Origin of the sequence: Streptomyces sp. NRRL S-244 (assembly GCF_000717915.1) — a bacterium.
Lineage (GTDB): Bacteria > Actinomycetota > Actinomycetes > Streptomycetales > Streptomycetaceae > Streptomyces.
Genome location: NZ_JOCX01000005.1, coordinates 169,153 through 224,314, shown reverse-complemented (window position 1 = coordinate 224,314; position 55,162 = coordinate 169,153). Strand labels below are relative to the sequence as shown.

Sequence of the window (55,162 nt, the reverse complement as noted above, 5' to 3'; positions counted from 1 at the left end):
GGGCGGCCTTGACGGCGCGGTCGACGTCGGCGGCGCCGGCCTGGGCGACCTCGGAGAGGACCTCCTCGGACGACGGGGAGACGGTCTTGAAGACCTTGCCGTCGGCGGCGTCGACGAACTCGCCGTCGATGAAGAGCCCGTACGAGGGGGCGATGTCGACGACGGAACGCGACTCGGGGGCCGGTGCGTACTCGAAAAGGGATGCCATGGTGATCAGTCCACCGTCACGTAGTCGGGACCGGAGTAACGGCCGGTGCTCAGCTTCTGGCGCTGCATCAACAGGTCGTTGAGCAGGCTGGAGGCGCCGAAGCGGAACCAGTGGTTGGAGAGCCAGTCCTCGCCCACGGTCTCGTTGACCAGGACCAGGAACTTGATGGCGTCCTTGGTGGTCCGGATGCCGCCGGCCGGCTTCACGCCGATCTGGATTCCAGTCTGCGCCTTGAAGTCGCGGACGGCTTCGAGCATCAGCAGCGTGTTGGCGGGGGTGGCGTTGACGCCGACCTTGCCGGTGGAGGTCTTGATGAAGTCGGCGCCCGCGAGCATGCCGATCCAGGAGGCCCGGCGGATGTTGTCGTACGTCGACAGCTCGCCGGTCTCGAAGATGACCTTGAGGCGGGCGGCGGTGCCGTCGGGGCGTACGCACGCCTCCTTGATGGCCTTGATCAGCTCGTACGTCTCCAGGTAGCGGCCGGCGAGGAAGGCGCCACGGTCGATGACCATGTCGATCTCGTCGGCGCCGGCGGCGACGGCGTCACGGGTGTCCGCGAGCTTGACGGGCAGCGCGGCGCGGCCGGCCGGGAAGGCGGTCGCGACGGAGGCCACCTTGACGTCGGCGCCGTTCAGGGCGGCCTTCGCGGTGGCCACCATGTCGGGGTAGACGCAGACCGCGGCGGTCATGGGCGTCGTGCGGTCGGTCGGGTCGGGGTTGACGGCCTTGGCGGAGAGCGCTCGGACCTTGCCCGGGGTGTCCGCACCCTCAAGCGTGGTCAGGTCGATCATCGAAATGGCCAGGTCAATGGCGTACGCCTTGGCCGTGGTCTTGATCGAACGGGTACCGAGCGCGGCCGCGCGGGCCTCCAGGCCGACGGCGTCTACGCCGGGCAGCCCGTGCAGGAAGCGGCGCAGCGCGCTGTCGGACGTCGTCACGTCAGCGAATGCGGTGAGGGTGGTGGGCATGGTCACCAGATGAGCATATCTACGCGCGTAGCTGCCTGTCACCCCCCGCGGGCGCACATATGTGCGGACTCGGGCACATCCGGGCGGGGCGGGGATCCGGCCGAAGAACGCACTGCGGACCGCTGACCTCCGCTTTTCCTGTTACATGGCGAAGACGGGAACCTCATGGTCCAGTCGAACGAGAAACGTAAATTTCTCTTCAGCAGCCCGCCAGACCTCACCGGACGAAGCCTTCGGCAGAGAACCCGTAGAGAAAAGGGGCATGCGACTCTCCCACCTTCCCGCGACGCAGCTCCAGGAGTCGTTATGCGTACCGCCCTCCGCACCTCGATCGTCACCGCCGCCCTCGCCGGGGCCCTGCTCGCGCCGGCCGCGACCGCGGTCGCCGCGACCGCCGCCCCGCAGCCGGCGGCGTCGACCCGGGCGGCTGCCTCTGCGGATTCGTCGGGTTCCTCGGACGACAGCGGCCGCTACGAGGGCCGGCCGGTCTACGTCGGCAACGGGATGGTCGCGGTGCTGCGCAACGGGGCCGAGGGCCCGGAGGCCTGGATCCGCTACGTCGGCGACCAGTGGAAGCCGGGCGACAACTACATGCTCCACGTCGTGGGCCTGGTCACCCGCGGGCAGACCACCGCCGAGGCGTACGGGGCGTCCTTCGAGCTCACCAAGGCGGAGACGACCGCCCCGGTGCTCGTCGTCACCACGAAGGGCGTCGCCAAGTCCTACCCGCTGCCCGAGGGCAAGGCAGGCCCGGTCTGCTCGGCCGAGAAGTCGCAGAACATCGGCGCCGGCATGAGCGCCAAGCTGTTCATGTCCCCCGACGGCCCGCGGGCCGAGCTGTGGGTCGCCGGCGAGGACACCGCGTGGCGGCTCCTGGACCGCGGTTTCCCCGCACTGCCCGAGTCGGCCGGCATCATCGCCCGCATCGTGAACCCGAGCGGTGCCGCGCCCGGCTTCGAGTGGAAGACCCAGGGCGGCGGCACCCCGCTCGGCCGGACCTCCTTCCCCGCGCTGCCCAAGGGCTGCAAGCCGAACTACAAGGTCACCGAGGACCGGGCCGCCGACAAGCCCGCGCCGAAGCCCGAGCCGACCGTCACGGTCGGCGCCGCGCCGGTCGCCGACGTGAAGCCGCAGGGCGGGGCGCAGACCGTGGTCGTGCCCAAGGGCGGGGTGGCCGCGGGGGCCGAGTTCGCCGCCGAGGACACCGACAACAGCACCACCGTGGCGGCCGGCACGGGTCTCGTCGCGATCTTCGCCGGGCTGAGTGTGGCCCTGCTGGCCCGCGGCCGCCGCGCCGGTCGCGGCCGGGGCTGACCTTCCCTTTGCCGCCCCTCCAACCCGTCCCCTCCCGCTTTCCTGCCTCCGGCGGGCCACCTCCGCGGTGGCCCGCCGGGCCCGTTTCCCGGAGCACCCCATGGCCCACCGCGTCCGCCCCCTGCTCGCCGCCGCCCTGCTCGGTCCGCTCGCCCTCGCCGCCCTGACCGGCTGCGGCGGCGCGCCGGCCGCGCCCGCGCCCCCGCCCGCGCCCCGCATCGCCGCGGCCCCGGCGCCGGCCCCGCCCGCGCCGACCGCTTCGGCCGCGCCCGCCGCAGCGCTGCCCGCCTCCGAGCCCGTACGGGTACGGATCCCCGCGGCCGGGGTGGACACGGGTCCGCTGCTGAAGCTGGGGCTGGCCGCCGACGGCAGCGTCGAGGTGCCCTCCGTCGCGAACGGGGACCGGATCGGCTGGTACACGAAGGGCGTCACCCCGGGCGAGACGGGACCGGCCGTGCTCATCGGGCACTTCGACACCGCGCGCGGCCCGGCCGTACTGCGCGACGTGGCGAAGATCCACGCGGGTGACGGGATCACCGTCTCCCGGGCGGACGGCAGCTCCGCCGTCTTCCGGGTGCGCGCGCTGGAACAGGTCGACAAGAAGAGCTTTCCGACGGCCAAGGTGTACGGGAACACCGCGCGCCCCGAGCTGCGGCTGATCACCTGCGGGGGCGAGATCACCGACGGCCACCGGCCCGACAACATCATCGTGTACGCCGATCTCGTCGGCTGAGACGGCTTGAGGCAGAATCGGCCTCATGAGCAGCCAGCAGCCCCCCGAAGAGCCGGCGTACGCAGACCGGGTCTACCGCTCCCCCATGGCCGTCGTCACGGGGGTCCTGCTGCTCGCGCTCGTCGCGTGGCTGTGCGGGGACGCCATCGTGCGGGGGTCGGGGAACGCCCCGTGGTTCGCCGCGGCGATCGCCCTGCTGGCCGTACCGCTGATCGTGGCGTTCACGATCCGCCCGGCCGTCTTCGCCAATGACGACCGGCTGCGCGTGCGGAACCCCTTCCGGGTCATCGAGCTGCCCTGGGCCGCCGTGGACGCGGTGCGCGCCGGGTACTCGGCGGAGGTGCTGGCCGGGGGGTCGAAGTACCAGCTGTGGTCCGTTCCGGTCTCGCTGCGCGAGCGGAAGAAGGCGAGCCGGCAGCAGAGCCGGCAGGAGCTCTCCCGCCGCGGCGGGCTCAGCGGCAAGGGCGCCACGGGCTCGCAGGGCAAGGCCGGCCCGACCGCCTCCGCCGAACCGCAGCGGGCCCAGGCCGACCAGGTCGTGGGCGAGCTGCGGGAGCTGGCCGAGCGCGGTGCCTCGCGGGCCGGCGCCCAGGGCAGCGTGCGCGTGCGGTGGTCGTACGAGGTCCTGGCCCCCGCCGCCCTCGGCGCGGTGTTGCTGATCGTGCTGCTCGTCATCGGCTGACGCCGGCCCGTCGCGGACCCGTACCGCCCACCCGCACCGCCCCGGGCGCCCGTACGGGTGGGTGCGAGCCCGCTCACAGGATCCGACCGGAACCGCGGCCACCGGGGCCTGCGTCCTCGCACATGTGCAGCGCAACGAGGTCGGCCGCAGTGCCGCCACCGCCATTCACCTCCGGCTCCGGCTCCTGGGCGGGGGGCTGCTGGTCGCCCATCTCCTCCTCGTCGGCTGGCTCACTCTGCGCCCCCTGGACGTGCCCTGGGCGGCCGCGGCCAATCTGACGCCGCTGGAGGGGATCCGGGCGGACCTCTCGTACGGACCGCTGGAGGCGGCCCGGCGGATCGGCGAGGCGCTGGCGCTGCTGGCCCCGCTCGGGGTGCTGCTGCCGCTCGTCAACGGGAACCTGGCGCCCTCGCCGCTGGCCGCGTGGTCCTCGCTGGGCCGGACCGCCGCCGCGGGGGTGCTGGTCTCGCTCCTCATCGAGATGCTCCAGAGCTCGGTGCCCGGGCAGGTGGTCGACGTGGACTCGGTGCTGCTGAACGGGCTGGGCGTCGTACTCGCGCACGTGGCCGTCGTACCGGCGCTGCGGGCGCGGCTGCGGCGCTCGCGGAGCTCGGAGCAGTCCTCTCAGGGGTCCACCCCGAGAATTCCCAGGGTCGGGCTCGGCCCCTGGACCGACGTCTTGTCGGCGGTGCCGCGGGAGTATTGAGGCATCGCGGGAAAGCCTCCCGCCGGATGCCACAGAGGAGAAACCATGAGCGCGATTGTCCGCCCCCGTGACGGCCGCTGGATCGGCGGCGTCTGCGCCGGACTGGCGCGTCGCTTCGGAATATCCGCGAACACGATGCGCGTCATTTTCGTCGTCTCGTGCCTGCTGCCCGGCCCGCAGTTCCTGATCTACCTGGCGCTGTGGCTGCTCCTGCCGAACGAGAAGTCCGCCTCGAACGCCTGGTAGAAAGCCTGGTAGAAAGCCCGGTGGAGCGCCTGGAAAGGCGCCCGGTAAAGGGCCTGGCAAATCGGCCGGCAAAGGGTTCGAGGCGGAAAGCCCGGGGCGTCAGTTCGCGCCGCGGACCTTCTCCAGCTGCTTGTCCGCCACCTCTTGGGGGACGAGAGCCTTCTGCTGGGCCCCGGAGACGTTGAGGGCCATCAGCCGTACGACGGCGGCGCCCTGGCGGACGACGACCACGTGGACCTGGGCCGAGACGCCCTGGGCGGCTGCGGTGGTGGTCCAGCTGACGGTCTCGTCGCCGGCCGTCTTGTACTCGGCGGCCCGTACCTCGCGGTAGCTGCCGCTCTGCTTGTCGACGGTGGCGGTGAAGCCCGTACCGCACGCGCCGACGGCGCTGCGGAGGCGGGCGATGAGGGCCTTGGCGTCGCTCTCGGCGTAGGAGCTGACGGAGGCGGAGACGGCGAGTCCGACCTGCTTCTGGGAGCCGATGCCGCGGTTGACGGTCTCGCGGGCGGCCGGGTCCGGCTTGTCGCCCATGATGTCGGCCAGGGGCTGGCAGGCCTTGCGGTCGGCCTGGGGCTGGCCGTCGGGGGCGTTGGGGTTCTTGCCCTGCGCGGAGACCTGGTAGCCGGGCAGATCGCCCTGTTCGAGCGCGGAGCGCTCCAGCTTGCTCGCCCCGGCCTTCGGCGCGGCCGAGCCGCTCGGGGCGGAGCCCGGGGACGCGGCGGCCGAGCCCGCGGGGGCGGAGCCCTTGGGGTCGGGCGTCTTGCCGGTCGCGGGGGCGTCCTTGTTGCTGCTGCACCCCACGGCCCCCAGGAGGAGGGCGGGGAGCAGGGCGGCGGTGGCCGCTCCGACCGTGACTCGTGCCTTCAAGCGCATGACCGATGACCTCATACCCAGTGCGTCGGCGGGCAGTTGGTGGTGATCGTGGCACACGCCACGACGTGGCACACACCCGATCGAACCGGCGTGCGCCACGTGCGTGCGCGTGCGAAAAATCCGCAGACGAGTCCGCGGAGGGGTCCGGCGGTGATCAGCCGCCGAGCGCGCCGCCGATGGGCAGACCGCCGAGGGTCGGGCCGACCGCGTCGGTGAGCTGGTTGAGGGGGGCGGCCGGGTCGCTCTGCTGCCGGCCGTCCTCGGCGCTGACGTGCTGCTGGCTCGTCAGCCCCTGGGCGGCGCCGGTCACGGTGCCCAGCGCGTCGGAGAGGCCGATCGCGGGCACGGCGGCCGAGGCGGAGCCCGCGGCGGCGGCGACGAAGGCGGCGCCGAGAGCGGCGGCACCGAGGGTCTTGGCAGCTGACTTCTTCATGAAGATTTAGTCCTTGCGACGGGGAATTGAGCGGCTCCGCAAACTAGTCACTTCAAACCCCCGCCCGCAAACATACGTAAATACGAGAAAGCGCCCGGGAATTGCTCCTCCCGGGCGCTTTCCGTCTGTGATGCCGTGGCCTAGACCGAGACGGAACCGCTGGTCGAAGCGGTCTGCTGGAACAGCCACTCCGACTTCAGCTCCGCATAACCGGGCTTGATGACCTCATTGATCATGGCCAGTCGTTCATCGAAAGGAATGAACGCGGACTTCATCGCATTGACGGTGAACCACTGCATGTCGTCAAGCGTGTAGCCGAAGGTGTCGACCAGGTGCTCGAACTCGCGGCTCATGCTGGTGCCGCTCATCAGCCGGTTGTCGGTGTTGACCGTCAGCCTGAAGTGCAGCTTCCGCAGCAGCCCGATCGGGTGCTCGGCGTACGAGGCGGCCGCGGCGGTCTGCAGGTTCGAGGTGGGGCACATCTCCAGCGGGATGCGCTTGTCCCGGACGTACGAGGCCAGCCGGCCCAGCTTCACGGAACCGTCGGCGGCGACCTCGATGTCGTCGATGATCTTCACGCCGTGGCCCAGGCGGTCGGCGCCGCACCACTGGAGGGCCTGCCAGATCGACGGCAGGCCGAAGGCCTCGCCCGCGTGGATGGTGAAGTGGTTGTTCTCGCGCTTGAGGTACTCGAACGCGTCCAGGTGGCGGGTGGGAGGGAACCCCGCCTCGGCGCCGGCGATGTCGAAGCCGACCACGCCGTTGTCGCGGTAGCGGTTCGCCAGCTCGGCGATCTCCAGCGCGCGGGCGGCGTGGCGCATCGCGGTGAGCAGCGCGCCGACGCGGATGCGGTTGCCGTTGGTGCGCGCGCGGCGCTCGCCCTCGCGGAAGCCCTCGTTGACCGCCTCGACGACCTCTTCGAGGGTCAGTCCGGCTTCGAGGTGCTGCTCGGGGGCGTAGCGGATCTCGGCGTACACGACGCCGTCCTCGGCCAGGTCCTGGGCGCACTCGGAGGCGACCCGGAAGAGGGCCTCCTTCGTCTGCATGACGGCGCAGGTGTGCGCGAACGTCTCCAGGTAGCGCGGCAGGGAGCCGGAGTCGGCGGCTTCGCGGAACCAGACGCCCAGCTTGTCGGCGTCGGTCTCGGGAAGGTTCTCGTAGCCGACCTTGTGCGCCAGCTCGATGATGGTCCCGGGGCGCAGGCCACCGTCGAGGTGGTCGTGGAGCAGCACCTTCGGGGAGCGGCGGATCTGATCCGGGGTGGGCAGGTTGGGGGTCTCGCTCGTCATCCGGGCACTCTACTCCTACGCGCGTAGAGCAGCGCGTCGGCGACAGGGGTCGATACGTAACAGAGACCGTACGGACGGGTCGCGTACACCTGTCAGTCTGAGACTGTTCCGCCATGGCACAGCATGCGCCGCCGGCGCGCGGGGCCCGCCTGGGGCGGGCGGCCGGCGCGAACGGCTCGGTCTCGACGGGCAGCACGGTCAACGGAGTCGTCCTCTTACTCCCCGGTAAATCCAGATTGTCCCCCGGTCCGGTGCGTCCGCTCGCGCGGGCACTGGTCCGGGCGGGCGGGGCGGACGGCCTGGTCACGCACACCGTGCTGCACGGCAGGGGGGCCTGCCGGGAGGACGACGCCCGGTGGGCGGCGGACGAGGTGGTGCGCAGGTACGGGGACGTGCCGGTGTGCCTCGCCGGGTACGACGCGGGCGGCCGGGCGGCGCTGCGGGCGGCGGGCCACGAGGCCGTCAACTCGGTGCTGGCGCTTGCCCCTTCCTTGGGAGAGGTGGTCTCGCCGGAGTCCCCGGAACCGGTGAAGCAGTTGTCGGGGCGGCAGGTGCTGATCGTGCACGGGACGAACGACGCGCGCAGCGACCCGGAAGCATCGTTTCGGCTGGCGGCGCAGGCGAAGAAGGCGAACCGCTCGACGTGCCGGTTCGAGGTGCACTCGGACGGCCACCGGCTGCGCGAGCACCAGGCGGAAGTCGTGGCGCTGTCCGTGGATTTCATCCTGGGGGCGATGTTCTCGGGACGGTTTTCGCGGCCGGTGACGGACGCGCTGGCGGCGCCGCCGCCGCTGGGGCTGCGGATGCCGCTGGCCTCCGGCTTCGGGCGGTCGCTTCGGGGCTGAACCAGCCTGTTGGACGGGCTCCCTGCGCGTACAGTGAGGAGTGGACTCGGGGCGTTCCTCTCCCGAGGAGATGAGTCATGGCCGGATTGGTGTCCAAGAACTTCGACAAGCCGGACGAGACCCGACCGTTCGAGGACGGCATGGGTCGGCTGGACCTCTTCAACACCGAAGGCGGCGCGGTGGGCCGGGCGGTCTTCGAGCCGGGGTGGCGCTGGTCGCAGCACATCAAGCCGCTCGCGGGCACGGACAGCTGTCAGTCCGCCCACACCGGGTACGTGGTGAGCGGCCGCATGGTGATCGCCATGGACGACGGGGAGCAAGGCGAAATCGGCCCCGGTGACTTCATCCGGATCGCGCCCGGACACGACGCCTGGGTCGTCGGAGACGAGCCCTGCATCGCCCTCGACTGGACCGGCTACACCGACTACGCCAAGCCCGCGTCCGGCTGACACCGTCAGGAAACCGGCAGCCACACCGGGTTCGTGAACGCCGCCAGGGCGCCCGGGAGCGGCGGGAGCGTGGCGGGGTGGCGGACCTCGGCCCGTACGTAGGCCGAGCGGGCCGGGCTGGTGCGCCATTCCAGGGCGGCGTCCGAGGAGGTCACGGCCAGGCCCTGGTCGGTGATCAGCCGCAGTTCGCAGCCCGGGGCGCCCGTCGCCGTGAGCCGGATCAGGACGTCCGCGTCCGGTGCCGTCCGCAGCCGCTCCCCGATGCCGGCGTGCTCCCCGTGCGGGCCCACCGCCTCGAAGGCGACCGAGACCTGGGCGGACTCGGCCCCGTAGGACCGCCCGGCCCGCATCCCCGCGAGGACCGCCTCCCGCGTCAGGTCCTCGGCCAGGACCACGGTCTGCGGGCCTCCGATGCGGTCCGGGTCGCGGTGGTGGTCGCTGTTGGCCACGGCCGGCAGCCACCGCTCGCCGTCGGCGCCGCGCAAGGTGGCGTCCCAGGAGGCCAGGGAGACCTCGTCGTCGGGGGTCCAGGGGCCGTTCCACACCTCCACGGCGTCGGCCTCGCCGAAGCCGAACTTCCAGGCGCAGCCGATGCAGGTGGCGTGCGGGTGGGCCGGTACGACCAGGCCGCCCGCGCCCCGGATGGTACGGGCGAACCGGCCGAAGCGGTTCTCGCGGGCCCGGTAGCGCCAGTCGACGAAGGTGCCCGGGTCGGTGCCGACGGCCAGGACGTGGCCGGTGCGGGTGGTGATCTCCTCGCCGGTCAGGATCAGCAGGTCCGGCGAGAGCGCGTCGGCCCAGGCGGCGTGCGCGCTGTGGGTGTTGTGCTCCGAGGAGTTGATGAAGTCCAGGCCGGCCGCGCGGGCCAGGCCGGCTATCTCGGCCGGGGTGCGCCGCCCGTCGGAGTGCACCGAGTGGATGTGGCAGTCGCCGCGGTACCAGGCCCGGCCGCGGCCCCGGGCGCGCTGGGGCGGGTAGACGGGGCGGGGTACGGGCCCCGGCTCGCCGAAGGTGAAGCGTGCGGTGATCTCGTACGGGAGTCCCTGCGGGGCGACGGTGTACGGGCCGAGCAGGACGTGCCAGCGGCCGGCGCCGATCGGGCCGGGCAGGTAGCCGGGGGTCGCCTCGTCGGCGCGGAGGAAGAACTCGCCGCGGGCGCCGCCGGACCAGCCGCGGAAGCCGCGGCCGCCGAGGGCGGTGCCGTGCTGGTCGAAGATGCCGATGTCGAGGGCGTTGCCGGGCGTGCCGGGCGGTACGGGCGGCTTGCCGTACGTGTACGCCACCCGTAACTCGCGTACGCCGCGCGGCACATCGAGGGGTATCTCGACGAAGTCCGGGGCGCCCGGGGGGATCGTGCCGGTCAGGATCCGGGTGTCCGGCGAGGGCGCGGACAGGTGCGGGGTGGTGATTGCGGCGGCGCCGGACACACCGGTCGCCAGAACTTCACGCCTCGTGAGGGCCATGCCTCCACGGTGGCGGCGGTACGTGAATCCCGCGTGAATCCGGGGTGAGGGGTCCCCGTTCGCCGAGCAGGGCCGCGGCCCGGTCCGGGACGCGGGCCCGCCCGTGCCGGATGGCGTCCGGCCGGCCTACGGCGCCGGTCAGGCGGCCGTGGTCGCGCCGGTCCGCCGGTACCCGCCGCTCCGCCCCCTCACGGTCGGACGGCACCGGCGGACCCGGCGCGACCACCGCGGTGCGCGCGCCGGCCCGTCGGGCGGCGGCCACCACGGCGGGGCGCGGGCTCGGCAGGACCGCCCTGGGCCCCCGCCCGGTCCCTCGAACCCGCTCCCGCTCCCCCGTCACCGCGTTTCCCCCTTCACCCGGTGTGACCACTGTGCCGGTTCGGCATATGTGCACGGCGCCCGATCGGGCGTCGTCTTGCCGCCTTGCGGGAACACGAGGGGTTTATAAACATCCGCAAGCCGGGACGAATACGCACATGCCAGCCGACGAAGCCGACCCGCCGTCCGGGGGCGACCTGAGCCGCGCCGCCCGGCGGCTGTACGCGTACGCCGTGGAGCGGCACTCGTTCGCCGAAGCCGAGGCGACCGGGGCCCTCGGGGCGCGGGCGGCCGCGGCGATCACCGAGCTGGCCTCCGCGCACCTGCTGCAACGGGCCCCCGGCAGCGGCCCGGACCGGTGGAGCGCGGTCGCGCCGCGGACGGCGGCGGCCCGGGCGCTGGCCCCGCTGGCTCTGCTCGTACGGGAGACCCACGACGAGATGGACCGGCTGCGCGGGCGGCTGGAGGCGCTGGTCCCGGCGTACGAGGCGGGGGCGGCGCACCTCGAACGCAACGGGTCGGGGCGGGCGGAGCTGGAGCTGGTCACCGACCTGGGGGCGGCGCGCGCCCTGATCGCGGAGCTGGTCGCGGAGTGCGGGCAGGAGCTGCTGGCCTCGCAGCCGGGCGGGGGCCGGCCGCTGGAGACGCTGGAAGAGGCCATCGGGCGGGACGAGTCGCTGCTGGCGCGCGGGGTGCGGATGCGCACGATCTACCAGCACACGGCGCGCTACTCGCGGCCCACGGCGGCGTACGTGGAACGGGTGACGGCCCTGGGCGCCCGGGTACGGACACTGGGCGACGGGCTGATGCGGATGCTGGTCTTCGACGGGCACACGGGGCTGATGTCGGTGCCGGACCGGGCCGGGGCGGCGCTGGTGGTGCGGGAGCCGGCGGTGGTGCACTTCATGACGTCGGCGTTCGAACGCTCGTGGGTGGCGGCGGAGCCCTTCCCGACGACGGTGAGCCCGGAGGCGGCGCGTTCGCTCTCGGACGAGCTGCGGCAGCTGATCGTACGGCTGCTGGCGGAGGGCCTGGAGGACAAGGTGATCGCGCGCCGGCTGGGCATGTCGGAGCGCACCTGCCAGCGCCACATCGCGGAGATCATGCGGGCGGTGGGCGCCAAGTCCCGCTTCCAGGCAGGCTACTTGCTCTCCCCGACGCCGCCGCCGGACCCCGAGGGCGGCGCCGGGTCCTGAACGGGCTGCCCGAGGTGCCCGCCGTGCAGTTCCGGGATGAGGCGGCCGCGGCGGGAGAGGAGGAAGCGTTTGAACTCGGCCACCGGGCGGGTGTCGGGGTGGCCGTCCAGCCAGGCCACGCCGATCTCGCGGACCGCCCGGGGGGCCGTCACCGTCAGCTCGACCACGCCGGGTCGGGCCACGGCCGGGGGCGGCAGCAGGGCCACGCCGAGCCCCGCCGCGACGAGGCCGCGCAGGGTCTCGGCCTCCTCGCCCTCGAAGGCCACCCGCGGGGTGAACCCGGCCTCCGCGCACAGGTCGTCGGTGATGCGGCGCAGGCCGTAGCCGGCTTCCAGGGTGACGAAGGTTTCCTCGGCGGCCTCGGCGAGGCGGATGCGCTTGCGGCCGGCCAGCCGGTGGTCGTCGGGGACGACGAGGCGCAGCCGCTGCTCGTCGAGGCGGCGGGCGACCAGGTCGGGCGCGTCGGGGAGGGGCGAGGTCAGGCAGAGGTCGAGCTCGCCGGCCCGGAGTTTCTCCAGCATGGCCTCGCCGTAGTTCTGCACCAGGGAGAAGCGCACGCGCGGGTGGTCGGCGCGGAAGGCGCGGATCAGGCCGGGTACGGTCTCGGGGCCGAGGGTGTGCAGGAAGCCGAACGCCACCTTGCCGAGGGCCGGATCGGCGTCCAGCTGCACCGACTCGGCGGCGCGGGCGATCTCGGCGAGGGCCCGCTCGGCCGAGGCGAGGAAGGTCCGGCCGGCCGTGGTGAGGGCGACGGTGCGGCCCTTGCGGGCGAACAGCGTGACGCCGAGGTCGTGTTCGAGCCGGACCATGGCCCGGGAGAGGGTGGACTGCGGGACGCCCAGCTCGTGCGCGGCGCGGGTGACGTGCTCGTGGCGGGCGACGGCGGCGAAGTACGCGAGGCGAGGTGCCAGCAAACCTGTCACCGCGATGTCTTCTTCGTAACGGTTCATTGACAGGCACCCTTCTGAGCTGCGGTCATGCAGCAGTGGATCGATTATCGCGATTCTGTGCATTGGACGCATGAAACGAGCCGGGTCTACGGTTTTGGCATGCCTCCCGTTCATACCGGGGCACCTGTCACCACAGGTGCCTCCACCCCGTCGTCTCCTGCTCCTGCCGCACCGGAAGCCCACGCCCCCGGCCGCCCCGGCTACCGCCGCATGAGCCTCGCGCTCTTCGCCGCGGGCCTCGCGACCTTCGCCCTCCTCTACTCCACCCAGGCGCTGCTGCCCGCGATCTCCGACGGGTTCGGGGTGACGGCGGGTCAGGCCAGCTGGACCGTGTCCGCGGCCACCGGCGCCCTCGCCCTGTTCGTCCTGCCGCTCAGCGCGCTCTCCGAGCGCTTCGGGCGGACCCGGATGATGACGGTCTCCATGCTGGTCGCCGTCGGCGTCGGCCTCCTCGTACCGTTCGCGCCGAACCTGGAGTGGCTGGTGGCGCTGCGCGCCGTCCAGGGCGCGGCGATCGCCGGCATCCCGGCCTCCGCGATGGCGTACCTGGCGGAGGAGGTCAAGCCGAAGGCGCTGGTGGGCGCGATCGGCCTGTTCGTGGCGGGCAATTCCATCGGCGGCATGAGCGGCCGCCTCGTCACGGGCTGGGCGGCCCAGGCGTGGGGCTGGCGCGGCGGGCTGCTGGCCGTCGGCGTCATGGCGCTGGCCTGCGCGGCGGCGTTCCTCGTCCTGCTCCCCCGGGCCCGGTTCTTCCGCCCGGCCTCGCTGAACCCGCGCGCGGTCGGCCGTACGGTCGCCGGGCACCTGCGGGATCCGCTGCTGCTGCGCCTGTACGGGATCGGCGCGCTGTTCATGACCGTCTTCGGGGCCGTCTACACCGTCATCGGCTACCGGCTGGTCGACGAGCCGTTCTCCCTGGGGCAGGGCGTGATCGGGTCGATCTTCCTGATCTACCTGGTCGGTACGGTCTCCTCGGCGGCCGCCGGGCAGCTGGTGGCCCGGGCGGGGCGGCGCGGGGCGCTGTACCTGGCGGTGACCACGACCGCACTGGGCCTGCTGCTGTCGCTGGCGGACTCGCTGGCCGCGATCCTCGTCGGGCTGGTCCTGATCACCGCCGGCTTCTTCGCGGGCCACGCGGTGGCGTCCGCCGCGGTGAGCCGGACCGCGACGTCGGGGCGTGCGCAGGCCTCGGCGCTGTACCAGTCGGCGTACTACCTGGGCTCCAGCGCGGGCGGCACGCTCGGCGCGCTCGCCTACCACTCGGCGGGCTGGGCGGCGACGGTGGGCATCGCGCTGCTGGCCGTGCTCGGCGTCGTGTCGATCACCCTGTACGGCTCGCACGCGGCGCGCGCCGAGCGGCGCCACGGGTCGCTGGCCGCCGCACGCTGATACGGCGGCGTGGGGATCGGTGCGTACGGCATCGGTACGAGCGGAATTACGGAGCCCGGAGGCGCAAGCCGCCCCGGGCTCCGGCGCGTTGCCCCTCCCCGCCGGGAAGGAGTGGGGGTGGGAGGGAGTACGACGTGACATTGATGCGGATGCGTACGGAGCGGACGCGTACGGGACGGATGCGTACGGAGCGGTTGCGTACGGGACGACGTGCGGTGGCGGTGGTCTGCGGGGCGGTGGCGCTCGCGGTCCCGCTCGTGGTCGGCGGGGGCGGGGCGGCGCGGGCCGCCGGCTCGTGCAACGTGACCACGGGGCCGTACCAACGGGAGGTGGAGCAGTTCCTGGGGCGGCCGGTCGACGGGTGGCAGTCCGCGGCCGACTGCCAGGCGATCAAGGCGTTCCAGGCGACGCACGGGATCACCCCGACCGCGGGGTACGCCGGGCCGCTCACCTGGCAGACGATGAGCACCATGCTGGCGCAGCGGGCGGCCGGCACGAACCCGAACAGGGCCGGGACGTGCCCGGTGAACGTGGGCCGGATCGCCTGCGTCGACCTGACCCGCCAGCTCAGCTGGGTCCAGGACGGCGCCGTCCTGAAGTACGGCCCGGTGCCGGTGCGCACCGGGAAGGACGGCACGGAGACCCGGACCGGCCTGAAGCGGATCTACTACCGCAGCATCGACCACTGGTCGACGATCTACGACGTGTCGATGCCGTACGCGCAGTTCTTCGACGGCGGGATCGCCTTCCACTCGGTGGAGAAGAGCATGTGGAACCCGCCGGGGTCGGGCGGCTGCGTGAACATGCGGCCCGCGGACGCCAAGGCGTACTGGAACCTGCTGGCCAAGGGGGACGACGTGTACGTCTACGGCCGCAAGCCGGGTACGTAGCGGGCGGCGTCCGGCTGCCGTTGTCAGACCCCTCGGGTAGCTTCGGGATATCGGACCTACTGGGGGAAGACAGCCATGAGTGACGTCGCCACGAGTATCGAATCCGATCTGGACGCGGCGATGGACCGCTACCGGGTCGAGCTCACCGGCTACTGCTACCGCATGCTCGGCTCCTCCTTCGACGCCGAGGACGCGGTGCAGGACACGTACGTCCGTGCCTGGCGCAGCTTCGAGAAGTTCGAGGGCAGGTCCTCGCTGCGCTCGTGGCTGTACCGGATCGCCACGAACGTCTGCCTGGACCTGCTGAGCGCGGGGAAGAAGCGGGCCCGCCCGATGGACCTCAGCGCCCCTCAGCACCAGGCGTCGGCAATACTCAACGAGCGGCCCGAGGTGACCTGGCTGGAGCCGGTGCCGGACGGGCGGGTGCTGCCGCAGACCGCCGATCCGGCGGAGATGGCGCTGGCGAAGGAGTCCGTGCGGCTGGCGTTCGTGGCGGCGCTTCAGCACCTGCCGGCGAAGCAGCGGGCGGTGCTGATCCTGCGCGAGGTGCTGGCGTGGAAGGCGGACGAGGTCGCGACCCTGCTGGACACGACGGTGGCGTCGGTGAACAGCGCCCTCCAGCGGGCCCGCGCGACGCTCTCGGCGAGCCGGATGCGCGAGAGCGACGCGGCGGACCCGCTGGACGCGGAGCAGGTGAAGCTGCTGGAGCAGTACCTCTCCGCCTTCGAGGCGTACGACATCTCGCGGCTGACCACACTGCTGCACGAGGACGCGGTGCTGTCGATGCCGCCGTTCGACCTGTGGCTCCAGGGGCCCGCGGACATCGCGGCCTGGCATCTGAACCAGGGCATCGGGTGCAAGGGCTCCCGCCTGGTCCCGACGACGGCGAACGGCCTGCCGGCCTTCGGCCAGTACCGGCCGCGGCAGGACGGGAAGCCGGGGCACGTGCCGTGGGCGCTCCAGGTCCTGGAGATCTCAGAGGGGCGGATCACCGGGCTCAACGCCTTCCTGGACACCGACCGCTGGTTCCCGCTCTTCGGCCTCCCCGAACAGCTGGAGGAGTCCGACGAGCTCCAGCAGGGCGCGTAGCTCGGGCCCGGCCCCGGTCACCCGCAGCGCCCGACCCCCGGCCGCGACCCGCAGCCGGGCCAGCACCTCGACGACCCCGAGCCCGGGCGCGGTGACGGCGCCGGCGTCGCACTCCACGGCCGTCGCCCCGTCCTCGTACAGCCGGGCCAGGCCGGCGCACAGCAGGACGGCATCGCGCGCGGTGGGGCTGGGTCCGGGCAGCACGAGTCGCGTGATCGTCACGAGGGGGTGACTGCCCGGGCCGCCGGAACTCATCGGTAGGCCGCGGCCTCCTATGGGCGGGGGAAGCCGAAGGTGTCGAGGGTGAGGTTGAACGGCTCGGGGAGCTGGACGGCCTCGCCGAACTTGCCCGCGTGCAGGAGGCGGTATTTGCCGTCGCTGGGCTCGCCGTACAGGTGGATGGTGGGGCTGCCCGTCGCGTGCGGGTCGATGAGCAGGTAGAGCGGTACGCCCGCCGCGGCATAGCCGTTGAGCTTGGACACGCGGTCGTTGACCGCGTTCCACTTCGAGGTGATCTCGACGACGAGCTCGGCGGCAGCCACGGGAACGAAGTTCTCCCCCTCGGGGACCATCTCCCTCGGCACGACCGTGAGGTCCGGGATGTAGAGACCGCTGCGGCTCGGGACGGCCACGTTGAGGGTCTGGTGGATACCCCAGTCATCGGGAATGACCGTGTACAGGCGGCGTTGCACCGACTCTGCGATCAAGTTGTGGTTGTTGACGGGCGGTGGTGCCACGGTGATGATCCCCTCGATGATCTCCACCTTGCAGCCCTTCGGCACGTCCATCTCCTCCCAGAGGCGGACGACCGAATCCCAGTCGTCACCGCTCGGAGGCTGGTGCTCGACTGCGAGTGCGCTCATGGTGTGCTCCTCATTCGGTTCGTCACCGGTCCCAGCATGCCGAACGGGACCGGCGGGGGTCCACCGGTCCCGTTCACCCGAAAGGGAAGCCGCAGGTCAGGCGATGCGGTCCAGGACGATCGGCGTGGCGGAGAACGCCGTGCCGGCCGGGGCGATGTCGTACGTGCCCTCCAGGGAGGCCAGGGCGTACTCGAACTTCTCCGGGGTGTCCGTGTGCAGGGTCATCAGCGGCTGGCCGGCCACCACGGTGTCGCCCGGCTTGGCGTGGAGCTCGATGCCCGCGCCCGCCTGCACCGGGTCCTCCTTGCGCGCGCGGCCGGCGCCCAGGCGCCAGGCGCCCACGCCGACACCGTACGCGTCCAGGCGGGTCAGGACGCCCGAGGAGGGGGCGGTGACCACGTGCTGCTCGCGGGCCACCGGGAGGGCCGCGTCCGGGTCGCCGCCCTGGGCGGAGATCATCCGGCGCCAGACGTCCATGGCGGAGCCGTCGGCCAGGGCCTTGGCCGGGTCGGCGTCCTTGATGCCCGCCGCGTCCAGCATCTCGCGGGCCAGCGCCAGGGTCAGCTCGACGACGTCGGAGGGGCCGCCGCCGGCCAGGACCTCGACCGACTCGCGGATCTCCAGCGCGTTGCCGGCCGTCAGGCCGAGCGGGGTGGACATGTCGGTGAGCAGGGCGATCGTCTTGACGCCGCTGTCCGTACCGAGGGCGACCATCGTCGAGGCGAGCTCGCGCGCGTCCTCGATGTTCTTCATGAACGCGCCGGTGCCGACCTTCACGTCGAGGACGAGCGAGCCCGTGCCCTCGGCGATCTTCTTCGACATGATCGAGGAGGCGATCAGCGGGATGGCCTCGACCGTGCCCGTCACGTCGCGCAGCGCGTACAGCTTCTTGTCGGCGGGGGCCAGGCCGTCGCCCGCCGCGCAGATGACCGCGCCCGTGGTGTCCAGGACGTGCAGCATCTCCTCGTTGGAGAGCAGCGCGCGCCAGCCGGGGATGGACTCCAGCTTGTCCAGGGTGCCGCCGGTGTGGCCGAGGCCGCGGCCCGACAGCTGCGGCACGGCCGCGCCGCAGGCGGCGACGAGCGGGGCCAGCGGCAGGGTGATCTTGTCGCCGACGCCGCCGGTGGAGTGCTTGTCCGCGGTCGGGCGGGACAGGGAGTCGAAGTTCATCCGCTCGCCCGAGGCGATCATCGCGGCGGTCCAGCGCTTGATCTCGGCCCGGTTCATGCCGTTCAGCAGGATGGCCATCGCCAGCGCCGACATCTGCTCGTCTGCGACGACACCGCGCGTGTACGCGTCGATGACCCAGTCGATCTGCTCGGGGCTCAGCTCGCCTCGGTCACGCTTCGTTCGGATGACGGAGATGACGTCCATGTGGTGCTTCCTTCTACGCGCATAGAGAGGGTGGAGAGAGAAGAGAAGAGGGAATTGCGACGGCCCTTCGCCCGGCAGGGGCGAAGGGCCGTCGGCACGGCTATCTCAGGTGGTCCGGCCCGAAGGCCTGCGGGAGCATCTCGGCCAGTGGAAGGACCCCCTTCGGGGTCTCCACCAGCAGCTCCGGTCCACCGAACTCGAAGAGGAGCTGACGGCAGCGGCCGCACGGGACGAGGATGTCGCCCTTGCCGTCGACGCAGGTGAAGTGCGTCAGGCGGCCGCCGCCGGTGGCCTGGAGGGAGGAGACCAGCCCGCACTCGGCGCACAGGCTGAGCCCGTAGCTGGCGTTCTCCACGTTGCAGCCGACGACGATCCGGCCGTCGTCGACGAGGGCGGCGACCCCGACCGGGAACTGCGAGTAGGGGGCGTACGCCCGGGACATGGCGTCCCGGGCGGCCTCCCGCAGGGCCTCCCAGTCGGGGCGGATCGCCGTCGTCACTTGCCCTGGCCCTTGCGGTACGGCATGCCGTCGGCCTTCGGCATCCGCAGCCGCTGCGCGGACAGCGCGAGCACCAGCAGGGTCGTCAGGTACGGGGCCGCGTCCACGAACTGGCTCGGGACCGCGTCGGTGAGCGCGTACCAGAGGAACAGACCGCCGGCGATGACGCCCGAGAGGGCGCCCTGGAAGTGCTTCTTCTTGTACAGCTGCCAGGCGCAGACCAGCACCAGCAGGATCGCGAGGAGCAGCAGCATCGCGTGGACGTTCTCGGCGCCACCGCGCAGCTTGAGGCTGTCGGTGAAGCCGAAGAGGCCGGCGCCCAGCGCCATGCCGCCCGGCATCCAGTTACCGAAGATCATCGCGGCGAGACCGATGTAGCCGCGGCCGCCGGTCTGGCCCTCCTGGTAGATGGGGCTGGCGACGATCGACAGGAACACGCCGCCGAGGCCCGCCAGGGCGCCGGAGACGACCACGGCGATGTACTTGTACTTGTAGACGTTGACGCCGAGCGATTCGGCGGCGATGGGGTTCTCACCGCAGGAGCGCAGGCGCAGGCCGAAGGTGGTGCGCCACAGCACCCACCAGGTGCCCGGGATCAGCAGCAGGGCGACGACGGTCAGCAGCGAGAGCTCGGTGACCAGGCCGCCGACGACGCCGGCGAGGTCCGAGACGAAGAACCAGTGCTTGGCCTGGAGCGTGGCCATCCAGTCGGACAGCCCCGGCACGGTGATCTTGTAGATCTCCTCGACGCGCGGCGACTGCTTGGAGGAGCCGCCGGGCGCGTTCGCGAACGTGAAGTTCGACAGGTACTGGGTGAAGCCCAGAGCGAGGATGTTGACGGCCACACCGGAGACGATGTGGTTGACGTTGAACGTGACCGTGATGATCGCGTGCAGCAGGCCGCCGAGGGCACCGCCCAGGATCCCGACGACGACGCCGGTCCAAGGACCCCACTGGTAGCCGGCCCAGGCACCGAACCAGGTGCCGAGGATCATCATGCCCTCGAGGCCGATGTTGACCACGCCCGCCCGCTCGGCCCACAGGCCGCCGAGGCCGGCGAGGCCGATCGGCACCGCGAGCTGGAGGGCTCCGGAGACCTGGCCGATGGAGGTCAGGTCGTTGGCGCCGCTGATCACGCGGACCAGCGAGACGAGCGCGAGCCCGCCCGCGATGATCAGCATGATCCACGGCAGGGTGAGCTTCTTGCGGCCGCCGGCCTTCTTCGGGGCGGCACTCGTCGCGGAGACGGTGCTGGTGCTCACGCCGCGACCTCCTTATCGGTCTTGATGGCGTGGCCTGCAGCCAGCTCCTCGCCGACCTTCTGCTGCTGGCGGCGGATGCCGTAGCGGCGGACGAGCTCGTACGAGACGACAACGGCGATCACGATCAGGCCCTTCATGATCGTGCCGATCTCCTTCGCGTACCCGGCCGTGTCGAGCGAGGCCGAGGCCTTGTCGATGAAGGCCATCAGGAAGGCGGCGAAGAAGATGCCGATCGGGCTGTTGCGCCCGAGCAGCGCGATGGTGATGCCGGTGAAGCCGACACCGACCGGGAAGGCCAGGCTGTACGTGTGGCTCTCGCCGAGCAGCACCGGCATGCCGGCGAGGCCGGCGACGGCGCCGGAGATGAGCATCGAGGTGATGATCATCTTCTTGGCGTCCACGCCGGAGGCCTGGGCGGCGGACTCGCTGGCGCCGGTGGCGCGCAGGTCGAAGCCGAAGCGGGTCCGGTTGAGCACGAACCAGTAGACGATGCCCAGCGCGAACGCGAGGAAGGTGAAGCCGTAGATCTCCAGGCCGTCACCGAGGTCCACGGCCGGGAACCAGCCGGAGTCCGGGATGTCACCGGTGGTGAGGTCGTTGGAGCCGGCCGGCTGGACGCCGAGGTTCTTCGGCAGGATCAGCCAGGCGATCAGGCTGGTCGCGATGGCGTTCAGCATGATCGTGGACACGACCTCGCTGACGCCGCGCTTGGCCTTGAGGACACCGGCGATGCCGGCCCAGAAGGCGCCGACGCACATGGCGACGACCACGATCAGCAGGATCTGCAGCGGGCCGGGCAGCGTGACGGCCGCGCCGACCACCGCGGACAGCATCGCCGCGAGGCGGTACTGGCCGTCGACGCCGATGTTGAAGAGGTTCATCCGGAAGCCGATGGCCACGGCCAGGGCTGCCAGGTAGTACGTGCCCGCCTGGTTCACGATGAGGACCTGGACGTCCTCGTAGCTGGCGTTCTCCACCATCAGGCGCAGCGGCTCGATCGGGTCCACACCCGTCGCGGCCAGCACGAGCATGGTCAGCAGGAACGCGGTGACCAGTGCGAGAGCGGGCCCGGCGAAGCCGAGGAGCAGCCGGTCCTTGTCGAATTTCTTCATCGGGCCTCGTCCTCCGGGGAGTCGGTACCAGCGTCGGTACCGGCGGCGGAGTGGTTGTCGGTGGCTTCCAGGGTCCCGGAGGCGGCGCCCGTCATGGCGGTGCCGAGCTCCTCGGGGGTCACGGTCGCGGGGTCGGCGTCCGCGACCAGGCGGCCGCGGTAGATCACGCGCAGGGTGTCGGACAGGCCGATCAGCTCGTCCAGGTCCGCGGAGATCAGCAGGACCGCCAGGCCTTCGCGGCGGGCGTCCCGGATCGCGTCCCAGATCTGCGACTGCGCACCGACGTCCACACCACGGGTGGGGTGGGCGGCGATGAGGAACTTCGGGTTGTGGCTCATCTCGCGGCCGACGATCAGCTTCTGCTGGTTGCCGCCGGAGAGCGACGACGCCGTGACCTCGATGCCGGGCGTGCGGACGTCGTACTCGCGCACGATCCGCTCGGTGTCCTTGCGGGCGGCCTTCGGGTCGATGATGCCGCGCTTGGAGTTGGGCGCCTCGGTGACGTGGCCGAGGATGCGGTTCTCCCACAGCGGGGATTCCAGCAGCAGGCCGTGGCGGTGGCGGTCTTCGGGGATGTACCCGATGCCGCCCTCGCGGCGCTTGCGCACCGGCGCCTTCGTGATGTCGGTGCCGTCCAGGGTGATGACACCCGTGTCCGGGGTGAGCATGCCCATGAGGGCTTCGATCAGCTCGGTCTGGCCGTTGCCCTCGACACCGGCGATGCCGAGGACCTCGCCCTTGTGGATCGTGAAGCTGATCCCGTCGAGGAGGAGGCGGCCGACCTCGACGACCTCGTGCACGTTCGCGTCCGACAGGCCCGGCGTGCGGGCGGTCTCCTCGGTGGCGACGGGCATGCCGTGCTCGGCGATGGTCAGCTTCTCGACCTGGAGCATCGGGACGGTGGTCACCGTGGACTCGCGGGTCTCCGGCGAGGGCAGCTCCGCACCGACCATCAGCTCGGCGAGCTGCTTGGTGGTCGCGGTCTTCGGGTCGGCGGTGCCGACGGTGGTGCCGCGGCGGATGACGGTGATGTCGTCGGCGACCTTCAGCACCTCGCCCAGCTTGTGCGAGATGAAGATGACGGTCAGGCCCTCGGCCTTGAGCTCGCGCAGGTTGTCGAAGAGCGCGTCCACTTCCTGCGGCACGAGCACCGCGGTGGGCTCGTCGAGGATGAGGGTGCGGGCGCCGCGGTACAGGACCTTGAGGATCTCCACGCGCTGGCGGTCGGCGACGCCGAGGTCCTCGACCAGGGCGTCGGGACGTACGCCGAGACCGTACGCGTCCGAGATCTCCAGGATCTTCTTGCGGGCCTTGCCGCCGATGCCGTGGAGCTTCTCGCCGCCGAGAACCACGTTCTCCAGGACGGTGAGGTTGTCGGCGAGCATGAAGTGCTGGTGCACCATGCCGATGCCGCGGGCGATGGCGTCGCCGGGGTTGTTGAAGGTGACCTGCTCCCCGTCGATGGCGATGGTGCCCTCGTCCGGCTTCTGCATGCCGTAGAGGATCTTCATCAGGGTCGACTTGCCGGCGCCGTTCTCACCGATGAGGGCATGGACCGTGCCCTTGCGGACGGTGATCGCGATGTCCTTGTTGGCGACGACGCCGGGGAAGCGCTTGGTGATGCCGTGAAGTTCTACGGCGGGGGGCGGGCTGGACGCGTTGATGACGCACTCTCCTTGGCGCGGAAGGAGCTGGAAAGCCAAGTTGGCAGGGGGCAGGGCGAGGATCGGCCGGGCGGGTGGGCGGGAGGAGGACGGTATCGCGTCCACGATGCCTCTACGCGCGTAGCACTGTCGAAAGTGAAAACTTGCGGCCAAGTGGCCACAAGCAACACGGAACAGGGGCGGGGCCCGGGAGCGGTAGAGACCGCTTCCCGGACCCCGGAGACCCCTTATCGCACGTCAGACGAGGCCTTACGGCGCGGTCTTGACGGTGATCTTCTTCGCGATGATGTCGGCCTTCGCCTTCTCCACGGCGGCGGTGAGGTCGGTCATCTTCTTGTACTCGGGGTTGGAGTCGGCCAGGCCGACGCCGTCCTTGTCCAGGCCGTAACGGATCTCACCGGTGGCCGGCTTGCCGTCCTGGACCGACTTGATCTCGTTGAAGACCGCGTCGGAGACGTCCTTGGTGACCGAGGTCAGGATGTGGTCCTTGTACTTCGACAGACCGGCCTGGTTGTACTGGTCGGAGTCGACGCCGATGGCCCACTTGCCCTTGCCGGCGGTGGCCTCGATGGCACCCGAGCCCGCGAGACCGGCAGCGGCGTAGATCACGTCGGCGCCGGCGTCGAGCTGACCCTGGGCGGCGGCCTTGCCGAGGTCGGGCTTGGAGAAGCCGTCGAAGTTCGGCGGCTGGGTCAGGTACTGGCTCAGCACCTTGGCGTTCGGGTTGGTGTCCTTGACGCCCTGGGTGAAGCCCGCCTCGAACTTCTTGATCAGCGGAACCTCGACACCGCCGATGAAGCCGACCGTGCCGGTCTTGGAGGCCTTGGCCGCGGCGACGCCGGCCAGGTAGGAGCCCTGCTCCTCGTTGAAGACCAGGTTGGCGATGTTCGGGCCGGTGACCGAGGTGTCGTCGATGATGCCGAACGTGGTGTTCGGGAACTTCGGCGCGACCTTCTTGATCGCCGGGGCGTAGGAGAAACCGACGCCGATGACCGGGTTGTTGCCCTTGCGGGCGAGCTCGGTGAGGCGCTGGACCTTGTCGGCCTCGCCCTCGCCCTCGGTCGGCTCGGCCTCGCTGCCCTTGACGCCCAGTTCCTTCTCGGCCTTCTGCAGACCGGCGTAGGCGGCGTCGTTGAACGACTGGTCGCCACGGCCGCCGATGTCGTACGCGATGGCGATCGACTTCGCGGAAGAAGAAGAAGAGGAGGAGGACGAGGAAGAGGACGAGGTGTCCGAGGACTTCTTTCCGCCACAGGCGGTGGCCGAGAGGGCCAGCGCCGCGGACGCGATGCCCACGGTGGCGATCCTGGTGATCCGGCGCAAGGGGAGGCTCCTTCAAAACCTGACCGAAGCGCCACGACCGGCGCTGGTTTCGCGGCGATCGTAACGCGCGTAGATGTCAGTTAAAGGGCCGTTCATGAGTCGTTATCGGATCGTCGCGAATCGGACAGTGACCGATCGGTAACTCCCCTGCCGTCCAGCCCTTGTGTGCCAAGGGCTGGACAGGTGTGACGGTAGGCGCTCAGATGTTGTACAAATTTTTGCCCGATCGCTATCCGATCGGCCTGGTACGCCGTCCGTCGAGCAGCGCGGCGGCCGTGAAGAACTCCACGCCGACCCCGATCGCGGACTCGTCCACGTCGAAGTCGCCCCGGTGCAGGTCCCTCTTGGCGCTCGCGCCCGGGGTGTGCACGCCGAGCCGGGCCATGGCTCCGGGCACGTGCTCCAGGTACCAGGAGAAGTCCTCGCCGCCGAGGCTCTGCTCGGTGTCCTCGATCGACTCCTTGCCGAGCCGGGCCGCCATCGCCTCGCGCAGCAGCTCGGTCACCACCGGGTCGTTGACGACCGGCGGCACCCCGCGCACGTACGTGATCTCCGACTTGGCCCGGTGCATCCCGGCGATCTCGTCGATCGCGGCGTGGATCTGGTCGGGCGCCTCGTGCCAGGCGTTGATGTCCAGGCAGCGGATCGTCCCGGAGAGCTCGGCGTGCATGGGGATGACGTTGCAGGCGTGCCCGGCCTCGATCCGGCCCCAGGTGATCGACATGCCCGACCGGGCGTCCATCCGGCGCGACAGTACGGCCGGCAGGTCGACGGCGACCCGGGCGGCGGCGGTCACCAGATCGGTGGTGAGGTGCGGCCGGGCGGTGTGCCCGCCGGGGCCGGCCAGCGCGATCTCCAGCCGGTCGCAGGCGGAGGTGATGGGACCGGTGCGCAGTCCGATCTTCCCGGCGTCGACCCGCGGGTCGCAGTGCACCGCGATGATCCGGCCCACGCCGTCCAGGACGCCGGACGCGATGGCGTCGGTCGCCCCGCCGGGGAGCACCTCCTCGGCGGGCTGGAACAGCAGCCGTACCGGGCGGGGCAGCAGGCCCTGCCGGTCGAGGTCGGCGAGGACCAGGCCGGCGCCGAGGACGACGGCGGTGTGCACGTCGTGGCCGCAGGCGTGGGCACGGTCGGGGAAGGTCGAGCGGTACGCCACGTGGGTCTTGGCGTCCGGAATGGGCAGGGCGTCGATGTCCGCGCGGAGGGCCAGCATCGGCCGGCCCCCGTCCCAGGTGCCCACGTCACAGATCAGGCCGGTTCCGGACTTCAGTACGCGGGGCCGCAGCCCCGCTTTCTCCAGCCGGGCCTTGATCGCCGCCGTGGTGCGGAACTCCTGGTGTCCTAGCTCGGGGTGCATGTGCAAGTCCCGGCGGAACTCGATCAGTTCGGCACGCAGGTGGTCCGGAATCTTGCCGGGCAGCTCGGGCCGGTCAGGCGTGCCGGGCAGGGCGGTCTGGGACTCGCGGGACATCAACTGGTTCACCCGTTGAAGGGTAGGCGCACGAATGGCCCAACTGGCTGTAGATCACCAAAAGTTCATGCCGTTAGGGGAAAAAAACCAGACCTCTGGACGCATGACCGGATGCACCCGGGGGTAAACTCGCGCGCTCATCCGGCCGCGGAGGCCGTCTGGGCAGGGAGTCTGTGCACATCACGGGCGGTCTCGGTGACCCCGGCGAGGAAGCTGCGGGCCCGCGGCGAGGCGGAGCCGGCGAGCCAGGCCGGGTCGACATCGCATACGGCGACGGTCACACCGGTTCCGGTCAGCGCGTACGGCAGGGTGTGGACGACGGTGGACGGAAAGCTGACGATCGTCCGGCCGACCGGTCCGCGCCGGGCGATCAGCTCCAGCGGCAGGTCCGGACGGACGATCTCCAGCCCGGTCGCCTCGCTGAGCGTGCGCAGCTTCTCCGCGGACTCGCGGCGGTGCGCGAAGTAGCGGGTGGCGCCGTGCTCCAGGGTCAGGGCGCGTACGGCGTCCAGGTAGCGGGCCGGGTCGACCACACCGGTCTCCACGAGGGAGGTGCCGACGAGGTCGGTGCCCTTGGTCAGGCGCGGCGGGCCGAACCGGGCGCGGGTCCAGGCGAACTCGTTGACCCGCAGCGTCATCGCCCCGTGGACGGTGACGGGCATCGAGCTGAACACCTCGACGCGTCGCCCCGTGCCCGCGGCCGGGGTGAAGCGGCGCCGGGCGGTGGCCGAGACCGGCGCGTACGCCAGCTCGCGGACGCGGCCGGGCAGGCCGCCGCCGCCGATCCGGTGCCAGCGTACGAGGCGCTCGCCGCGGGCCGTCTGGGCGACGAACTCCATGGTGGCGGTGCCGTCGTCGACCACGACGAGCTCCTCGGCCCGTACGAGGGTGAGCAGGAGCTGCACGTACCGGGAGAAGGGGTCGCCGACGACGACCCGGCGGGCCGCGCGCACGTCCTTGCAGAGCGCGGCGAGCGCCTTGAGCGGGGCGAGCCGGCCGCCGCGGGCCTCCTGCCAGACGACCTCATACCCCTCGTCCCGGGCCAGCCCCGCCATCCGGCGCAGCTGGCCGCGGGACATGGGGTCGGTGGGCGGCAGTACGACGATCCGCAGCCAGGACGCCGGGGCGGCCGAGCGGCCGGCCGGGCCCGGGCCGGCGGCTGCCGGAGCGCCCCCGGACGCCGGGCCGCGGGTGGCGGCGCGGCTGGGCTGGCTCGGGACGGCGTCGAGCAGCGGGGCACCGCCCGGTGCGGACGCGCCTTCGGCGTGCGCCCACTCCAGCACGTTCAGGAGCTGGACCGGACTCTCGACGAAAGCCAGGCTGGAGGCAGAGGGGGTCACCACGTACTCCTCGTCAGGGGCGGGGGCGGGGCGTCGTACCGGACCGACACGGCCGGGAAAGCGGCAGGGAAAGCGGACGGGGACGGCGGACGGGGACGGCGGACGGGCCGCGGGGTCGGACCGCGGCCCGGGCCGGCGCCCGGACCGGGGGTCAGACCGAGGCGAGCTCGCCCTGGACCCGGCGGAGCTTCTTCATGGGGCCGAGCTCGGAGTCGTAGACGCGCTTGATGCCGTCGCCGAGGGCGGTCTCGATGGTGCGGATGTCGCGGACCAGGCGGGCGAGGCCGCCGGGCTCCACGGAGGCGGCCTGGTCGGAGCCCCACATGGCGCGGTCGAGGGTGATGTGGCGCTCGACGAAGGTGGCGCCGAGGGCGACGGCCGCGAGGGTGGTCTGCAGGCCGGTCTCGTGGCCGGAGTAGCCGATCGGGACGTTGGGGTACTCCTCCTGGAGGGTGTTGATCACCCGCAGGTTGAGCTCCTCAGCCTTGGCCGGGTAGGTCGAAGTGGCGTGGCAGAGAAGGATGTTGTCGCTGCCGAGCACCTCCACCGCGTGGCGGATCTGCTTCGGGGTGGACATGCCGGTGGAGAGGACGACGGTGCGGCCGGTGGCGCGCAGGGCGCGCAGCAGCTCGTCGTCGGTGAGGGAGGCGGAGGCCACCTTGTGGGCGGGGACGTCGAACTTCTCCAGGAAGGCGACGGCCTCGGTGTCCCACGGGGAGGCGAACCAGTCGATGCCCCGCTTGGCGCAGTGCTCGTCGATGGAGCGGTACTCGGCCTCGCCGAACTCCACGCGGTGGCGGTAGTCGATGTACGTCATCCGGCCCCAGGGGGTGTCGCGCTCGATGTCCCACTGGTCGCGCGGGGTGCAGATCTCCGGGGTGCGCTTCTGGAACTTCACCGCGTCGCAGCCCGCTTCGGCGGCGGCGTCGATGAGGGCGAACGCGTTGCCGAGGTCGCCGTTGTGGTTGATGCCGATCTCACCGACGACGTACACGGGGCGGCCGGGGCCGGCGGTGCGGGAGCCGAAGGTGCGCAGGCGCGAGTTGGGGGTGGCGACGGTCATGGCAGCTGAGGTCCTTCGTTCGGTGCGTGGGGGTGCTGAGGGGAGGTGAACAGGGGGGCGAGGAGGCGGGCGCGCGCGAGGTCGTGCGAGTCGTCGATCTCCAGGACCCGTGCGGGGTCGGTGGCGACGGGGAGGGTGCGCCCGAAGAAGCGGTGCCGCGCGCCGCGGAAGCCGGCGGCGTCCATGGCGTAGGCGGCGCCGGTCTCCAGCAGGTCCTGGGGGCGGTCCTGGCGGCGGGGGCGTACGGCCTGGTCGTGGTTGACGCCGGCCCCGGCGCCGTCGGCCGCCTCCCGCCACAGGAAGCCGTGGAACGGGGCGACGGTCAGGGCCGAGTCGGCCGCGCCGGTGGCGACGGCGGCGGCGACCGACTCGACGTCGGAGGAGGTCAGGAAGGGGCTGGTGCACTGGACGAGGAGGACGACGTCCACGGTGAGGGAGTGCAGTTCCTCGAAGGCGTCGAGCGCGTGCAGTACGGCGGCCTCGCTGCTCGCGGTGTCCCCGGAGATCGCCGCGGGGCGGCGGATCGCGTCGGCCCCGGCGGTGCGGGCGGCCTCGGCGATGGGGTCGGCGTCGGTGGAGACCACGACGTCGGTGACGGTGTCCGCGCCCCGGCAGGCCTGGACGGCCCGTACGACGAGCGGGACTCCGGCCACCTCGGCGAGGTTCTTCCCCGGGACTCCTTTGGAGCCGCCGCGGGCCGGGATCACGGCCAGTACGCGGGGGCGGGCGGCGGGACGGGCTGTGGCGTTCACGTCGGGGCTCACAGCTCCCCCATCCGGCGGATCATCGGGGCCACGCGCTGGACTCCGTGCCGGTACGCCCCGCGGGCGGCCTCGCGCAGGTGCGAGCGGAGCCAGCGGCGCAGCCGGGGCTCCCCGCCGCTCTCGCGGACGGCGCCGGGCAGCGGGGTCCCGTCGGGGGCGAGGTGGTGGCGGGCCAGGATGCCGGGCAGGTACCCGGGCGCGGTGACCTGTGTGTAGTAGGGGGCGACGGCGGGGAGCACCGGGCGGTCCAGCAGTTCGCCGAGCCGGGCCCGGGCGGCGGCGAAGGAGTCGCCGGCGTCGGCAGCGGTGTCCGCGGCGTGGGCGGCAGGCCCCTTGGCGCCGGTCACGCCCTGGTCGGCCAGCCACTTCGGGTCGCCCTGCGGCAGCAGGCCCGCGTCGAGCTGGTCCCAGGAGGCCAGGCAGCCCGAGCCGAGGAAGTGGTGGTTGCCGAGCACCTCGCGGATGCCGAGGTCGGTGAGGACCGCCGTCGGGATCCCGCGGTGCAAGGACTCCAGGGCGGCCGTGGAGGAGACGGTGACCAGCAGGTCCGTGCCGTCCAGGACCTCGCCCATGTTCCCGTACACCAGGCGGCAGTTGGCGGGCAGTCCGCCCGGGATCCGCTCGGCGAGCCGCTGGTACGGCTGCTCCTCCAGGTGCGTGGTGTGCTCCCCGGGCCGGCTGCGCAGCTTGATCAGCACCTCGCGCTCCGGGTGCAGCCGGGCGTGCCGGGCGGCCCGCTCCAGCAGGTACGCGCGGTCGGCGCGGCTCTCGGGGACGGAGGGCTGGACGGCGAAGACCACGGTGTGCGCGCCGGCGCCGGCCTTCTCGTACGCCGTTCCGTCCAGGAACGGCAGTGCCGTCTCCGTGACGGCTCCGGCGTCCGCGCCGACGCCCTCGTACACGGCGCGGAAGCGTCCGGCGTCGTACCGGGAGTTGGCGAGGACGAGGTCGGCCCCGTGGCGCAGCAGCAGCCCGTCGGCGAGCTTCTCGTATACGACGCCCACGTACCCGGTGACGAGCACGGGGCGGTCGGCCGGCTCGGGCCACAGCGCGCGGACCCCGTGCAGGACGGCCTGGACGGCCCCGCCGACGAGGGCGAGGACGACGACGTCGTACTTCTCGCGCTCGATCTCCGCGAGGAACCGGACGCAGGTCACCTCGGAGAGCCGGTCCGCCTGGACGCCCACTTCGCCGAGCTGGCGCGCGGTCGGGGTGGCCCGGCCGCGGAGCAGGAATCCGGTGAGGTGCGGCTGCGCCGCCAGGCGGCGGGCGGTGAGTGCGCCCCATTTCCATCGCGTATCGGAATCGGCGAGTACGGCGACGCGGAGGGGAGTCCGAGGATGACTGCGGGATGCTGCGCGATTACTGGCTGGCACCCGGCAGAAGCTATTCCGCAATTTCGGTGATCGGCCCAACGAATGCACAACAGCGGGTTAACAACCCGTCTACGTCATGCGAAACCGCACCGGTTAACGCGCCCGCCCCGCTTCGTTCACATGGAATCCGCGTACGGGCCATGGTGAATGCCGGCCAACGCCTTAATGTCTCGCGGGTGCTCAAGCTCTCTGTTGTCGTGCCGTTCTACAACGTGCAGACATACGCACCGGATGCCCTGAAAAGCCTCGAACTGAACGCCCGGGACGATTTCGAGTTCCTGCTCGTCGACGACTGCTCGACGGACGGCACGCCCGAACTCCTGGAGCGGGCGGCGCGCGAGCTGCCGGGGGCGGTGCTCCTCAGACACGAACGGAACGGCGGCCTGGCCACCGCCCGGAACACCGGCCTGGACGCGGTCCGCGGCGAATACGTCACGTTCCTGGACGGCGACGACTGGCTGGCGCCCGGCCACCTGGCCCGCACCTTGGCCGTCATAGAGGCTCTGAGCTGCGATTTCGTCCGCAACGACCATGTCCAGGTGACCGGCCGTACCCGCACCGTGCAGCGGGTCCCGTACGGTCCGCAGCTGGTCGTCGGCGATCCGCGCGCCGGAATCCTGCCCTCCTCCCGGGCCACCTCGGTCGACTACCCGTACGCCTGGGCCGGCATGTACCACCGGCGGCTGCTGGACCGCGGACTGCTGCACTTCACCGACGGGCTGCGGACGGCGGAGGACCGGCCGTGGATCTGGCGCCTGCACCGGGGGGCGGAGTCGTTCGCGGCGGTCGGGCTGCCGGGGATCTTCTACCGGCGCGGGGTCGCGACCTCGCTCACGCAGATCAAGGACGAGCGCCAGCTCGATTTCATCAAGGCTTTCGACCAGGTCCTGGCCGATACGGCCGAAGACCGGGAAAGTGATCTTCTGCTTCCAAAAGCCGTCCGAACATATTGTGCAATTATCGCGCACCATATCGGGTCCATCGAAAGGTACGAACCGGCCGTGGCCAAGAAACTCCGTTCGATGAGCACGGCCGCACTCGGACGCATGCCCCAGGACGTACTGGACCAGGCCCTGAACGCGATGGACGCCGACCGCGCCGGAGTGCTGCGCCGCCTGCGCCGCCGACCCGCACGAGCGGGAGCCGCACTCTGATGGCCACGCAGCACATCCCGGCGGCGCCCCGGAACACCGTCGCCGCCGTCCCCTGCACGCAGATCTTCCTGGCCTCCACCCTCTACGGGATGGCCACGCTCGCCGCCGGCATCGACGCGGGCAGCTTCCCGCCGGCCGGCCGCCGCATCCTGCTCACCAGCAACCACGCCCTCACCGCCGAGGTCTCCCCCGGCCTCGCCGACATGCCGGGCTTCGCCGCGCTGAGCACCCGCTTCGACGAGGTGCTCGACTGGAACGCCGCCATCGCCCCGCAGCACCCGAGCGCCTGGGCCCCGCGCGCCGAGGACGTCCCGCTGTGGGAGCGCCAGCTCCGGGCGGTCTGGGGACTGGGCGAGGACCGCGTCGAGATCATCGTGGAGTCGATCCAGGTCCCGCCCGCCCGGACCCTGTGCACGCTGTTCCCCGGCGCCGCCGTCGACGTCTACGCCGACGGGCTGATGAGCTACGGGCCCACCCGCTTCCGCCTCGACCCGCAGCTCGGCATGCGCGTGCGCCGCGTCCTGCACCTGGACCTGGTGCCGGGTCTGGAACCGCTGCTGCTCACCGAGTTCGGCGTACGGCCGGAGCTGGTCCCGACCCCCGAGTTCCTGAAGGTGCTCGCCGAGCTCCCCTCGTACGGGCCCGAGCTGGACGGGGTCGGCGAGGCCCCCGCGCTGCTGCTCGGCCAGTACCTCTCCGCGCTCGAACTCCTCTCCCCGCAGGAAGAGGAGGAGCTCCACGTGGAGATGGTCCGGGGCGCGTACGCCCTCGGCCACCGCGAGCTGGTCTTCAAACCGCACCCCAGTGCCCCCGCCGCGTACTCGCGCCGCGCCGAGGCCGAGGCCGAGCGGCTCGGCGCCCGGCTCACCGTCATGGCCACCCCGGTCCTGGCCGAAACCCTCTACCAGCGGCTGCGCCCCGCCCTGGTCGTCGGCTGCTTCTCCACCGGGCTGCTGACCGCCGCCACCCTCTACGGGCTGCCCGTGGCGCGCACCGGGACCGAGGCCATACTGGCCCGCCTCACCCCGTACCAGAACAGCAACCGGATCCCGCTGACGGTGGTGGATGCGCTGCTGCCGGCCCTCGCGGACGCCGGGGCCGTCGCCGGCTGGACCGCGCCCGGCCCCGAGGAGAACGCGGACCGGCTGACCGGTCTTCTCACCGCCGTCGGGTTCACCATGCAGCCCCAGATCCTGGCCGCCCGCCGGGCCGAGGCCGAGCGTTATCTCGCCGCGCATCTGGACGACCGGACCTGGCGCTACTTCAAGCGCCGCCGGCTGACCACCCTCGGACTGCCCGGCGGCATCCCGGCCCAGCTGTCCTTCCTGCCGCACAGCCCGGCCGTCCGCCGCGTGGTCCGCCGGCTGAAGCGGCTGCGCGCGGCCCGCCCGCGGTGACGGCGACCGCCGACGCGGCCGCGGTTCCCGCCCCTCGGGTCCGGGAGCGGGCCGCGGGGGCGGGGGCAGGGACGGAGGCAGGGACGGAAGCAGGGGCGGCCGGGCGGCTGCGGGCGCTCGACGGGTTACGGCTGCTCGCCGCCCTGATGGTCGCCGGGTACCACTACGGCGGCCGCGGCGGGCAGATCGCCGACGCCTGGGGCGCCTCGCCGCGGCAGCTGTTCCCCGCCGCCGCGCCCTGGCTGGCGTACGGCTGCCTCGGGGTGCAGATCTTCTTCGTGATCAGCGGCTTCGTGATCTGCCTGAGCGCCCAGGGGCGTTCGGTACGCGCCTTCGCCGCCTCGCGCGCGGCCCGGCTGTACCCCGCGTACTGGGTGGCACTGGTCCTGGTCGCGGTGGCCGCCCGGGCCGTGCCGCCGTCGGACTTCCTGGTCAACCTGACGATGCTCCAGCAGCCGCTGGGGGCCGAGCGGGTCCTCGGGGTGTGCTGGACGCTCTGGGCGGAGCTGCGGTTCTATGTGCTCTTCGCGCTCTGCGTCGTCCTGCCGGGCGGGGGCCGCCGCCGGACCCTGCTGTTCTGCGCCGGCTGGATGCTGGCGGCGGTCCTCGCGGACGCGGCCGACCCGGGCGGGAAGGGGTTCCTCGCCCAGGCGCTGATGCCGCAGTACGCGCCGTTCTTCATCGGCGGCATCGGCCTCTACCTGGTGCACCGCGATCCGCGGGACCGGCCGGCCTGGGCGGTGGCCCTGGCCGGCTGGCTGCTCGGGCAGCACTGCGCGGTGGCGGGGCTGTGGCACGCGCCGGACCCGCGGTTCTTCTCGTACCGCAGTGCGGTGGTGATCATCGCGGTGGTCACGGCCGGGTTCGCTGCGGTGGCCCTGGTGGCGCTCGGCCGGCTCGGCGGGCGGGCCGGTGGGCGGGCCGGGTGGCCCGAGGGGCGGTGGCTGACCCTGGCCGGGGCGCTCACGTACCCCTTCTACCTGGTCCACGAGCACCTGGGCTGGGTGGTCATCGCCGCCCTGCACCGCCGGGCGGGGCTGCCGCCCGCAGCGGTGTTCGCGCTGACGGTGGCGGCCATACTGGCGCTGGCCTGGGCGGTCCACCGCGGGGTGGAACGCCCGCTGGGCCCGCGCCTGCGCCGGGCTCTCGGCTGACCGGGCGTCCGGCCGCCCGGCCAACGGCTAGCTGACGGCCAGCTTGGCGGCGAAGCCGAGGAAGAGCACGCCCGCCGCCGAGGTGGCCCCTGCCGAGAGCCGCCTGCGGCGGCGGAAGGCGGCGGACAGCCGGGTCCCGCCGAAGATCAGCAGGGTCAGGTACAGGAAGCTGCCGAGCTGGAGCAGCGCGCCCAGCACCAGGAACGAGAGCGCCGGGTAGGCGTACGAGGGATCCACGAACTGCACGAAGAAGGAGACGAGGAACAGGATCGCCTTGGGGTTGAACAGGCTGATCAGCAGCGCCCGACGGTACGGCCGCTCCCCCTCGGCGACCTCCCCCGGAGCCGGTGCCTCGGCCAGCTCGTCCCGCTCGGCCCGCGAGCGCCACAGCGCCCACGCCCCGCGCATCATCCCGACGGCGAGCCAGGTCAGGTACCCGGCGCCGAGCAGCTTGACGATGCCGAAGGCCACCGGACTGGCCTGGAGCAGCGCCCCGGCCCCGGCGGCGGCGAGCACCATCAGCACGGCATCGCCGGTGAACACCCCGGCGGCGGCCTTGTACCCGGTCCGCACCCCGCGGCGCGCCGCGACGGAGAGCACGTACAGCGAGTTCGGCCCCGGCAGCAAAATGATCAATATGAGCCCGACGAGATAGGTCGGCAGATCGGTGACACCCAGCATGGGCAGGAGTGTCCCATGAGGACGCACCTGTCGTCGCTCGCATTTCACCATGTGGAATCGGCCGGCTGGTACGTCCCCCACACCTCCCGCAGTGCGTTGCAGACCTCGCCCACCGTGGCGCGGGCGCGCAGGGCCTCCTTCATGGGGTAGAGCACGTTCGCCGTGCCCGCCGCCGCCTCGCGCAGGGTGCTCAGCGCCGCCGCCACCGCCTCGCCGTCGCGCTCCGCGCGCAGGGCCGCCAGCGCCTGCCGCTGCCGGTTCTCGATCTCCGGGTCGACGCGCAGCGGCTCGTACCGCTCCTCCTGCTCCAGGGTGAAGCGGTTGACCCCGACCACCACGCGCTCGCCGCCGTCCGTCTCCCGCGCGATGCGGTACGCGTTCCGCTCGATCTCCCCCTTCTGGAAGCCGGCCTCGATCGCGGACACCGCCCCGCCCAGGTCCTCGACCCGCCGCATCAGCGCGAGCGCCGCCTCCTCGACCTCGTCCGTCATCCGCTCCACCGCGTACGAGCCGGCGAAGGGGTCGACGGTGTGCGGCACGTCCGTCTCGTACGCGAGCACCTGCTGGGTGCGCAGCGCGAGGCGCGCCGATTTCTCCGTCGGCAGGGCGATCGCCTCGTCGAAGGAGTTGGTGTGCAGCGACTGGGTGCCGCCCAGCACCGCCGCCAGGGCCTGCACGGCCACCCGTACGAGGTTCAGCTCGGGCTGCTGCGCCGTCAGCTGCACCCCTGCCGTCTGGGTGTGGAAGCGCAGCATCAGCGACTTCGGGTTCCGGGCCCCGAACTCCTCGCGCATGACCCGGGCCCAGATCCGGCGCGCGGCCCGGAACTTCGCGACCTCCTCCAGCAGCGTGGTGCGGGCGACGAAGAAGAAGGAGAGGCGCGGGGCGAACTCGTCGACCTCCATCCCGGCGGCCAGCGCGGTGCGTACGTACGCGATCCCGTCCGCCAGCGTGAAGGCGATCTCCTGGGCGGGCGAGGCCCCGGCCTCGGCCATGTGGTAGCCGGAGATGGAGATGGTGTTCCAGCGGGGGATCTCGGCCTTGCAGTACCTGAAGGTGTCGGCGGTCAGCCGGAGCGAGGGCTCGGGCGGGAAGATGTACGTGCCCCGCGCGATGTACTCCTTGAGCACGTCGTTCTGCACGGTTCCGGTCAGCTGCGCGCCCGCGATCCCGTGCTCCTCGGCGACGAGCTGGTACATGAGGAGCAGCAGCGCCGCCGGGGCGTTGATCGTCATGGACGTGGAGACCCGGTCGAGCGGGATCCCGTCGAAGAGCACCCGCATGTCGTCGACGGAGTCGACGGCGACGCCGACCTTGCCGACCTCCCCGTGCGCGAGGGGCGCGTCGGAGTCGTGCCCCATCTGCGTCGGGAGGTCGAAGGCGACCGACAGTCCGGTGCCGCCGCCGGCGATGAGCTGCCGGTACCGGGCGTTGGACTCGGCCGCAGTCCCGAAGCCGGCGTACTGCCGCATGGTCCACGGCTTGCCGGTGTACATGGTCGGGTAGACACCCCGCGTGTATGGATACGCCCCTGGTTCACCCAGTTTGACCCCGGGATCCCACCCCGTCAGATCCCCCGGCCCATACACAGGTTCGATCGGAATCCCGCTCTCGGTACTGGCCATGTGACCAAACCCTCCATGGAGCAAATGGGCTCGGGGCTGATACAACTCCCCGCGGCGGCTCCGGCTGTCGTCTGACGGCCGCTGGTCACAATGGCGCAACATCCCTGGATCGTCTGCAACTGTCCACGCCCGTCAGGCATCACCTACATACACGACGTAGAAAACGGGGGACTGCAATGCTTCGCCAGAGAGTCATAATCCGCACGCTCGGGGTGGCCACCGCCGTCGCGCTCGCCGCGACCGCCTGCGGTCCCCAGAAGACGGAGCCGGCCGGCTCCGCTTCGAAGGTTCCGTCCGCGTCCGCGGCGGGTTCCACCCCCGAGAGTTCCCCGTCGACGGACAACAAGCCCGCCGACCCCTCCCCCTCGCCCTCGGCGTCCGACTCCCCGTCGGCCTCGCCGTCCGCGTCCCCCTCGCCGACCGTCAAGGCCATCATGGCGAACGGCGACGAGAGCGAGCAGGTGCGCGAGCTCCAGGCCCGCCTGAAGCAGCTCAAGTACATGACCGTCGCACCGACCGGCTTCTACGGCTCGAAGACGACCGCCGCGGTCAAGTCCTTCCAGTCGAAGAACGGCCTGACGGCCTCGGGCGCGGTCGACGACGCCACCTGGAAGAAGATCCAGAGCGTCAGCAAGAAGCCCACCGCCGACGAGCTGCGCCCGCCGACCGTCAACGAGGTCGACGCGCCGGACCCGCGCTGCATGACGGGCCGCGTCATGTGCATCAGCAAGGAGAGCCGCACGCTCGCCTGGATGATCGACGGCAAGGTCGTCTCCACGATGGACGTCCGCTTCGGCTCCGAGAACACCCCGACCCGCGAGGGCCAGTTCAAGGTGGAGTGGAAGGCCAAGGACTGGACGTCGACGATTTACCACACGCCGATGCCGTACTCGATGTTCTTCAGCCAGGGCCAGGCGGTGCACTACTCCGCCGACTTCGCGGCCCGCGGCTATGCCGGCGCCTCGCACGGCTGCGTGAACGTCCGGGACAAGGGCAAGCTCGCGTCGCTGTTCGAGCAGGTGCAGGTCGGCGACAAGGTCGTCGTCTACTGGTGATCCCCGCCTGCCGGGCGGTGCCGGTGATCCCGGCGACTCCGGCGATCCGGTCGGTGAAGTAGAGGGCGCGGGCAGGGCCGGGGGAACGAACCCCGCCCGCGCCAGGTGCGCAGAGCCCAGGGGTACGGGGGGAACCCCGGCTCATGCGCGGCCGATGACCAGTCGGCTCGATATGTACTGCGCCGCAGGTTCGAAAAGTGTTACAGCCCGTTCATGCCGACCGTCGCAACCTGCACGGTGAGCCCGTACGGGCCGCCCGAAGACCACCCGAAGGATGGCCGGAAACAGCCGTCAGACCTTCTGACTTTCAGACGTTCAGACATTCAGACGTTCAGCGCGACGGCAGGCGGGCGGGCGCGGACATGCCCGGGCTGGCCGGGGTGAGCGTCGGCGCCTTGAGTACGTCGCCCCCGGTGTCCGAACCGCGCGGAACGGTCGGGGTCGTGCCCCTGGCCGGCCCGTCGAGCAGTTCCTCGCAGAAGCGCGGGATGCGGGAAAGACCCCTCGCCAGCTTCGAGAGCTTGTCGCGGCGGTCCGAGTTCATCTCCCCCGACCGGTAGGCCTCGCACAGGTCCACCGCCTTGAGGCGGGTCTGCCCGTCCGGGTCCTTCAGCGAGGTGGTCCCGCCCGCGAGGGCGTCCTTGCCGCCCCTCGTGCTCTCCCCGTCCCTGCCGTCCTTGTCGGCGCCGCCGGACGCCGCGTCGGGGCCGGTTCCCGTTCCGGTGCCGAATCCCTGCACCGCGCCCGAGTCCTGGCCGCCGGACGTCGGCCCGCCGCCCGGGGTGGGCTGCACGCCGTCGGCGCCCCGGAACGGGGTGGGCCGCAGCTGCGGGCCGGGGGTCGGGCCCCCGGTGTCGCCGGGCGGCGTCGGGTTCTCGTCGGCGCTGAGGGACACCGCCGGTACGGGACCCGCCGAGTCGTGCGTGCTCCGGTCCAGCAGGCCGGCCCCCGCGGCGACCGCCAGGCCTCCTACGGCGACACCCGCCAGGGCGGCGACGAGCCCGAACCGCACCGGGCGGCTGCGCCGCGCCGCCGACACGGGGGCGGCGAGGGGGAGGACCCTGGCGAGTTCCACGAGGGGGGAGGTGTCGCCGCCGGCCGGCGCGGACATCCCGGACAGCGCAGGTGCCGCGGACAACGCCGGAGCCCCGGACACTCCCGGAGCCCCGGCCCCGGCGCGCGCCGCGCGGAAGGCGGCCACCGCGGCGGCCTCGCCGGGCAGTTCCACCCCGGCGCACGGCTGCGGCCCGGCCAGCATGTCGAGGGCGGCTCTGAGCCGGGCCTCCGCTTCGCCGGCGCTCGGGTCGCCGCCAGGTACGGCCGGGCCGCCGCGCAGCACTCGTTCCGCCGCGGCCCGGTCCAGCCACCTGTTGCGCTCGTCGGCCATCACATGTCCTTCTGCGTCCGCCAACGTGAATGCGTCACACCGGTTTGCTGTACGAGACCACCGCCCCGGCCGCGCTGAGCGGGTACGGCGTCGAGATCCCTCCCGCCCCCGCCGTCCCGCGCCTGGCCACCGGCATTATGGCCGACCGGGCCCGCGGTATCGGAGCCGGGATCCGGCTCCGGCGCGAAGCCGCCCTCCGCGTGGAGCAGCTCGGCCAGTTTCTTCAGGCCCCGATGGGCCGCGGTGCGTACGGCGCCGGGCCGCTTGCCCAGGGTCTCGGCCGCGCTCTTCGCGTCGAGGCCGACGACGACCCGGAGCACCACGGCCTCGGCCTGGTCCTGCGGCAACTGGGCGATCAGTGCCATGGTCCGGCCGGTCGACAGGGCCTCCATCGCCTCGCCGGCGGTGTCGCTGTCGGCGGCGCGGCCCGTCAGCTCGGTCTCGTCGCCGCCGATGGCGGGACGGCGTCCGCGCATGCGGATGTGATCGAGCGCACGGTTGCGGCCGATGCGGGCGGCCCAGCCGCGGAAGCGGTCGGCGTCGCCTGTGAAGGAGTCCAGGTCGCGGGCGATCTGCAGCCATGCCTCCGAGGTCACGTCTTCCGCGTCGGCGTCGCCGACGAGCGTGCGTATGTAACCGAGCAGGCGCGGGTGCACGGCGCGGTACACAGTACGGAAAGCGCTCTCGTCGCCGCCCTGTGCCGCGAGCACCGCGGCGGTCAGCTCCGCGTCGTCCCCCAGCAAAGTCCCCAACCGTTTCACTGTCCTGTACCTGTGGCGCAAATCAGCACGTTACGGCTTTCAAGTACCTTCGTCCACGAGTTGTACGGGGAGCAACCAAGCGTGCGCGAAGCGGGGTGTGACACAAAACGCACTCGCGGCGCTGACAGGGGTACGGGCTTGTCGCACGAGCCCGTACGGACGGCGACCGGGGCCTCTCCTGTGGGGGGTGGCGGCCTCGGTCGTCTTCCTCACCCCCCCACCAGGCTGTTTCCGCGCCACGCCCGTCATCCTTTCGGCTCACTTCCGGGTGAAAACCCCGGATCGGTACGACACACCCGGCCCGGCCTCGCTAGCGTGGCGGTACACCCGCGCCACGCCCCGAGGAGCCCCCCGCTGTCCAGCCACCTTCCGGCACAGGCCCGCGGCAGCTCCGACCCCTCCCCCGGCTCCGGACTGGCGCGGTTCAACGCCCTCTCCCCCGAAGCCGCCGAGGCCGTGCTGCTGCACTGCTGCGGGAGCCGGCGCTGGGCGCAGCGGGTGGCCGTGCACCGCCCGTACCCGGATCCGGGCGCGCTACTCGCCGCCGCCGACGAGGCCTCGTACGACCTCTCCCAGGCGGACCTGAGCGAGGCGCTGGCCTCGGAGTTCCCGGTGGAGCTGGACCACGGGGCCCCCTACGCCGCACTGCTGGCGCTCGACGCCGCGCACGCCGAGTACGAGCGCAAGTTCGGCCACGCCTTCGTCATCTGCCTGGACGGGCACCCGCCGGATGAGCAGGCGGACCAGCTGCTGGCCGCGATCCGGCGCCGCATGGAGTTGGAGGCGGACGAGGAGCGGTCGATCTCGGCGGACGAGCTGCGCCGACTCGCCCAGGTGCGGCTCGCCGACCTGACACATTGGCTGACCTCCCCAGACGGTGTATCAGCTGCGAATTCCGGGCTATTCGCCCCTGTGGGATAGTCCGTCCGTGCCTGTTTGATCACACCGATGGACCCGGCGCGAGGGAACCGACAAAGCGTCGCTACGATGTCCGGGGCCGGAGGACCGTACCCGGCCGGGCCCGACCGACAAAGAAGCCGGCTGGCCCCCGCCCCGCTTCCGGAGGGTTTTCCGTGCCGGCTGGAACGTTGTACCGCGGCCGGGAAGGAATGTGGTCCTGGGTGGCTCATCGAGTCACCGGCGTCCTCATCTTCTTCTTCCTGTTCGTACACGTCCTCGACACCGCTCTCGTCCGCGTCTCCCCCGAGGCGTACGACGATGTCGTGGCTACCTACAAGACTCCGATCGTCGCGCTGCTGGAGTACGGCCTCGTGGCCGCCATCCTCTTCCACGCGCTCAACGGTCTCCGTGTGATCGCCGTGGACTTCTGGTCCAAGGGTCCCCGTCTCCAGAAGCAGATGCTCTGGGGCGTCATGATCATCTGGATCATCCTGATGATCGGGGCCCTGTACCCCGTCCTGGGCCACGCAGCTGCCGAACTGTTCGGGAAGTGACACTCATGTCTTCTGACACTTCTTCCGCCCAGGCCATCGGCGACGTGGAGGGCGTAAGCCTCTACGACGTCGACAACCCGGCGCCGTACATCGAGGCCCCGCGCAAGCGCACGGGCAAGACGCCGCGCTCGACCCGCGGCAACTTCGAGATGGCCGCCTGGCTGTTCATGCGCCTCTCGGGCATCGTCCTCGTCGTGCTCGTGCTCGGCCACCTGCTCATCCAGCTGGTGCTGGACGGCGGCGTCTCCAAGATCGGCTTCGCCTTCGTGGCCGGCCGCTGGGCGTCCCCGTTCTGGCAGGTCTGGGACCTGCTGATGCTGTGGCTCGCCATGCTGCACGGCGCCAACGGTCTGCGTACCGTCATCAACGACTACGCGGAGCGCGCCAACACGCGGCTGTGGCTGAAGGGCCTGCTCTACACCGCCACGGTGTTCACCATCCTTCTGGGCACGCTGGTGATCTTCACCTTCGACCCGAACATCCGCTAGGCAACGGGGCTGAGGCGAAACAAGATGAAGATCCACAAGTACGACACCGTCATCGTCGGCGCAGGTGGCGCGGGCATGCGTGCCGCCATCGAGTCGACGAAGCGCAGCCGCACCGCCGTGCTGACGAAGCTCTACCCCACCCGCTCCCACACGGGCGCCGCGCAGGGCGGCATGGCCGCCGCGCTGGCGAACGTGGAGGAGGACAACTGGGAATGGCACACCTTCGACACGGTCAAGGGCGGTGACTACCTGGTCGACCAGGACGCCGCCGAGATCCTGGCGAAGGAGGCCATCGACGCCGTCCTCGACCTGGAGAAGATGGGCCTGCCGTTCAACCGCACGCCGGACGGCACCATCGACCAGCGCCGCTTCGGCGGCCACTCGCGCAACCACGGCGAGGCCCCGGTCCGCCGGTCCTGCTACGCCGCGGACCGCACCGGCCACATGATCCTCCAGACGCTGTACCAGAACTGCGTCAAGGAGGGCGTGGAGTTCTTCAACGAGTTCTACGTCCTGGACCAGCTCCTGGTCGAGGAGGACGGCGTCAAGAAGTCGGCCGGTGTGGTCGCGTACGAGCTCGCCACCGGCGAGATCCACGTGTTCCAGGCCAAGGCCGTCATCTACGCCTCCGGCGGCACCGGCAAGTTCTTCAAGGTGACCTCCAACGCGCACACCCTCACGGGTGACGGCCAGGCGGCCTGCTACCGCCGCGGCCTGCCGCTGGAGGACATGGAGTTCTTCCAGTTCCACCCGACGGGCATCTGGCGCATGGGCATCCTGCTGACGGAGGGCGCCCGCGGTGAGGGCGGCATCCTCCGCAACAAGGACGGCGAGCGCTTCATGGAGAAGTACGCGCCGGTCATGAAGGACCTCGCGTCCCGTGACGTCGTCTCGCGCTCCATCTACACCGAGATCCGCGAGGGCCGCGGCTGCGGTCCGGCCGGTGACCACGTGTACCTGGACCTGACGCACCTGCCGCCGGAGCAGCTCGACGCGAAGCTCCCGGACATCACCGAGTTCGCGCGCACGTACCTGGGCATCGAGCCGTACACGGACCCGATCCCGATCCAGCCCACCGCGCACTACGCCATGGGCGGCATCCCGACGAACGTCGAGGGTGAGGTCCTGGCGGACAACACCACCGTCGTCCCGGGCCTGTACGCGGCCGGCGAGGTCGCCTGCGTCTCCGTGCACGGCGCCAACCGCCTCGGCACCAACTCGCTGCTGGACATCAACGTGTTCGGCAAGCGTTCCGGCATCGCCGCGGCGAAGTACTCGCAGGAGAACGACTACGTCGAGCTCCCCGAGAACCCGGCGCAGCAGGTCGTCGACCTCGTCGAGCACCTGCGCAACTCCACGGGCAAGGAGCGGGTCGCCGACCTGCGCCTGGAGCTCCAGGAGACGATGGACGCCTGCGTGATGGTGTTCCGTACGGAGCAGACCATCAAGACCGCGGTCGAGAAGATCGCGGAGCTGCGCGCGCGCTACAAGAACGTGTCCGTCCAGGACAAGGGCAAGCGCTTCAACACGGACCTGCTGGAGGCCATCGAGCTGGGCAACCTGCTCGACCTGGCCGAGGTCATGGCCGTGTCCGCGCTCGCGCGCAAGGAGTCCCGCGGCGGTCACTACCGCGAGGACTACCCGAACCGCGACGACGTCAACTTCATGCGCCACACCATGGCGTACCGCGAGGTCGGAGCCGACGGCTCGGACTCGGTCCGGCTCGACTACAAGCCGGTCGTCACGACCCGCTACCAGCCGATGGAGCGTAAGTACTGATGGCTACCCCCACCCTGGAAAAGATGGAAGAGGCGGCCGCGGCCTCCCCGTACATCACGGTCACTTTCCGGATCCGCCGCTACAACCCCGAGATCTCGGACGAGGCTCAGTGGCAGGACTTCCAGATCGAGATCGACCCGAAGGAGCGCGTGCTCGACGGTCTCCACAAGATCAAGTGGGACCTCGACGGCACGCTGACCTTCCGCCGGTCGTGTGCGCACGGCATCTGCGGTTCCGACGCGATGCGGATCAACGGCAAGAACAGGCTCGCCTGCAAGACGCTGATCAAGGACATCAACCCGGAGAAGCCGATCACGGTCGAGGCCATCAAGGGCCTCACGGTGATGAAGGACCTTGTCGTCGACATGGAGCCCTTCTTCCAGGCGTACCGCGACGTCATGCCGTTCCTGGTCACCAACGGGAACGAGCCGACGCGTGAGCGCCTGCAGACGGCGGAGGACCGCGAGCGGTTCGACGACACCACGAAGTGCATCCTGTGCGCGGCGTGCACCTCGTCGTGCCCGGTGTTCTGGAACGACGGGCAGTACTTCGGCCCGGCGGCGATCGTCAACGCCCACCGCTTCATCTTCGACTCGCGTGACGAGGCCGGCGAGCAGCGGCTGGAGATCCTGAACGACAAGGACGGCGTGTGGCGCTGCCGCACGACCTTCAACTGCACCGACGCGTGCCCCCGCGGCATCGAGGTCACGAAGGCGATCCAGGAAGTCAAGCGCGCACTGATCACGCGCCGCTTCTGACCGCTTCGCGGTCGCCCGTACGAGGGCCCCGCCCCCGGTTTCACACCGGGGGCGGGGCCCTCGCCCGTTCGGGTGATCACGCGGCTTCCGGCCGCGGGGCCCTTCCCCGTCCTACGATGATGCTCTCGACAGCAGCCCACGGGAGGCACGTGATGTCCGCAGCACCCGCTGAGCAGCCCTACGGCGAACCGCAGGCCGAGCGCTCGCTCCTCGATGAAGCCAACGCGCTCATGGAGCGACTCCCCGGCTACCGAGTCGAGATCATCGGAGGACAGATCCTCGTGTCCCCACCAGCAGACGGCGGCCACGGGCGAGGACTGACCGACCTCATGTTGCCCTTCCTCACTGCGGGGCTGCACGGTGAAGAGTCGACGGTCGTCCAGGCAGTTGGCCTCTGGCTCCCCGACGGGCGCGAGGACTACGCCATCCCGGACCTCTCCGTGGTCGACGCCGATTTCGAGGACCACCTCGTCGAGAACAACTGCTACGACCCCGTCGCCTTCCGCCTGGTCCTGGAGGTCACCTCCAGCAACTACAAGACGGACCTGCGGACGAAGGTCAGCGCCTACGCCAACGCCAAGGTCCCCGTCTACGTGATCGTCGACCGTCGGCACAACCGCCTGCACGTCCTCACCGATCCGGCCCAGGACGAGTACGCCACCCACCGCGTCCACGCCCCCGGTGAGCTCGTCACCCTCCCCGAGTCGATCGGTGCCAAGGTGACCCTGGACGTCGAGGCCGTTCTCACGGCGGCGCGGCGCAAGCCCGAGAGCGAAGACAGCAACCTCTCCTGACCGGGGTACTCGGGCGGGGGCGGCTGTGGAAAGATCGAGCGCATGAGCGAGCAGCAGCCGAATCCGTACTCAGGTGACAACGGGGCCCCAGGGGGCCCGGGTTATGGATATCCGCAGGGATATCCGGCGACTCCGGGGACTCCCGGGTACGGGTACCCGGCCACCCCGCCCGCGCCCGGGTACCAGCCGACCGTCGGCGGCGCCGGCATTCCGGCCCCCGGGCAGCCCCCGATGATGCCGCCCGTGCAGCCCGCGGGCTACGGCGGCGGATCCGGGCTGGCGCTCGGCGACATCACCATCGCCGGGGACCAGATCATGACCCCCTCGGGCCCGATGCCGCTCAAGGGCGCGATGTGGAACGCCTCGGACCTCTCGCGCACCGAGACGAAGATCCCGGCGCACGCCATCGTGCTCGCGGTCATCTTCTTCCTGTTCTGCCTGCTCGGCCTGCTCTTCCTCCTCATGAAGGAGAAGACCACCACCGGCTACATCCAGGTCACCGTCACCAGCGGCGGCCGCCACCACTCCACGATGATCCCGGCGGTCGACGCGAGCACCTACCCGTGGGTGATGCAGCAGATCAACTACGCCCGTTCGCTCAGTATCTGACGGGTGATCGTGGGGTCGGTGATGCCGGTGTCGTCCGCCAGCATCATCGCCTTGCTGAGGATCAGCGCGAGCGTCCGGTCTCCCTCGAAGGGCAGGTACCCGGTCTCCGTCCCGGAGGCCGTGCGCCCCGCCGGGACGATGCACAGGTACTGATCGCCCGGGTCCATGAGGATGTTCCCCGACCCGAGGTGGATCCGGTACGCACGCAGCTCGCCCCGTACGTGCAGGAACCGTCCCTCGATCCGGCACCGGTCGGCGATGGCGAGCCTCGGGACCAGCCGCTCCAGCAGGAGCCGGCGGGTCTCGGCGGTCTGGCTCAGCTCGCCGAAGCCGTACGCGTTCCAGTAGTCGTGGAAGCGGCCCCCGGGGCCGCCGTCCTGCCACGTCGGGTCGTTGCCGACGCTGGCCACGCCGACGAACAGGTCGACGTCGCGCAGGACTTCGCTGAGCACGAGCGCGGGGACCTCGGCCAGCGGCACCGGGTCGACCGGGGACTCGCCGCCGCGGAGCCACATCGTGTACTCGCCGCCGCAGGCGTGCGCCAGGTTCTCCGGGGCGCCGATCGGGTAGAAGCGCACCTGGTCGGTGCGCAGCCGCAGGAAGCTGCCCGAGTCGGTGATGCCGTTGTAGTCGTCACCGCCGTCGCCCTCGATCCAGTACTCGGCGCGCAGCCCCCACTGCGGCAGCTCGCGGACGGCGGGCGGCACGCTGTCGTCCACGGCGAGGCGCAGCTTGTTGCGCCAGCCCCGGACGGCGGCCAGCGAGTGGAACTGGTGCTGGCGCAGGTAGTGCGCGGCGAAGCGGTTCGAGTACGTGCCGGTGCGCAGCTCGGCGTCGGTCAGCGGGTACACCTCGCGGTGGGCCTGCTTGAACGGCTGGGTGATGCCGTGCCGTTCGAGCCAGTCCCGCCAGGCCGCTACCTCGGCCGGCTCGCGGTCGATGGGGTGCCAGAGGGTCACCTCGGAGCCCTCGGCGCCTTCGGTGAGCGGGGTGTCGGCGAGGGTGCGCAGCTCGCCGTCGGCGAAGCCGACCGGGGTGCCGTCCACCACCCACAGCAGGCGCCGGGCCAGGGTCCCGACCAGGGGGTGGTCGACGTACCGCTCGCGCCACTTGCCGTACGACCAGGTGCGCCGGGCGAGGAACTGCCGGTCCAGCCGCTCGGCCTGCGCCCCGAGCATCTTGTCGATGTCCTTGACGGCGGCCTTGAGCTCCTTGAGCTCCTCGGCGTGGTCGCGGCGCACGGCGGCCGGCACGCTCTTGACCGGCTTGCCTGCGGCGCTGCGCCAGGACAGCACCGCCCTGGCTCCGCGGACCTCCACGAGGGCGGTGCTCTCGCCCAGCCCGTACTCGGCGCGGCCGGTGCCGGTGAGTCCGTACGCCGGCACCGCGAGCTCCTCGATCTCCTCCCGGCTCAGCCCGAGGGCGACGGCCCGCGCCTCCAGGGCCGAGTCCAGCATCTTGAGGGTGCCCTTGAAGGTCACGCGGGTGGCCAGCCGGGCCAGCTCGGCCAGGGCGGCTTCGCTGTCGATGCGGGAGAGGGCGGTGACACCTGCGTTGGCCACCTTGGGGCCCCGCGGGCCGAGGCCCGCGACCTTGCGCAGCGAGGTCTCGACGAGCGCGCCGAGCGCCCGCGCGGTGTCCGGGTGCGGGGGCAGGAAGGACAGCAGCCAGGCCAGTCCGCGCAGGGCGTTGGCGTTGTACGGGTCGTACGTGTCGTTCGGGTTCGGCCCGTACTGGTGCTCGTCGAGGGCGAGGGTGCGGGGCGCGCCGACGAGTCGGAGCCAGCCGAGCAGCCGCTCGCGCACGGCGTCCTCCCCGGCCTCCTTGACCAGCGCGCGGCCGGTCTTCTCCCACTTGGCGGTCGGCTTGGCGGCCGTCGCCGTCACCGCGTGCGCGAGGAGGGCGTGCCAGCGCTCCCCGTCCGCCAGCGCCCGGTCCGCCCAGGCCTCGCCGACGTTGAGCACGGGCTCCGTCAGGCGTGGGGCGAGCTCGATGACCGGCTTGTAGCCGTAGGCGCCCAGGGCGCTGCGGCGCAGGGCGGCGACGACGGCCGGGGGGACCGTACGGCCCGCTTCGAGCTCGGCGCGGACCAGCTCCGGCACCCATCCGTGGTACTGGACCTCGCCCTTGCGGCCTACCTCGGCGAGTTTCCCGCGCCGCCCGGCGTCGAGCGGTTCGCCCCAGGTCAGGTCCCGCCCCACGGCGGCGGTGATGCCCAGCGCGTTCGCCAGGGCCGGGGAGTCGTCCGAGAGCGGGGAGACGGTCTCGGCGAGTGCGTCCACGAGCCGCTGCCGGAACCCTGCGGGCCGGGCGTTCACGGCGGCGAGGAGTTCCGCCGCGTCCCTGTTGGTCTGCCAGTGGCCGCTGTAGTGGACGGCCGCCTTCAGCAGCGCGGTGGCGAGCTCCGAGGCGTTCTCGTCCGCCAGGGCGCGGTACGCGGCGTCGGCATAGGTCCGGTTGGCCATGTCAGCCACCCACCAGGGCGACGAGCTTCAGGAAGGTGACCTCGGTACCGAGCGGCAGGTCGACGACCTCGTCGAGATCCGTGACCTGGCGGTCCCCGACGAGCACGAGGAACCCGTTGCGCCCGAAGGCGGTGAGCGCGATCTCGGCCTGCCGCTCGGCATCAGGCTGCTCGGGCAGTTTCACCAGACCGGCTGCGCGCCGCTCGGCCACTTCCTGGAAGACCCTGCGCCGGATCAGCTCGCGCAGCGCGAGCCGCTCCTCGGCCACCTCGAACTCCCAGCCGTCGGCGCGACCGCCGGAGGTCGTCTCGTCGACGAACGTCACCATTCCCATGCCCGAAAGCCTAGGACCCCCCTCTGACAACGCCCCCGATAACCAGAGGCGGTTGCCGCGCACGTCGTACAGGCTCTCCCCATGAACTCCATGACCACCATGAACCCCGTGAACCCCCTCCTCGCCCACGACGTGGCCGGTCCGGCGGACGGCCCGGCCCTGGTCCTGCTCCACTCCTCGGTCTGCGACCGCCGCATGTGGGAGCCGCAGTGGCGGCCGCTGGCCGAGGCCGGATTCCGCGTCGTCCGGGCCGACTTCCGTACCTGCGGGGATTCGCCGGCGGCGATCGCGCCCTACCGCGACGGGGACGACGTACTGGACCTGCTGGACTCCCTGGGCATCGAACGGGCCGCCTTCGCCGGGTCCTCGTACGGCGGCCGCGTCGCGCTGGGGATCGCGTCCCGGCATCCGGAGCGGGTGGCCGCACTGGCCCTGCTCTGCCCGGCCGTCCCGGCCCAGCAGCGCGGCCCGGCCCTGCAGAAGGTCTCCGACGCGGAGGACGCGCTGCTCGAAGCGGGGGACCTCGCGGGGGCCGTGGAGCTGATGGTGGACACCTGGCTCGGCCCCTCGGCGACCGAGGAGGCCCGCGCGCTGGTCCGCACCATGCAGCGCCACATCTTCGAGGTGGCGCAGGCCGTGGAATCCCACCACGAACTCCCGGAGCACGAGGCCGACCTCGGAGCCATCACGGCCCCGACCCTCGTGATGGGCGGAGCCCACGACGTGGAGGACTTCCGCACCATCGCCGCCACCCTCCCCCACCACATCCCGGGCGCCCGCCACATCGAACTCCCCTGGGCCGGCCACCTCCCCTCCCTGGAACGCCCCGAGGAGACCTTGGCCCTCCTCCTGGACTTCCTGCGGTGAGGACGACCCCGATCCGGTGAACCGTCCGGATACCGCACGAGGCGGGTGCGTCGTCCTACGATGATGCTCTCGACCCAGCCCACGGGAGGCCCGAGATGTCCGCAGCACCCGTCGAGTACGCAGACGAGGACCGGCCGCTGACCTTGCTCGAAGAGGCCAACAGGCTCATGGAGCAGAACCCTGGCTACCGCGTCGAGATCATCGGAGGCCAGCTCACTGTGACGCCGCCTGCGGACATCCCGCACTCCAGGGTGCTGAACAAGATCACCCGACCATTCGTCGCGGCGGGCCTGGACGACGGAGAGACAGAGGTGCATCAGGGGATCGGGCTGTGGCTGCCGGAGGGACCGGAGGACTACGCCATCCCCGACCTCGTCGTCGTCGATGCCGACAGCGATGAGCACCTCGTCAAGAACAACTGCTACGACCCGGTCGTGTTCCGCCTCGTCCTCGAAGTGACGTCCAGCAACTTCAGCACCGACCTCCGCCACAAGGTCGGCGCGTACGCGCAGGCCATGATCCCGATCTACGTGATCGTCAACCGGAAGCACCAGCGGGTGCACGTACTCACCGAGCCCGGTGGGGCCGAGTACGGGAGCCACCGCGTGTACGCGGCCGGCGAGCTGGCCACCCTGCCCGACAGTCTCGGCGCCAAGGTCACGCTCGATGTCGAGGAACTGCTGGCCGCCGGCCGGCCGCAGCCGAGGAAGCCCGCTCCGCCGCAAGGGAGCGGGCGCGGGTAAGGAGCGGCGGGGTGTGTCGACAGAGGGGTCGGGGCGCGGGAACATGCCCCCGTGACGAGGTACTCGTACTCCACGACCACCTGTCCTGACCGGAGTTCACACCACCTCGGGCGGCGGGGTTTCCTCACCGCCCTGGGGACCGCCGCAGCCACCTTCGCCACCGGGGTCCCCGCCCACGCCACCGAGCACGCGCGCGACGCCGCCTCCGCCGTCGAGTACGTCGACGTCCAGCTCCTCAACATCACCGACCTGCACGGATACCTCCAGGCCGCCCCCGGCACCAACGCCACCATCACCGGGAACGGGGGAGGCACCTACACCGTCGGCGGCGTCGCCTACATGGGCGCCCACCTCGCCCGGCTGCGCGCCGGCCGCGCCAACTCGTTCTTCTTCACCCCCGGAGACGCCTTCTCCGGCTGGGAGTTCGACGCCGCCGCCTTCGCCGACGAACCCACCATCGAGGCCCTGAACCGCATGGGCCTCGACTTCGCGACCGCCGGGAACCACGAGTTCGACAAGTCCCCGGCCTTCCTCCAACGGCACATGGAGCAGGGCGTCCCCTTCCCCGTCGAGGGCCGCGACGCCACCTTCACCGACTCCTCCGGCGCCCGATTCCACGGCGCCGACTTCCGTTTCTTCAGCGCCAACGTCGTCCGGACCGCCGACCGGAGCAGCCCCGTCCTGCCCGCCTACAACATCGAGACGGTACGGACGGCGGCGGGGCAGGAGCTGCGGATCGGGTTCATCCACCTCACCGCCCTCGGCGCCGAGCTCTTCCCCGGCTCCTACCAGCCCGGCCTGGCCACCCTCGACGAGGTCGCCACCGCCGACCGGTGCGCGGCCCAGCTCAAGGCCCAGGGGGTCAACGCGATCGTCCTGAGCATGCACGACGGAGCCGTCGCCGGAGCCGACTTCAACAGCGGCACCGACCCCTCCGGACCCGCCCTCGACCTGGCCCTGCGCGTCTCCCCCGACATCGACGCCATCGTCACCGGCCACTGGCACACCCGCTTCAACATGATGCTCCCGGACCCGAACGGCGTCCCCCGCCCCTTCGTCGAAGCCGGCTGCTACGGCCAGCTCATCAACGAGATCAACCTCCGCCTCGACCCCGCCACCGGCAAGGTCGTCCGCGAGCTGACGGTGTCGACGAACCACCCCAATACGAGGGACGTCACCCCCGACCCCGCCCTCAAGAAGGTCGTCGACTACTGGGCCGGCCAGGCCACCGCCCGCGACGGCTCCAAGATCGGCACGCAGAGCGGATCATTCGTCCGTACGCGCAACACCGCCGGCGAGAGCACGATGGGCGACCTCGTCGCCGACTGGGCCCTGTGGGCGGGCCGCCGCCCGACCGACCCCGAGAACGACGCCAACGTCCACCCCAACGTCCCGGCCCAGCTGGCACTGGTGGCCGCCGCCCCGCGGGTCGGCCAGGCCGTGATCGCGGGCGATCTCGTACGGGACGCCGTCTCGGGCGGCGCCGTGACCTTCGGCCGCGCCTGGAGGGCGGTCGGCTTCGGCGACCCGATCGTCAGCGCGACGGTGACCGGGCAGCAGATCCACGACGCGCTGGAGCAGCAGTGGGTGACGGCGGCCAGCGGGGAGCTGCTCTTCGCGCCGCTCGCCGTCTCCAAGAACGTCCGCTACACCTTCAACACCCTGGGGAGGGTCGGGGACCGCGTGAACCCGGCCGACGTGTTCATCGACGGCGTCGCGCTCAACCTCACCGGCACCTACCGCCTCGCGGCCCCCTCGTACACCTTCCTGGCGAACGACGGCTACGGCGCGCTGACCGGCTTCGAGGCCCCGTACCGCCACCAGCGCGACTTCGAGAGCTTCGTCGCGTACATCCGCGAGACCCAGACCCTCACCCCGGCTCCGCTGAACCGCGTCACCGCCGCCAACACCACCCGCCGCGGGGCCGACACGGGCCTCGTCCTGGACCGAGGCCCCCTCCTGTACCCCGACGGCACGCCGCTGCCCCGCCCCGAATCCGCGATCCTCTCGGCCGACCGCCCCCACACGAGGAAGGAGGAGCCGGTCCCGCCCTGCTGAACGGCTACAGAGAGGACGTGAAGGCGGCCCAGGCGGCTGTGGCGACGGTGAAGGCGGGGCGGGTGACGTCCTTGGAGTCCCGAACGTGGACGGCGGAGGCGCAGCCCGCCACTTCGACGCACTGGCCGCCGTCCCCGCCGCTGTAGCTGCTCTTGCCCCAGGGCAGCGCCACCTCGACGCATTCGCCGCCGTCCCCGCCGCTGTAGCTGCTCTTGCTCCAGTCGAGGGCTATCTCGACGCACTCGTCGCCGGCGCCCGCGCTGTAGCTGCTTTTGAACCACGCCAGTTCGGTGTTCACTCTGGGTCTCCTAGCAGCCGTTTGATCCACCGCGCCGAATCCGCGGGGCTCAGCGCAACTCCTCGAATATTCGCATGCCGTTGGACCATCTCACTGACCGCCAGCTTGTCGGAGATCACCGAGCTGCACCCCTGGCTCTCGATGTAGCCGAATGTCCGGCGATCCGGGGTCTCCGCGACGGTCATGGCCCCCTTACCGCCCACGAGCTCCTCGCATTCCATTGGTACGACCTGGACGCGCACGTTGGGCAGCTTGGCCAGCACCAGCAGGTGCCTGAGCTGCTCGCGCCAGAGCTTCTCCCCGCCGTAGCGTCGAAGGAGAAGGGGCGCATCCACCACGAAGCACAGGGTCGGAAGCGGGTCCCTGCGCAAGAGCACCTGACGGGCCATGCGCCCGGCGAGAAGGTGTTCGATCTCCGCTTCGCCGATCGCGGGCAGGTGGCTCTCCAGGCTCATTCGGGCGTACGCCTCGGTCTGGAGCAGCCCGTGCAGCACGGATGCGGAGTACGCCCACAGGCTCACCGCCTTGGCTTCGATGCGGGCGAAGTCACGGAACTGCGGAGCGAACCCTTCCTCTTCCTCCAGGTACGGAACGACCGCCTTCAGCAGCCCGTCGGCGGAGAGGAGTTCGTCGAGCCGTACCACCATCCCCGGGTCGATCGTCCGGTCGCCCCGTTCGAACGCCCCGATCGCCGAACCCGAGAAGTTGGTCTGGCCGCCCAGTTCGTTGCGTGACACCCCGTGTTTCTCGCGCAGGGTACGGATCTGCGCGCCCAGTCCCCGCCGCAACGCGGATGACATCGGTTCACTCGGGTTCACAGGGTCGGTCATCGGCTCTCACAGCCTCTCTCACCTCGCCGTCCGTAACGGCGCGACTACTGTTCAGCGTAGGCCCGGGCCCACAACGCTTGCCGTATGAACGAGGAAATCCCGCCACCCCCCTGGGCCCCCGACTGGGTGCCCGATTCCGGATTCCAGTTGCGGCTCGCCGGCGTGCACTTCGATGCCGTCCGGATCCAGGGGCAGCTCGGTGAGGACGTGGCCAAGAGCCTCTGCCGGCTCACCGACCACGAACCCGGGCCCATCGTGTACGAGCTCACCGGGTACCGGTGGATGTACTTCCTGCTCCCGCCGCACACCGCCCGCGTCCGGACTTGGCCGACGTACACGCAGCGGTACACCTCCCGCACCCGGAACGCCTCCGCGTACGTCGGCGTGCCCGCCCTCTCCGGGACGACCTGGCCCCTCGCCTGGCGGTCGGTGCCGACGCGTGGGGCGCCGTACGTGGACCCGGACCTGCTGGAGAAAGTCACCGGCACCGAGAACGCTTGAACCTGTTCAAAAAGAGGTCTACAGTCAGTCCTGCCAACGAGTTGAACACGTTCAAGGGGGGCTGAGGCATGGACCTCACCGTCGTCGCATACGTCATCTACCTGCTCATCAGCATCGGGCTGACCGTCTGGGTCGCCCGTACGCTCAGCCGCAACGGCCGCATCTTCATCGCCGACGTCCTGCACGGGAACGAGAAGCTCGCGGACGCCGTGAACCACCTCCTGGTGGTGGGGTTCTACCTCGTCAACATCGGCTTCGTGACGCTCTACCTGCGCTCGGACGTCGGCATCGAAACGGCCCGCGAGCTCTTCGAGGCCCTGTCGGTCAAGATCGGTGTCGTCCTGCTGGTCCTCGGCGTCATGCACCTCGGCAACGTGTGGGTGCTGAACAAGATGCGCCGCCGCGGGATCATGGAGCGCCAGCAGACCCCGCCGGTCGCCCCGCAGGGGTGGACCGCTCCGGCCGGGGCCTGAGCGATGACCACGGCAACGGCAACGACAGCGCACGCGACCCGGCACCTGACCGTGCTGTACGACGCCGACTGTCCGCTCTGCGTGCACATCCGGCACTGGCTGCTCGGGCAGCGCTGGCTGGTGCCGCTCCGGCTGATCCCGGCCGCGTCCTTCGCGGCGCAGGAGAAGTTCCCGCGGCTCGACCACGCGTCGACGCTCCGCGAGATCACCGTCATCGGGGACGGGGGGCAGGTGTGGACCGGGACCGATGCCTTCATCGTGTGTCTGTGGGCGCTGGCGGAGCACCGGCCGAAGGCGAACTGGCTCGCCACCCCGGCGGGCCGGCCCTTCGCCCGGGCCGCCATGTACACGGCCTCCGCATGGCGCCAGGCCGTACGGACCGAGCCCGGGGCAGAGGGCGAAGCGGAGCCGGAGGACCCGGCCTGTGGCGACCACTGCTCCGTACCCGGCTAGGCTCGTACACCGTGACTGATCAGAAGGCTCCCAAGAGCGAGCAGACCCGCACGCTCATCCTCGAAACCGCGCTCCGTCTCTTCCAGGAGCGCGGCTTCGACAAGACGACCATGCGGGCCATCGCCAAGGAGGCAGGGGTCTCGGTCGGCAACGCCTACTACTACTTCGAGTCGAAGGAACACCTGGTCCAGGGGTTCTACGACCGGATCGGCGCCGCGCACCTGGCTGCGGTCCGGCCCATCCTGGACAGCGAGACCGATCTGCAGAAGCGGCTCGCGGGCGTGCTGACGAGCTGGCTGGACATCGCGGCTCCGTACCACGAGTTCGCCTCGCAGTTCTTCAAGAACGCCGCGGACCCGGAGAGTCCGCTCAGCCCCTTCTCCCCCGAATCGGAACCCGCGCGCAAGACGGCGATCGACATGCACCGCGAGGTGCTGGCCGGCGCGAAGACGAAGGTCCCGGCCGAACTGGCCGACGTGCTGCCGGAGCTGATGTGGCTCTCGCAGATGGGGCTCGTCCTGTACTGGGTCTTCGACCGGTCCCCGAACAGCGAGAAGACGCGGCGGCTCGCGGAGCGCGGCGCGCAGCTGACGACGCGGGGCATCGTCCTGGCCCGGTTCCGGGTGCTGCGGCCGCTGGTGCGCGAGGTCCACGAGCTGTTCGCGGACTTCCTGCCGGGGATGGCGCAGACGGTGGTGTCGAAGAAGAAGCGGGCCTCCGACCCGGATGCCGACTTCGATCCCACGGCCGGCGCCGACGGAGCGGCTACAGCCAGTTGAGCTCCCACAGGCGCCAGACCCCGGTGCCGTCGGAGAGGTACTGGGCGCCGGAGACGGACTCGCGGGACATCACGTAGTCCTTCTTCTGCCAGATGGGCAGGATCGGGACG

At 71.4% G+C, this 55,162-nt stretch carries 57 protein-coding genes and 1 pseudogene (2 of these 58 running past the window's edge); 29 read left to right on the top strand and 29 right to left on the bottom strand.

The annotated features are described in order from the left end of the window. On the bottom strand, positions 1–208 hold the 5' end (the start) of the coding sequence (locus IF02_RS0108625) for an aldehyde dehydrogenase family protein (RefSeq protein ID WP_030154962.1). The gene continues 1,229 nt to the left of window position 1, outside the view; only the first 208 of its 1,437 coding nucleotides appear in the window; the start codon lies at positions 206–208; its stop codon lies beyond the left edge, outside the window. 5 nt (positions 209–213) lie between these two features. Then, positions 214–1,176 (bottom strand): deoxyribose-phosphate aldolase, encoded by a 963-nt coding sequence (gene deoC / locus IF02_RS0108620; RefSeq protein WP_106977248.1) that lies wholly within the window; start codon positions 1,174–1,176, stop codon positions 214–216. A gap of 306 nt (positions 1,177–1,482) precedes the next feature. On the opposite strand from deoC, the gene IF02_RS32260 reads away from it, so the two are divergent. The 5 genes from IF02_RS32260 to IF02_RS0108595 all read left to right on the top strand — a co-directional run bounded on the left by IF02_RS32260 (position 1,483) and on the right by IF02_RS0108595 (position 4,857). Then, entirely contained in the window at positions 1,483–2,490 is a 1,008-nt protein-coding gene (locus tag IF02_RS32260; protein WP_037835797.1) for a hypothetical protein, read from the top strand. A gap of 100 nt (positions 2,491–2,590) precedes the next feature. Continuing rightward, on the top strand, positions 2,591–3,223 hold the full coding sequence (locus tag IF02_RS0108610) for a class F sortase (RefSeq protein ID WP_030154960.1): 633 nt from the start codon (positions 2,591–2,593) through the stop codon (positions 3,221–3,223). A gap of 25 nt (positions 3,224–3,248) precedes the next feature. Continuing rightward, complete coding sequence (locus tag IF02_RS0108605; protein ID WP_030154959.1) at positions 3,249–3,905, top strand: PH domain-containing protein; 657 nt, start codon at positions 3,249–3,251, stop codon at positions 3,903–3,905. A 124-nt stretch (positions 3,906–4,029) separates the two neighbouring features. Continuing rightward, entirely contained in the window at positions 4,030–4,611 is a 582-nt protein-coding gene (locus IF02_RS0108600; RefSeq protein ID WP_030154958.1) for a VanZ family protein, read from the top strand. Positions 4,612–4,656: 45 nt separating this feature from the next. Beyond that, positions 4,657–4,857: a PspC domain-containing protein gene (locus tag IF02_RS0108595; RefSeq protein WP_030154957.1), complete on the top strand. Its 201-nt coding sequence runs from the start codon at positions 4,657–4,659 to the stop codon at positions 4,855–4,857. 99 nt (positions 4,858–4,956) lie between these two features. Here the strand turns inward: IF02_RS0108595 and IF02_RS0108590 are convergent, their stop codons facing one another. The 3 genes from IF02_RS0108590 to IF02_RS0108580 all read right to left on the bottom strand — a co-directional run bounded on the left by IF02_RS0108590 (position 4,957) and on the right by IF02_RS0108580 (position 7,452). Further along, positions 4,957–5,730: a hypothetical protein gene (locus IF02_RS0108590; protein WP_030154956.1), complete on the bottom strand. Its 774-nt coding sequence runs from the start codon at positions 5,728–5,730 to the stop codon at positions 4,957–4,959. Between the two features lie 154 nt (positions 5,731–5,884). Next, complete coding sequence (locus IF02_RS0108585; protein ID WP_030154955.1) at positions 5,885–6,163, bottom strand: hypothetical protein; 279 nt, start codon at positions 6,161–6,163, stop codon at positions 5,885–5,887. A gap of 140 nt (positions 6,164–6,303) precedes the next feature. Further along, complete coding sequence (locus tag IF02_RS0108580; protein WP_030154954.1) at positions 6,304–7,452, bottom strand: adenosine deaminase; 1,149 nt, start codon at positions 7,450–7,452, stop codon at positions 6,304–6,306. Positions 7,453–7,565: 113 nt separating this feature from the next. Between IF02_RS0108580 and IF02_RS0108575 the strand changes: the two genes are divergently transcribed. After that, positions 7,566–8,297, top strand: a complete 732-nt coding sequence (locus IF02_RS0108575) for a hypothetical protein (protein WP_030154953.1) — start codon at positions 7,566–7,568, stop codon at positions 8,295–8,297. 77 nt (positions 8,298–8,374) lie between these two features. Then, positions 8,375–8,746, top strand: coding sequence for a cupin domain-containing protein (locus IF02_RS0108570; protein WP_030154952.1), 372 nt, complete (start codon positions 8,375–8,377; stop codon positions 8,744–8,746). Between the two features lie 5 nt (positions 8,747–8,751). On the opposite strand, the gene IF02_RS0108565 is transcribed toward IF02_RS0108570, so the two are convergent. Then, positions 8,752–10,209 carry a CehA/McbA family metallohydrolase gene (locus IF02_RS0108565; RefSeq protein ID WP_030154951.1) on the bottom strand — a complete coding sequence of 486 codons (1,458 nt, stop codon included), beginning with the start codon at positions 10,207–10,209 and terminating at the stop codon, positions 8,752–8,754. Between the two features lie 476 nt (positions 10,210–10,685). Here IF02_RS0108565 and IF02_RS0108560 point away from each other — a divergent pair, with 476 nt between their 5' ends. Beyond that, complete coding sequence (locus tag IF02_RS0108560) at positions 10,686–11,723, top strand: helix-turn-helix transcriptional regulator (protein ID WP_037835795.1); 1,038 nt, start codon at positions 10,686–10,688, stop codon at positions 11,721–11,723. Here the strand turns inward: IF02_RS0108560 and IF02_RS0108555 are convergent. Continuing rightward, positions 11,669–12,673 (bottom strand): LysR family transcriptional regulator, encoded by a 1,005-nt coding sequence (locus IF02_RS0108555; protein WP_420708114.1) that lies wholly within the window; start codon positions 12,671–12,673, stop codon positions 11,669–11,671. The genes IF02_RS0108560 and IF02_RS0108555 overlap by 55 nt on opposite strands. Positions 12,674–12,772: 99 nt before the next feature. On the opposite strand from IF02_RS0108555, the gene IF02_RS0108550 reads away from it, so the two are divergent. From IF02_RS0108550 to IF02_RS0108540, 3 genes are all read left to right on the top strand, one after another. Then, positions 12,773–14,062 (top strand): MFS transporter, encoded by a 1,290-nt coding sequence (locus tag IF02_RS0108550; RefSeq protein WP_030154948.1) that lies wholly within the window; start codon positions 12,773–12,775, stop codon positions 14,060–14,062. 179 nt (positions 14,063–14,241) lie between these two features. After that, positions 14,242–14,952 (top strand): L,D-transpeptidase family protein, encoded by a 711-nt coding sequence (locus IF02_RS0108545; RefSeq protein ID WP_030154947.1) that lies wholly within the window; start codon positions 14,242–14,244, stop codon positions 14,950–14,952. A 75-nt stretch (positions 14,953–15,027) separates the two neighbouring features. Continuing rightward, entirely contained in the window at positions 15,028–16,041 is a 1,014-nt protein-coding gene (locus IF02_RS0108540) for a sigma-70 family RNA polymerase sigma factor (protein ID WP_030154946.1), read from the top strand. Here IF02_RS0108540 and IF02_RS33565 read toward each other — a convergent pair. The 13 genes and pseudogenes from IF02_RS33565 to IF02_RS34260 all read right to left on the bottom strand — a co-directional run bounded on the left by IF02_RS33565 (position 15,928) and on the right by IF02_RS34260 (position 30,155). Then, on the bottom strand, positions 15,928–16,263 hold the full coding sequence (locus tag IF02_RS33565; protein WP_030154945.1) for an STAS domain-containing protein: 336 nt from the start codon (positions 16,261–16,263) through the stop codon (positions 15,928–15,930). The two genes, IF02_RS0108540 and IF02_RS33565, sit on opposite strands and share 114 nt — an antisense overlap. A gap of 50 nt (positions 16,264–16,313) precedes the next feature. Then, positions 16,314–16,904: a Uma2 family endonuclease gene (locus IF02_RS0108530; RefSeq protein WP_030154943.1), complete on the bottom strand. Its 591-nt coding sequence runs from the start codon at positions 16,902–16,904 to the stop codon at positions 16,314–16,316. A gap of 96 nt (positions 16,905–17,000) precedes the next feature. Beyond that, complete coding sequence (locus tag IF02_RS0108525; RefSeq protein WP_030154942.1) at positions 17,001–18,278, bottom strand: thymidine phosphorylase; 1,278 nt, start codon at positions 18,276–18,278, stop codon at positions 17,001–17,003. Between the two features lie 100 nt (positions 18,279–18,378). Beyond that, on the bottom strand, positions 18,379–18,777 hold the full coding sequence (locus IF02_RS0108520; protein WP_030154939.1) for a cytidine deaminase: 399 nt from the start codon (positions 18,775–18,777) through the stop codon (positions 18,379–18,381). Beyond that, the gene (locus tag IF02_RS0108515; RefSeq protein WP_030154938.1) at positions 18,774–20,039 is read right to left on the bottom strand and encodes an ABC transporter permease; all 1,266 of its coding nucleotides are present in this window, start codon (positions 20,037–20,039) and stop codon (positions 18,774–18,776) included. Before IF02_RS0108515 ends, IF02_RS0108520 begins: the two co-directional genes overlap by 4 nt. After that, positions 20,036–21,151, bottom strand: coding sequence for an ABC transporter permease (locus IF02_RS0108510; RefSeq protein ID WP_030154936.1), 1,116 nt, complete (start codon positions 21,149–21,151; stop codon positions 20,036–20,038). Before IF02_RS0108510 ends, IF02_RS0108515 begins: the two co-directional genes overlap by 4 nt. Continuing rightward, positions 21,148–22,854, bottom strand: a complete 1,707-nt coding sequence (locus tag IF02_RS0108505) for an ABC transporter ATP-binding protein (protein WP_420708113.1) — start codon at positions 22,852–22,854, stop codon at positions 21,148–21,150. The genes IF02_RS0108510 and IF02_RS0108505 overlap by 4 nt, the downstream gene beginning before the upstream one ends. A 210-nt stretch (positions 22,855–23,064) precedes the next feature. Next, positions 23,065–24,138 (bottom strand): BMP family lipoprotein, encoded by a 1,074-nt coding sequence (locus tag IF02_RS0108500; protein ID WP_030154933.1) that lies wholly within the window; start codon positions 24,136–24,138, stop codon positions 23,065–23,067. 229 nt (positions 24,139–24,367) lie between these two features. Continuing rightward, positions 24,368–25,612 carry an amidohydrolase gene (locus IF02_RS0108495; protein WP_030154932.1) on the bottom strand — a complete coding sequence of 415 codons (1,245 nt, stop codon included), beginning with the start codon at positions 25,610–25,612 and terminating at the stop codon, positions 24,368–24,370. A 137-nt stretch (positions 25,613–25,749) separates the two neighbouring features. Continuing rightward, positions 25,750–26,952 carry a hypothetical protein gene (locus tag IF02_RS0108490; protein ID WP_030154930.1) on the bottom strand — a complete coding sequence of 401 codons (1,203 nt, stop codon included), beginning with the start codon at positions 26,950–26,952 and terminating at the stop codon, positions 25,750–25,752. A 151-nt stretch (positions 26,953–27,103) separates the two neighbouring features. Beyond that, positions 27,104–28,015 (bottom strand): N-acetylneuraminate synthase family protein, encoded by a 912-nt coding sequence (locus IF02_RS0108485; RefSeq protein ID WP_030154928.1) that lies wholly within the window; start codon positions 28,013–28,015, stop codon positions 27,104–27,106. 47 nt (positions 28,016–28,062) lie between these two features. Then, a pseudogene (locus IF02_RS34265) lies at positions 28,063–28,767 on the bottom strand (cytidylyltransferase domain-containing protein); the annotation flags it as partial. A gap of 8 nt (positions 28,768–28,775) precedes the next feature. Next, on the bottom strand, positions 28,776–30,155 hold the full coding sequence (locus IF02_RS34260; protein ID WP_106977245.1) for a DUF6716 putative glycosyltransferase: 1,380 nt from the start codon (positions 30,153–30,155) through the stop codon (positions 28,776–28,778). 176 nt (positions 30,156–30,331) lie between these two features. Between IF02_RS34260 and IF02_RS0108470 the strand changes: the two genes are divergently transcribed. From IF02_RS0108470 to IF02_RS0108460, 3 genes are read left to right on the top strand one after another with little or no spacing between them, the layout of a single operon-like run. After that, positions 30,332–31,309, top strand: coding sequence for a glycosyltransferase family 2 protein (locus tag IF02_RS0108470; protein ID WP_030154922.1), 978 nt, complete (start codon positions 30,332–30,334; stop codon positions 31,307–31,309). Beyond that, the gene (locus IF02_RS0108465) at positions 31,309–32,706 is read left to right on the top strand and encodes a polysialyltransferase family glycosyltransferase (RefSeq protein WP_051695990.1); all 1,398 of its coding nucleotides are present in this window, start codon (positions 31,309–31,311) and stop codon (positions 32,704–32,706) included. The genes IF02_RS0108470 and IF02_RS0108465 overlap by 1 nt, the downstream gene beginning before the upstream one ends. Then, positions 32,703–33,860: an acyltransferase family protein gene (locus IF02_RS0108460; protein ID WP_030154919.1), complete on the top strand. Its 1,158-nt coding sequence runs from the start codon at positions 32,703–32,705 to the stop codon at positions 33,858–33,860. Before IF02_RS0108465 ends, IF02_RS0108460 begins: the two co-directional genes overlap by 4 nt. A 27-nt stretch (positions 33,861–33,887) precedes the next feature. Here IF02_RS0108460 and leuE read toward each other — a convergent pair whose 3' ends face one another. Next, positions 33,888–34,541 carry a leucine efflux protein LeuE gene (gene leuE, locus IF02_RS0108455; RefSeq protein WP_030154917.1) on the bottom strand — a complete coding sequence of 218 codons (654 nt, stop codon included), beginning with the start codon at positions 34,539–34,541 and terminating at the stop codon, positions 33,888–33,890. A 44-nt stretch (positions 34,542–34,585) separates the two neighbouring features. Then, complete coding sequence (locus tag IF02_RS0108450) at positions 34,586–36,166, bottom strand: acyl-CoA mutase large subunit family protein (protein WP_030154915.1); 1,581 nt, start codon at positions 36,164–36,166, stop codon at positions 34,586–34,588. 176 nt (positions 36,167–36,342) lie between these two features. Between IF02_RS0108450 and IF02_RS0108445 the strand changes: the two genes are divergently transcribed. After that, on the top strand, positions 36,343–37,221 hold the full coding sequence (locus IF02_RS0108445; RefSeq protein WP_051695989.1) for a L,D-transpeptidase family protein: 879 nt from the start codon (positions 36,343–36,345) through the stop codon (positions 37,219–37,221). 331 nt (positions 37,222–37,552) lie between these two features. Here IF02_RS0108445 and IF02_RS0108440 read toward each other — a convergent pair whose 3' ends face one another. Next, positions 37,553–38,608, bottom strand: coding sequence for a hypothetical protein (locus tag IF02_RS0108440; protein WP_030154911.1), 1,056 nt, complete (start codon positions 38,606–38,608; stop codon positions 37,553–37,555). Further along, positions 38,608–39,351, bottom strand: a complete 744-nt coding sequence (locus IF02_RS0108435) for an RNA polymerase sigma factor (protein WP_030154909.1) — start codon at positions 39,349–39,351, stop codon at positions 38,608–38,610. Before IF02_RS0108435 ends, IF02_RS0108440 begins: the two co-directional genes overlap by 1 nt. Positions 39,352–39,684: 333 nt before the next feature. Here IF02_RS0108435 and IF02_RS0108430 point away from each other — a divergent pair, with 333 nt between their 5' ends. The 7 genes from IF02_RS0108430 to IF02_RS0108400 all read left to right on the top strand — a co-directional run bounded on the left by IF02_RS0108430 (position 39,685) and on the right by IF02_RS0108400 (position 45,251). Continuing rightward, positions 39,685–40,290: a 2-oxo-4-hydroxy-4-carboxy-5-ureidoimidazoline decarboxylase gene (locus tag IF02_RS0108430; RefSeq protein ID WP_234318130.1), complete on the top strand. Its 606-nt coding sequence runs from the start codon at positions 39,685–39,687 to the stop codon at positions 40,288–40,290. A 152-nt stretch (positions 40,291–40,442) separates the two neighbouring features. After that, the gene (sdhC, locus tag IF02_RS0108425) at positions 40,443–40,823 is read left to right on the top strand and encodes a succinate dehydrogenase, cytochrome b556 subunit (RefSeq protein WP_078621959.1); all 381 of its coding nucleotides are present in this window, start codon (positions 40,443–40,445) and stop codon (positions 40,821–40,823) included. A 5-nt stretch (positions 40,824–40,828) separates the two neighbouring features. Further along, positions 40,829–41,311, top strand: coding sequence for a succinate dehydrogenase hydrophobic membrane anchor subunit (locus IF02_RS0108420; protein ID WP_030154905.1), 483 nt, complete (start codon positions 40,829–40,831; stop codon positions 41,309–41,311). Positions 41,312–41,335: 24 nt separating this feature from the next. Then, positions 41,336–43,090 carry a succinate dehydrogenase flavoprotein subunit gene (gene sdhA / locus IF02_RS0108415; RefSeq protein ID WP_030154903.1) on the top strand — a complete coding sequence of 585 codons (1,755 nt, stop codon included), beginning with the start codon at positions 41,336–41,338 and terminating at the stop codon, positions 43,088–43,090. Next, the gene (locus IF02_RS0108410; RefSeq protein WP_030154901.1) at positions 43,090–43,848 is read left to right on the top strand and encodes a succinate dehydrogenase iron-sulfur subunit; all 759 of its coding nucleotides are present in this window, start codon (positions 43,090–43,092) and stop codon (positions 43,846–43,848) included. The genes sdhA and IF02_RS0108410 overlap by 1 nt, the downstream gene beginning before the upstream one ends. 152 nt (positions 43,849–44,000) lie before the next feature. Next, positions 44,001–44,642 carry a Uma2 family endonuclease gene (locus IF02_RS0108405; protein WP_030154897.1) on the top strand — a complete coding sequence of 214 codons (642 nt, stop codon included), beginning with the start codon at positions 44,001–44,003 and terminating at the stop codon, positions 44,640–44,642. Between the two features lie 42 nt (positions 44,643–44,684). Beyond that, positions 44,685–45,251 (top strand): hypothetical protein, encoded by a 567-nt coding sequence (locus IF02_RS0108400; RefSeq protein ID WP_030154896.1) that lies wholly within the window; start codon positions 44,685–44,687, stop codon positions 45,249–45,251. Here IF02_RS0108400 and IF02_RS0108395 read toward each other — a convergent pair. Both IF02_RS0108395 and IF02_RS0108390 read right to left on the bottom strand, forming a co-directional pair. After that, positions 45,227–47,716, bottom strand: coding sequence for a DUF4132 domain-containing protein (locus tag IF02_RS0108395; RefSeq protein WP_030154894.1), 2,490 nt, complete (start codon positions 47,714–47,716; stop codon positions 45,227–45,229). The genes IF02_RS0108400 and IF02_RS0108395 overlap by 25 nt on opposite strands. 1 nt (position 47,717) lies before the next feature. Then, on the bottom strand, positions 47,718–48,050 hold the full coding sequence (locus IF02_RS0108390) for a hypothetical protein (protein ID WP_030154893.1): 333 nt from the start codon (positions 48,048–48,050) through the stop codon (positions 47,718–47,720). Between the two features lie 81 nt (positions 48,051–48,131). Between IF02_RS0108390 and IF02_RS0108385 the strand changes: the two genes are divergently transcribed. The 3 genes from IF02_RS0108385 to IF02_RS0108375 all read left to right on the top strand — a co-directional run bounded on the left by IF02_RS0108385 (position 48,132) and on the right by IF02_RS0108375 (position 51,718). Further along, on the top strand, positions 48,132–48,917 hold the full coding sequence (locus IF02_RS0108385; protein ID WP_324603760.1) for an alpha/beta fold hydrolase: 786 nt from the start codon (positions 48,132–48,134) through the stop codon (positions 48,915–48,917). Positions 48,918–49,012: 95 nt separating this feature from the next. After that, positions 49,013–49,660, top strand: coding sequence for a Uma2 family endonuclease (locus IF02_RS0108380; protein WP_030154890.1), 648 nt, complete (start codon positions 49,013–49,015; stop codon positions 49,658–49,660). A gap of 51 nt (positions 49,661–49,711) precedes the next feature. After that, the gene (locus IF02_RS0108375) at positions 49,712–51,718 is read left to right on the top strand and encodes a bifunctional metallophosphatase/5'-nucleotidase (protein ID WP_051695988.1); all 2,007 of its coding nucleotides are present in this window, start codon (positions 49,712–49,714) and stop codon (positions 51,716–51,718) included. A 4-nt stretch (positions 51,719–51,722) separates the two neighbouring features. Here IF02_RS0108375 and IF02_RS0108370 read toward each other — a convergent pair whose 3' ends face one another. Beyond that, positions 51,723–52,016 carry a DUF397 domain-containing protein gene (locus IF02_RS0108370; protein ID WP_030154887.1) on the bottom strand — a complete coding sequence of 98 codons (294 nt, stop codon included), beginning with the start codon at positions 52,014–52,016 and terminating at the stop codon, positions 51,723–51,725. Then, on the bottom strand, positions 52,013–52,846 hold the full coding sequence (locus tag IF02_RS0108365) for a helix-turn-helix domain-containing protein (protein ID WP_078621958.1): 834 nt from the start codon (positions 52,844–52,846) through the stop codon (positions 52,013–52,015). Before IF02_RS0108365 ends, IF02_RS0108370 begins: the two co-directional genes overlap by 4 nt. An 84-nt stretch (positions 52,847–52,930) precedes the next feature. Here IF02_RS0108365 and IF02_RS0108360 point away from each other — a divergent pair, with 84 nt between their 5' ends. The 4 genes from IF02_RS0108360 to IF02_RS0108345 all read left to right on the top strand — a co-directional run bounded on the left by IF02_RS0108360 (position 52,931) and on the right by IF02_RS0108345 (position 55,052). Next, entirely contained in the window at positions 52,931–53,347 is a 417-nt protein-coding gene (locus IF02_RS0108360) for a hypothetical protein (protein WP_030154884.1), read from the top strand. A 68-nt stretch (positions 53,348–53,415) separates the two neighbouring features. Then, positions 53,416–53,820 carry a hypothetical protein gene (locus IF02_RS0108355; RefSeq protein ID WP_030154882.1) on the top strand — a complete coding sequence of 135 codons (405 nt, stop codon included), beginning with the start codon at positions 53,416–53,418 and terminating at the stop codon, positions 53,818–53,820. Between the two features lie 3 nt (positions 53,821–53,823). Then, complete coding sequence (locus IF02_RS0108350; RefSeq protein WP_051695984.1) at positions 53,824–54,273, top strand: thiol-disulfide oxidoreductase DCC family protein; 450 nt, start codon at positions 53,824–53,826, stop codon at positions 54,271–54,273. An 11-nt stretch (positions 54,274–54,284) separates the two neighbouring features. Continuing rightward, a complete protein-coding gene (locus tag IF02_RS0108345) occupies positions 54,285–55,052 on the top strand; it encodes a TetR/AcrR family transcriptional regulator (protein WP_051695983.1) in 768 nt (255 codons plus the stop codon). Here IF02_RS0108345 and IF02_RS0108340 read toward each other — a convergent pair. Continuing rightward, positions 55,039–55,162, bottom strand: the 3' end of a protein-coding gene (locus tag IF02_RS0108340; RefSeq protein ID WP_030154877.1) for an ABC transporter substrate-binding protein. Its footprint extends 1,439 nt past the window's final position; 124 of the gene's 1,563 nt are visible here — the last part of the coding sequence; the start codon falls outside the window, past its right edge; its stop codon occupies positions 55,039–55,041. The two genes, IF02_RS0108345 and IF02_RS0108340, sit on opposite strands and share 14 nt — an antisense overlap.

Excerpts from the sequence above, each read along its gene's own strand:
- IF02_RS0108610 (WP_030154960.1), top strand. The coding sequence starts at position 2,591 with ATGGCCCACCGCGTCCGCCCCCTGCTCGCCGCCGCCCTGCTCGGTCCG.
- IF02_RS0108445 (WP_051695989.1), top strand. The coding sequence starts at position 36,343 with ATGCTTCGCCAGAGAGTCATAATCCGCACGCTCGGGGTGGCCACCGCC.
- IF02_RS0108495 (WP_030154932.1), bottom strand. The coding sequence starts at position 25,612 with ATGTCCCGCGAGTCCCAGACCGCCCTGCCCGGCACGCCTGACCGGCCC.
- IF02_RS0108565 (WP_030154951.1), bottom strand. The coding sequence starts at position 10,209 with ATGGCCCTCACGAGGCGTGAAGTTCTGGCGACCGGTGTGTCCGGCGCC.
- IF02_RS0108355 (WP_030154882.1), top strand. The coding sequence starts at position 53,416 with ATGGACCTCACCGTCGTCGCATACGTCATCTACCTGCTCATCAGCATC.
- IF02_RS0108540 (WP_030154946.1), top strand. The coding sequence starts at position 15,028 with ATGAGTGACGTCGCCACGAGTATCGAATCCGATCTGGACGCGGCGATG.
- IF02_RS0108525 (WP_030154942.1), bottom strand. The coding sequence starts at position 18,278 with ATGGACGTCATCTCCGTCATCCGAACGAAGCGTGACCGAGGCGAGCTG.
- IF02_RS0108350 (WP_051695984.1), top strand. The coding sequence starts at position 53,824 with ATGACCACGGCAACGGCAACGACAGCGCACGCGACCCGGCACCTGACC.
- IF02_RS0108555 (WP_420708114.1), bottom strand. The coding sequence starts at position 12,673 with ATGAACCGTTACGAAGAAGACATCGCGGTGACAGGTTTGCTGGCACCT.
- IF02_RS0108585 (WP_030154955.1), bottom strand. The coding sequence starts at position 6,163 with ATGAAGAAGTCAGCTGCCAAGACCCTCGGTGCCGCCGCTCTCGGCGCC.
- IF02_RS0108605 (WP_030154959.1), top strand. The coding sequence starts at position 3,249 with ATGAGCAGCCAGCAGCCCCCCGAAGAGCCGGCGTACGCAGACCGGGTC.
- IF02_RS0108380 (WP_030154890.1), top strand. The coding sequence starts at position 49,013 with ATGTCCGCAGCACCCGTCGAGTACGCAGACGAGGACCGGCCGCTGACC.
- IF02_RS0108595 (WP_030154957.1), top strand. The coding sequence starts at position 4,657 with ATGAGCGCGATTGTCCGCCCCCGTGACGGCCGCTGGATCGGCGGCGTC.
- IF02_RS0108420 (WP_030154905.1), top strand. The coding sequence starts at position 40,829 with ATGTCTTCTGACACTTCTTCCGCCCAGGCCATCGGCGACGTGGAGGGC.
- IF02_RS0108510 (WP_030154936.1), bottom strand. The coding sequence starts at position 21,151 with ATGAAGAAATTCGACAAGGACCGGCTGCTCCTCGGCTTCGCCGGGCCC.
- IF02_RS0108570 (WP_030154952.1), top strand. The coding sequence starts at position 8,375 with ATGGCCGGATTGGTGTCCAAGAACTTCGACAAGCCGGACGAGACCCGA.
- sdhA (WP_030154903.1), top strand. The coding sequence starts at position 41,336 with ATGAAGATCCACAAGTACGACACCGTCATCGTCGGCGCAGGTGGCGCG.
- deoC (WP_106977248.1), bottom strand. The coding sequence starts at position 1,176 with ATGCCCACCACCCTCACCGCATTCGCTGACGTGACGACGTCCGACAGC.
- IF02_RS0108560 (WP_037835795.1), top strand. The coding sequence starts at position 10,686 with ATGCCAGCCGACGAAGCCGACCCGCCGTCCGGGGGCGACCTGAGCCGC.
- IF02_RS0108400 (WP_030154896.1), top strand. The coding sequence starts at position 44,685 with ATGAGCGAGCAGCAGCCGAATCCGTACTCAGGTGACAACGGGGCCCCA.
- IF02_RS0108590 (WP_030154956.1), bottom strand. The coding sequence starts at position 5,730 with ATGCGCTTGAAGGCACGAGTCACGGTCGGAGCGGCCACCGCCGCCCTG.
- IF02_RS0108465 (WP_051695990.1), top strand. The coding sequence starts at position 31,309 with ATGGCCACGCAGCACATCCCGGCGGCGCCCCGGAACACCGTCGCCGCC.
- IF02_RS0108580 (WP_030154954.1), bottom strand. The coding sequence starts at position 7,452 with ATGACGAGCGAGACCCCCAACCTGCCCACCCCGGATCAGATCCGCCGC.
- leuE (WP_030154917.1), bottom strand. The coding sequence starts at position 34,541 with ATGCTGGGTGTCACCGATCTGCCGACCTATCTCGTCGGGCTCATATTG.
- IF02_RS0108545 (WP_030154947.1), top strand. The coding sequence starts at position 14,242 with ATGCGTACGGAGCGGTTGCGTACGGGACGACGTGCGGTGGCGGTGGTC.
- IF02_RS0108485 (WP_030154928.1), bottom strand. The coding sequence starts at position 28,015 with ATGACCGTCGCCACCCCCAACTCGCGCCTGCGCACCTTCGGCTCCCGC.
- IF02_RS0108395 (WP_030154894.1), bottom strand. The coding sequence starts at position 47,716 with ATGGCCAACCGGACCTATGCCGACGCCGCGTACCGCGCCCTGGCGGAC.
- IF02_RS0108390 (WP_030154893.1), bottom strand. The coding sequence starts at position 48,050 with ATGGGAATGGTGACGTTCGTCGACGAGACGACCTCCGGCGGTCGCGCC.
- IF02_RS0108550 (WP_030154948.1), top strand. The coding sequence starts at position 12,773 with ATGCCTCCCGTTCATACCGGGGCACCTGTCACCACAGGTGCCTCCACC.
- IF02_RS0108385 (WP_324603760.1), top strand. The coding sequence starts at position 48,132 with ATGAACTCCATGACCACCATGAACCCCGTGAACCCCCTCCTCGCCCAC.
- IF02_RS0108575 (WP_030154953.1), top strand. The coding sequence starts at position 7,566 with ATGGCACAGCATGCGCCGCCGGCGCGCGGGGCCCGCCTGGGGCGGGCG.
- IF02_RS0108365 (WP_078621958.1), bottom strand. The coding sequence starts at position 52,846 with ATGACCGACCCTGTGAACCCGAGTGAACCGATGTCATCCGCGTTGCGG.
- IF02_RS0108405 (WP_030154897.1), top strand. The coding sequence starts at position 44,001 with ATGTCCGCAGCACCCGCTGAGCAGCCCTACGGCGAACCGCAGGCCGAG.
- IF02_RS0108410 (WP_030154901.1), top strand. The coding sequence starts at position 43,090 with ATGGCTACCCCCACCCTGGAAAAGATGGAAGAGGCGGCCGCGGCCTCC.
- IF02_RS32260 (WP_037835797.1), top strand. The coding sequence starts at position 1,483 with ATGCGTACCGCCCTCCGCACCTCGATCGTCACCGCCGCCCTCGCCGGG.
- IF02_RS0108530 (WP_030154943.1), bottom strand. The coding sequence starts at position 16,904 with ATGAGCGCACTCGCAGTCGAGCACCAGCCTCCGAGCGGTGACGACTGG.
- IF02_RS0108450 (WP_030154915.1), bottom strand. The coding sequence starts at position 36,166 with ATGGCCAGTACCGAGAGCGGGATTCCGATCGAACCTGTGTATGGGCCG.
- IF02_RS0108440 (WP_030154911.1), bottom strand. The coding sequence starts at position 38,608 with ATGGCCGACGAGCGCAACAGGTGGCTGGACCGGGCCGCGGCGGAACGA.
- IF02_RS0108360 (WP_030154884.1), top strand. The coding sequence starts at position 52,931 with ATGAACGAGGAAATCCCGCCACCCCCCTGGGCCCCCGACTGGGTGCCC.